The 57,109-nt window shown below is 73.0% G+C and carries 52 protein-coding genes and 2 pseudogenes (2 of these 54 cut by a window edge); 37 read left to right on the top strand and 17 right to left on the bottom strand.

Annotated elements, in window-relative coordinates; all coding sequences use genetic code 11:
- The 4 genes from ACFY3J_RS13655 to ACFY3J_RS13640 form a co-directional block, all read left to right on the top strand.
- Nucleotides 1–232, top strand: the end of a protein-coding gene (locus ACFY3J_RS13655; protein ID WP_390840896.1) for an ABC transporter ATP-binding protein. The gene continues 1,688 nt to the left of window position 1, outside the view; the window shows 232 of its 1,920 coding nt (coding positions 1,689–1,920); its start codon lies beyond the left edge, outside the window; its stop codon occupies nt 230–232.
- Nucleotides 229–420, top strand: coding sequence for a hypothetical protein (locus ACFY3J_RS13650; RefSeq protein WP_390840895.1), 192 nt, complete (start codon nt 229–231; stop codon nt 418–420). The genes ACFY3J_RS13655 and ACFY3J_RS13650 overlap by 4 nt, the downstream gene beginning before the upstream one ends.
- Nucleotides 421–625: 205 nt before the next feature.
- Complete coding sequence (locus ACFY3J_RS13645) at nt 626–787, top strand: hypothetical protein (protein ID WP_384179788.1); 162 nt, start codon at nt 626–628, stop codon at nt 785–787.
- 201 nt (nt 788–988) lie between these two features.
- Nucleotides 989–3,853: a SpoIIE family protein phosphatase gene (locus tag ACFY3J_RS13640; RefSeq protein WP_390840894.1), complete on the top strand. Its 2,865-nt coding sequence runs from the start codon at nt 989–991 to the stop codon at nt 3,851–3,853.
- Nucleotides 3,854–4,370: 517 nt separating this feature from the next.
- Here ACFY3J_RS13640 and ACFY3J_RS13635 read toward each other — a convergent pair.
- A complete protein-coding gene (locus ACFY3J_RS13635) occupies nt 4,371–4,778 on the bottom strand; it encodes a (2Fe-2S) ferredoxin domain-containing protein (RefSeq protein WP_384179792.1) in 408 nt (135 codons plus the stop codon).
- Nucleotides 4,775–5,425 (bottom strand): annotated as a pseudogene (locus ACFY3J_RS13630) (HAD-IC family P-type ATPase); the annotation flags it as partial. The gene ACFY3J_RS13635 and the pseudogene ACFY3J_RS13630, both read right to left, overlap by 4 nt.
- Before the next feature lie 307 nt (nt 5,426–5,732).
- Between ACFY3J_RS13630 and ACFY3J_RS13625 the strand changes: the two are divergent.
- From ACFY3J_RS13625 to ACFY3J_RS13595, 7 genes are all read left to right on the top strand, one after another.
- Complete coding sequence (locus tag ACFY3J_RS13625) at nt 5,733–6,299, top strand: Chromate resistance protein ChrB (RefSeq protein ID WP_390840893.1); 567 nt, start codon at nt 5,733–5,735, stop codon at nt 6,297–6,299.
- A gap of 38 nt (nt 6,300–6,337) precedes the next feature.
- Nucleotides 6,338–7,474: an MFS transporter gene (locus ACFY3J_RS13620; RefSeq protein ID WP_384180065.1), complete on the top strand. Its 1,137-nt coding sequence runs from the start codon at nt 6,338–6,340 to the stop codon at nt 7,472–7,474.
- Nucleotides 7,475–7,985: 511 nt separating this feature from the next.
- Nucleotides 7,986–9,059 carry a sodium:calcium antiporter gene (locus ACFY3J_RS13615; RefSeq protein WP_384179796.1) on the top strand — a complete coding sequence of 358 codons (1,074 nt, stop codon included), beginning with the start codon at nt 7,986–7,988 and terminating at the stop codon, nt 9,057–9,059.
- A gap of 232 nt (nt 9,060–9,291) precedes the next feature.
- The gene (locus tag ACFY3J_RS13610) at nt 9,292–10,590 is read left to right on the top strand and encodes an LCP family protein (protein WP_390840892.1); all 1,299 of its coding nucleotides are present in this window, start codon (nt 9,292–9,294) and stop codon (nt 10,588–10,590) included.
- Nucleotide 10,591: 1 nt separating this feature from the next.
- Complete coding sequence (locus ACFY3J_RS13605) at nt 10,592–10,756, top strand: hypothetical protein (protein WP_384180090.1); 165 nt, start codon at nt 10,592–10,594, stop codon at nt 10,754–10,756.
- 107 nt (nt 10,757–10,863) lie between these two features.
- Complete coding sequence (locus tag ACFY3J_RS13600; RefSeq protein ID WP_384179800.1) at nt 10,864–11,316, top strand: DUF5707 domain-containing protein; 453 nt, start codon at nt 10,864–10,866, stop codon at nt 11,314–11,316.
- Entirely contained in the window at nt 11,313–11,459 is a 147-nt protein-coding gene (locus tag ACFY3J_RS13595; protein ID WP_384180092.1) for a hypothetical protein, read from the top strand. Before ACFY3J_RS13600 ends, ACFY3J_RS13595 begins: the two co-directional genes overlap by 4 nt.
- Before the next feature lie 37 nt (nt 11,460–11,496).
- Here the strand turns inward: ACFY3J_RS13595 and ACFY3J_RS13590 are convergent.
- Nucleotides 11,497–11,808, bottom strand: a pseudogene (locus ACFY3J_RS13590) (hypothetical protein); the annotation flags it as partial.
- A 567-nt stretch (nt 11,809–12,375) separates the two neighbouring features.
- Between ACFY3J_RS13590 and ACFY3J_RS13585 the strand changes: the two are divergent.
- From ACFY3J_RS13585 to ACFY3J_RS13575, 3 genes are all read left to right on the top strand, one after another.
- Entirely contained in the window at nt 12,376–12,843 is a 468-nt protein-coding gene (locus ACFY3J_RS13585) for a DUF2249 domain-containing protein (protein WP_384179802.1), read from the top strand.
- Nucleotides 12,786–13,286 carry a hypothetical protein gene (locus ACFY3J_RS13580; RefSeq protein WP_384179804.1) on the top strand — a complete coding sequence of 167 codons (501 nt, stop codon included), beginning with the start codon at nt 12,786–12,788 and terminating at the stop codon, nt 13,284–13,286. The genes ACFY3J_RS13585 and ACFY3J_RS13580 overlap by 58 nt, the downstream gene beginning before the upstream one ends.
- Nucleotides 13,287–13,637: 351 nt before the next feature.
- A complete protein-coding gene (locus ACFY3J_RS13575) occupies nt 13,638–13,931 on the top strand; it encodes a hypothetical protein (protein WP_384179806.1) in 294 nt (97 codons plus the stop codon).
- Nucleotides 13,932–14,156: 225 nt separating this feature from the next.
- Here ACFY3J_RS13575 and ACFY3J_RS13570 read toward each other — a convergent pair whose 3' ends face one another.
- Nucleotides 14,157–15,533: a glycosyltransferase gene (locus tag ACFY3J_RS13570; protein ID WP_390840891.1), complete on the bottom strand. Its 1,377-nt coding sequence runs from the start codon at nt 15,531–15,533 to the stop codon at nt 14,157–14,159.
- Nucleotides 15,534–15,741: 208 nt separating this feature from the next.
- Complete coding sequence (locus ACFY3J_RS13565) at nt 15,742–17,931, bottom strand: chorismate-binding protein (protein ID WP_390840890.1); 2,190 nt, start codon at nt 17,929–17,931, stop codon at nt 15,742–15,744.
- A gap of 844 nt (nt 17,932–18,775) precedes the next feature.
- On the opposite strand from ACFY3J_RS13565, the gene ACFY3J_RS13560 reads away from it, so the two are divergent.
- From ACFY3J_RS13560 to ACFY3J_RS13535, 6 genes are all read left to right on the top strand, one after another.
- Nucleotides 18,776–19,222 (top strand): MarR family winged helix-turn-helix transcriptional regulator, encoded by a 447-nt coding sequence (locus ACFY3J_RS13560; RefSeq protein WP_384179812.1) that lies wholly within the window; start codon nt 18,776–18,778, stop codon nt 19,220–19,222.
- On the top strand, nt 19,219–22,065 hold the full coding sequence (locus ACFY3J_RS13555; RefSeq protein WP_390840889.1) for an AAA family ATPase: 2,847 nt from the start codon (nt 19,219–19,221) through the stop codon (nt 22,063–22,065). Before ACFY3J_RS13560 ends, ACFY3J_RS13555 begins: the two co-directional genes overlap by 4 nt.
- Before the next feature lie 70 nt (nt 22,066–22,135).
- On the top strand, nt 22,136–24,916 hold the full coding sequence (locus ACFY3J_RS13550; RefSeq protein ID WP_390840888.1) for an AAA family ATPase: 2,781 nt from the start codon (nt 22,136–22,138) through the stop codon (nt 24,914–24,916).
- A gap of 5 nt (nt 24,917–24,921) precedes the next feature.
- Complete coding sequence (locus ACFY3J_RS13545) at nt 24,922–27,711, top strand: ATP-binding protein (RefSeq protein ID WP_390840887.1); 2,790 nt, start codon at nt 24,922–24,924, stop codon at nt 27,709–27,711.
- Between the two features lie 683 nt (nt 27,712–28,394).
- A complete protein-coding gene (locus ACFY3J_RS13540; RefSeq protein ID WP_384180067.1) occupies nt 28,395–29,003 on the top strand; it encodes a LuxR C-terminal-related transcriptional regulator in 609 nt (202 codons plus the stop codon).
- A 240-nt stretch (nt 29,004–29,243) separates the two neighbouring features.
- Nucleotides 29,244–30,602 carry a beta-1,3-glucanase family protein gene (locus ACFY3J_RS13535; protein WP_390840886.1) on the top strand — a complete coding sequence of 453 codons (1,359 nt, stop codon included), beginning with the start codon at nt 29,244–29,246 and terminating at the stop codon, nt 30,600–30,602.
- A gap of 88 nt (nt 30,603–30,690) precedes the next feature.
- Here the strand turns inward: ACFY3J_RS13535 and ACFY3J_RS13530 are convergent, their stop codons facing one another.
- The 4 genes from ACFY3J_RS13530 to ACFY3J_RS13515 form a co-directional block, all read right to left on the bottom strand.
- Entirely contained in the window at nt 30,691–31,185 is a 495-nt protein-coding gene (locus ACFY3J_RS13530; RefSeq protein ID WP_384179822.1) for a hypothetical protein, read from the bottom strand.
- The gene (locus ACFY3J_RS13525) at nt 31,169–31,660 is read right to left on the bottom strand and encodes an RNA polymerase sigma factor (protein ID WP_141364263.1); all 492 of its coding nucleotides are present in this window, start codon (nt 31,658–31,660) and stop codon (nt 31,169–31,171) included. The genes ACFY3J_RS13530 and ACFY3J_RS13525 overlap by 17 nt, the downstream gene beginning before the upstream one ends.
- Nucleotides 31,661–31,798: 138 nt before the next feature.
- On the bottom strand, nt 31,799–32,428 hold the full coding sequence (locus ACFY3J_RS13520; RefSeq protein WP_390840885.1) for a class F sortase: 630 nt from the start codon (nt 32,426–32,428) through the stop codon (nt 31,799–31,801).
- Nucleotides 32,425–32,778, bottom strand: coding sequence for a sortase-dependent protein (locus ACFY3J_RS13515; RefSeq protein ID WP_384179827.1), 354 nt, complete (start codon nt 32,776–32,778; stop codon nt 32,425–32,427). Before ACFY3J_RS13515 ends, ACFY3J_RS13520 begins: the two co-directional genes overlap by 4 nt.
- Before the next feature lie 121 nt (nt 32,779–32,899).
- Between ACFY3J_RS13515 and ACFY3J_RS13510 the strand changes: the two genes are divergently transcribed.
- Entirely contained in the window at nt 32,900–33,166 is a 267-nt protein-coding gene (locus ACFY3J_RS13510) for a hypothetical protein (RefSeq protein ID WP_390840884.1), read from the top strand.
- On the opposite strand, the gene ACFY3J_RS13505 is transcribed toward ACFY3J_RS13510, so the two are convergent.
- Nucleotides 33,122–34,201, bottom strand: a complete 1,080-nt coding sequence (locus ACFY3J_RS13505; RefSeq protein ID WP_384179831.1) for a PP2C family protein-serine/threonine phosphatase — start codon at nt 34,199–34,201, stop codon at nt 33,122–33,124. The genes ACFY3J_RS13510 and ACFY3J_RS13505 overlap by 45 nt on opposite strands.
- 208 nt (nt 34,202–34,409) lie before the next feature.
- On the opposite strand from ACFY3J_RS13505, the gene ACFY3J_RS13500 reads away from it, so the two are divergent.
- The 3 genes from ACFY3J_RS13500 (at nt 34,410) to ACFY3J_RS13490 (ending at nt 37,149) form a co-directional block, all read left to right on the top strand.
- Nucleotides 34,410–35,306, top strand: a complete 897-nt coding sequence (locus tag ACFY3J_RS13500) for a hypothetical protein (protein ID WP_390840883.1) — start codon at nt 34,410–34,412, stop codon at nt 35,304–35,306.
- A 64-nt stretch (nt 35,307–35,370) separates the two neighbouring features.
- On the top strand, nt 35,371–35,928 hold the full coding sequence (locus ACFY3J_RS13495) for a GNAT family N-acetyltransferase (RefSeq protein ID WP_390840882.1): 558 nt from the start codon (nt 35,371–35,373) through the stop codon (nt 35,926–35,928).
- A 192-nt stretch (nt 35,929–36,120) separates the two neighbouring features.
- Nucleotides 36,121–37,149 carry a 6-phosphofructokinase gene (locus ACFY3J_RS13490; RefSeq protein ID WP_384179837.1) on the top strand — a complete coding sequence of 343 codons (1,029 nt, stop codon included), beginning with the start codon at nt 36,121–36,123 and terminating at the stop codon, nt 37,147–37,149.
- Nucleotides 37,150–37,180: 31 nt separating this feature from the next.
- Here ACFY3J_RS13490 and ACFY3J_RS13485 read toward each other — a convergent pair whose 3' ends face one another.
- Nucleotides 37,181–38,044, bottom strand: coding sequence for a universal stress protein (locus ACFY3J_RS13485; RefSeq protein ID WP_384179839.1), 864 nt, complete (start codon nt 38,042–38,044; stop codon nt 37,181–37,183).
- A 163-nt stretch (nt 38,045–38,207) separates the two neighbouring features.
- On the opposite strand from ACFY3J_RS13485, the gene ACFY3J_RS13480 reads away from it, so the two are divergent.
- A complete protein-coding gene (locus ACFY3J_RS13480; protein ID WP_384179841.1) occupies nt 38,208–39,962 on the top strand; it encodes a GAF domain-containing protein in 1,755 nt (584 codons plus the stop codon).
- Nucleotides 39,963–40,238: 276 nt separating this feature from the next.
- On the opposite strand, the gene ACFY3J_RS13475 is transcribed toward ACFY3J_RS13480, so the two are convergent.
- Nucleotides 40,239–40,691 (bottom strand): universal stress protein, encoded by a 453-nt coding sequence (locus tag ACFY3J_RS13475; protein ID WP_384179843.1) that lies wholly within the window; start codon nt 40,689–40,691, stop codon nt 40,239–40,241.
- A gap of 253 nt (nt 40,692–40,944) precedes the next feature.
- Here ACFY3J_RS13475 and ACFY3J_RS13470 point away from each other — a divergent pair, with 253 nt between their 5' ends.
- Genes ACFY3J_RS13470 through ACFY3J_RS13460 form a run of 3 tightly spaced genes read left to right on the top strand, consistent with a single transcriptional unit; the run spans nt 40,945 to nt 43,804 of the window.
- Nucleotides 40,945–41,850 (top strand): universal stress protein, encoded by a 906-nt coding sequence (locus ACFY3J_RS13470; RefSeq protein ID WP_384179844.1) that lies wholly within the window; start codon nt 40,945–40,947, stop codon nt 41,848–41,850.
- 59 nt (nt 41,851–41,909) lie between these two features.
- Nucleotides 41,910–42,932 carry an alcohol dehydrogenase AdhP gene (gene adhP, locus ACFY3J_RS13465; RefSeq protein ID WP_384179846.1) on the top strand — a complete coding sequence of 341 codons (1,023 nt, stop codon included), beginning with the start codon at nt 41,910–41,912 and terminating at the stop codon, nt 42,930–42,932.
- Between the two features lie 5 nt (nt 42,933–42,937).
- Nucleotides 42,938–43,804: a universal stress protein gene (locus ACFY3J_RS13460; RefSeq protein ID WP_384179848.1), complete on the top strand. Its 867-nt coding sequence runs from the start codon at nt 42,938–42,940 to the stop codon at nt 43,802–43,804.
- Nucleotides 43,805–43,806: 2 nt separating this feature from the next.
- On the opposite strand, the gene ppk2 is transcribed toward ACFY3J_RS13460, so the two are convergent.
- The 4 genes from ppk2 to ACFY3J_RS13440 form a co-directional block, all read right to left on the bottom strand.
- Nucleotides 43,807–44,610, bottom strand: a complete 804-nt coding sequence (gene ppk2 / locus ACFY3J_RS13455; protein WP_384179850.1) for a polyphosphate kinase 2 — start codon at nt 44,608–44,610, stop codon at nt 43,807–43,809.
- Nucleotides 44,611–44,680: 70 nt separating this feature from the next.
- The gene (locus ACFY3J_RS13450) at nt 44,681–46,015 is read right to left on the bottom strand and encodes a phosphoribosyltransferase (RefSeq protein WP_384179852.1); all 1,335 of its coding nucleotides are present in this window, start codon (nt 46,013–46,015) and stop codon (nt 44,681–44,683) included.
- 114 nt (nt 46,016–46,129) lie between these two features.
- Nucleotides 46,130–46,717 (bottom strand): hypothetical protein, encoded by a 588-nt coding sequence (locus tag ACFY3J_RS13445; RefSeq protein ID WP_384179854.1) that lies wholly within the window; start codon nt 46,715–46,717, stop codon nt 46,130–46,132.
- Between the two features lie 126 nt (nt 46,718–46,843).
- Nucleotides 46,844–47,245: an STAS domain-containing protein gene (locus tag ACFY3J_RS13440; RefSeq protein ID WP_384179856.1), complete on the bottom strand. Its 402-nt coding sequence runs from the start codon at nt 47,243–47,245 to the stop codon at nt 46,844–46,846.
- Nucleotides 47,246–47,579: 334 nt separating this feature from the next.
- Here ACFY3J_RS13440 and ACFY3J_RS13435 point away from each other — a divergent pair, with 334 nt between their 5' ends.
- From ACFY3J_RS13435 to ACFY3J_RS13400, 8 genes are all read left to right on the top strand, one after another.
- Nucleotides 47,580–48,650: a zinc-dependent alcohol dehydrogenase family protein gene (locus ACFY3J_RS13435; protein ID WP_390840881.1), complete on the top strand. Its 1,071-nt coding sequence runs from the start codon at nt 47,580–47,582 to the stop codon at nt 48,648–48,650.
- Nucleotides 48,651–48,795: 145 nt separating this feature from the next.
- Nucleotides 48,796–49,236 (top strand): pyridoxamine 5'-phosphate oxidase family protein, encoded by a 441-nt coding sequence (locus ACFY3J_RS13430; protein WP_384179859.1) that lies wholly within the window; start codon nt 48,796–48,798, stop codon nt 49,234–49,236.
- Between the two features lie 40 nt (nt 49,237–49,276).
- Nucleotides 49,277–49,999, top strand: coding sequence for a CBS domain-containing protein (locus ACFY3J_RS13425; protein ID WP_384179861.1), 723 nt, complete (start codon nt 49,277–49,279; stop codon nt 49,997–49,999).
- 174 nt (nt 50,000–50,173) lie between these two features.
- Entirely contained in the window at nt 50,174–51,049 is an 876-nt protein-coding gene (locus tag ACFY3J_RS13420) for a universal stress protein (RefSeq protein WP_384179863.1), read from the top strand.
- 19 nt (nt 51,050–51,068) lie between these two features.
- Nucleotides 51,069–53,444 (top strand): glycoside hydrolase family 65 protein, encoded by a 2,376-nt coding sequence (locus ACFY3J_RS13415; RefSeq protein ID WP_384180069.1) that lies wholly within the window; start codon nt 51,069–51,071, stop codon nt 53,442–53,444.
- A gap of 136 nt (nt 53,445–53,580) precedes the next feature.
- Nucleotides 53,581–54,966, top strand: coding sequence for a rhodanese-like domain-containing protein (locus tag ACFY3J_RS13410; protein ID WP_390840880.1), 1,386 nt, complete (start codon nt 53,581–53,583; stop codon nt 54,964–54,966).
- Nucleotides 54,963–55,355 carry a rhodanese-like domain-containing protein gene (locus tag ACFY3J_RS13405; protein WP_384179867.1) on the top strand — a complete coding sequence of 131 codons (393 nt, stop codon included), beginning with the start codon at nt 54,963–54,965 and terminating at the stop codon, nt 55,353–55,355. Before ACFY3J_RS13410 ends, ACFY3J_RS13405 begins: the two co-directional genes overlap by 4 nt.
- Nucleotides 55,352–56,098, top strand: a complete 747-nt coding sequence (locus tag ACFY3J_RS13400) for a sulfite exporter TauE/SafE family protein (protein WP_390840879.1) — start codon at nt 55,352–55,354, stop codon at nt 56,096–56,098. Before ACFY3J_RS13405 ends, ACFY3J_RS13400 begins: the two co-directional genes overlap by 4 nt.
- A gap of 49 nt (nt 56,099–56,147) precedes the next feature.
- Here ACFY3J_RS13400 and ACFY3J_RS13395 read toward each other — a convergent pair whose 3' ends face one another.
- Nucleotides 56,148–56,435, bottom strand: coding sequence for a metal-sensitive transcriptional regulator (locus ACFY3J_RS13395; protein ID WP_141364307.1), 288 nt, complete (start codon nt 56,433–56,435; stop codon nt 56,148–56,150).
- 93 nt (nt 56,436–56,528) lie between these two features.
- On the opposite strand from ACFY3J_RS13395, the gene ACFY3J_RS13390 reads away from it, so the two are divergent.
- Nucleotides 56,529–57,109: the 5' portion of a rhodanese-like domain-containing protein gene (locus ACFY3J_RS13390; RefSeq protein WP_390840878.1), read on the top strand. 7 nt of this gene lie beyond the right edge of the window; the window shows 581 of its 588 coding nt (coding positions 1–581); its start codon is at nt 56,529–56,531; its stop codon lies off the right edge, out of view.

Here is a 57,109-nt window from a genome sequence, read left to right as displayed (position 1 = left end):
CGGAAGCGTCGTCGAGCAGGGTACCCACGAGGAACTGCTCACGGCGGACGGTGCCTACGCCAAGCTGTGGCAGCACCAGTCGGGCGGCTTCCTCGGCGAAAGCACCGAGTCGGCCCCCGGACGCCCGGTCCCGGAAGCCGGTCCCAGCGGGTTGCCCGGACCGGCCGACCCGGCGCCGGACGGTGGCCGCAGGACGTCGTCGCACGCTCGTACGAGCACCGGGTCCACATGACCGAGTCGGTTTCCGGACATCCTTGGCCGCCGCCGGCGGGTGGTGGTGCTGCGCAGCACTCCTGCCGGGTCAAGGAGATCATCGACGTCGACCTGCCCGGGTGGCGCGACCAGATCGCCACCGTGCCCGAGCCCTGCTTCGCCGAACTGCGCGCCACCGTCTTCTCGATGATCAAGGAATCGGTATGACGAGCCGGCCACCGGTCCGCGACGCGCTCGTCCTGGTCGCCGACCGGATGCGAGCCGACCACACCGGCCTTCGGCGGTGGGCCTGCCGGCCTGACCCCGCACCTGGACGTCCTCGCCGTCGCTGTTCGTCTCCTACCCGGACCCGCACCACCCGTTCACCCCGCCCGCGCCCTACCGGGGGAGGTACCGGGACCGCCCCGAGGACGTGGCTCTGCCCGCCACCTTCGGCGACCCGCACGAGCGCTCGCCCGAGCACGTCCACCGCGTGATCGCTGAGCGCGGCCGCCCGAAGGAGGACCCCACGCCGGCCTGGACGCCCACCGAGGAGCAGTTCCGCCACGCGCTTGCGCACGAACTGTCCCGGTGATGCGGGGCTTCACCGCAGACGCGTTGGACACCCGGTGGTGCGGCGAGAGGTCCTCGCGGGCCTTCCCAGCGGCCGGCCTCCACACGTCGTGTGTTGTGGTTCGTGTCGCAGGGGACCTACGGTGAAACTGCGTGGAGAGGACCCCGGACCAGTCGAGCGGCGGCGCGGCCGGGGGCACGTTCATGCGAGGAAGTGATCCCAGTGCCCATCGCGTGGGATGACATCGGCGGGCTTGTCGATGCCCATGAACGTTTCCTGTCCGGTGCGCTGGTCGAAGCGGACGTACGTGGCTCGGTGCTCGACTCCTGGAAGCGGTGCCGGTTCGCGGGCTTCGAGCCGGACCGGATGGTGTTCCCCCGCTCGTTCGGTCTGGGGCTGGACGATCGGTTCCTGAGCGCTGCCGAGCCGGTGCTGGCGGATCTGTCCGCGTCGCTCGCCGATATGGGCGTGACGGTCGTGCTCTGCGACGAGCACGGTCGGATGGTTCAGCGGCGCGGGGGCGGCCGGAAGCTCCTCCAGTGCCTCGACAAAGTGCGGTTCGCCCCCGGATGCGACGCCTCCGAAGGGGCCTCGGGCACCAACGGCGTGGGCACGGCGCTGGCCGGACGCCGCCCGATCTATGTCGTGGGCCGCGAGCACTTCGCCGACTTCCTGTTGCCGTTCGCCTGCGCGGGCGCGCCCGTCCGCAACCCGCTCAGCGGACGCATCGAAGGCATCGTCGACCTCACCTGCCTGCGCGAACACAGCGACCCCGCCATGCTGCGACTGGCCCGCGATGCCGTTCACGACATCGAGACGCGGCTCCTGGAGCAGGCCACGGAACGGGAACGGGTCCTGCTCGCCGCCTACCGACGGGCACGCCACGGCGCGCCCCGATGGTCCTGGCCCGAGCGCACGCCGTCGGGCCAGGAGACCGGATACGAGAGGGCGGAACTCGGCCGGATCGACCTGGCCCTGTTGCGTGAGAAGGCCGAGGCACTCATCGCCTCCTCGCACCGCACGCTGGACGAGGTGATCCTCTCCGGCGGGCGGGTCGCCACGCTACGGCGTCGCCCGGTCACCGGAGCGGCGGGCGAGACCGGCGTGGTCGTCGAGGCCCGCATACTCGGTGGCCCGAGCCCGATCGCCGTCGGACCCGGCGCTTCGGCGGAGCCCTACCGGGCGTCCTCGGCGGCCACCGGCACCGTCCCGCCCGCGAACCCTCCTGCCGCGCCGAAGCCGGACGGAACACCCCCGGCCGCCCTGCTCACGGCAGTGACCGCGCCCCCTCCGGCATCCGCAGCCGACGAGCCGCCCACGCGGGTCCGGAACGGAACGGACGATCACGACGACGGAGGAGGGGAAGGCTGGCCGCTGCTCGTCGGTGAGACCGGCGTCGGCCGGCTGGCGGTGCAGGCCCGCCGGCGTCTGGAGCTGCTGCGCGAGGCCGGCCTGCGCATCGGCAGCACGCTGGACGTCACCCGGACCGCGGAGGAGCTGGCGGCAGTGACCGTCCCCCGGTTCGCCGACTTCACCGCCGTCGACCTGCCCGGTGCCGTGCTGTGCGGCGAGGAGCCCGAGCCGTTCCGCGTGGGCACGGCGTTGCGCCGGGTGGCATTGAGGGCCGTGGACGAGGACTCTCCCCTGTACGGTGTCGGCGAAGAGATGCGGTTCGCGCCGTCGACGCCACAGGCCTGCAGTCTGGACAGTCGGCAGCCCCTGCTCGAACCCGTCCTGGCCGAGGCCGGCGGCTGGTTCGCCCAGGATCCGCCGCGGGGTGATCGGATCCTCGCGGCGGGCATCCACTCCCTGATCACGGTGCCGCTGCAGGCCCGCGGCGCCACCCTCGGCGTGGTGAGCTTCTACCGCTCCCGCAAACCGGTCCCCTTCGAGGACGACGATCTGTCCCTGGCCCAGGAACTGGCCGCCCGTGCGGCGATCTGCATCGACAACGCCCGCCGCTACACGCGCGAGCACAACACGGCTCTCGCCCTGCAGCGCAGCCTGCTGCCCCGGGGCCGGCCCGAGCAGAGCGCCGTCGAGGTCGCCTACCGCTACCTGCCCGCGCAGGCCGGAGTGGGCGGCGACTGGTTCGACGTCATCCCGCTGTCTGGTGCCCGGGTGGCGCTGGTGGTGGGTGACGTGGTCGGTCACGGACTGCACGCCGCCGCCACCATGGGCCGGCTGCGCACCGCCGTGCACAACTTCTGCTCCCTGGACCTGCTGGCCGACGACCTCCTCACCCACCTGGACGACCTGGTGGGCAGGCTCGACCGGGGCGAGGGCTGGGCGGTGGAGCCCACACACCCGGACTCCGGGATCATCGGCGCCACGTGCCTGCTTGCCGTGTACGACCCGGTGTCCCGGCGGTGCACCTTCACCCACGCCGGACACCCCCAGCCCGCGGTGGTCGCCCCCGACGGCACGGTGGACTTCGTCGACCTGCCGCCGACGCCGCCGCTCGGGCTCGGCGGGGTGCCTTTCGAGACCGTCGAGCTGGAGCTGGCCGAGGGCAGCCAACTGGTGCTGTACACCAACGGCTTGATCGAGGATCGGTCCCGGGACGTCGACGTCGGCCTGGACACGCTGCGCACCGTGCTCGCCTGCGTCGGCCGCGGCCCGGAGGACACCTGCGAGGCGGTCCTCGACGCACTGCTCCCGGCCCGGCCGGGCGACGACGTCGCCATGCTCGTCGCCCGTACCCGTGCGCTCGGCGCGGAACAGGTCGCCCAGTGGGACCTGCCCAGCGACCCGACGGTCGTCTCCCGCTCCCGCGCGGCGGTCACCGCGCAGCTCGCCGAATGGGAGCTGGACGACCTGGCCTTCACCACCGAACTCGTCGCCAGCGAATTGGTCACCAACGCCATCCGATATGCCACCGGCCCGGTCCGGCTACGGCTGCTCCGCGACCGCGCACTCGTCTGCGAGGTCTCCGACGGCAGCAGCACCTCACCCAGGCTGCGCCGCGCCAGGAGCGAGGACGAGGGCGGGCGCGGGCTCTTCCTCGTCGCCCAGCTCACCGAACGGTGGGGCACCCGCTACACCACCGACGGAAAGGTCATCTGGGCGGAACAGCCCCTGTCGTGACGGCCGCCAGGGCCATGGAGCCGATCGGTGCCGCGCTGCCACATGGTCGTCATGTACCCGGGGGGTGCTGAGTACTTGCGCTGTGGTCGGTGATGGAGCGAGTCGGAACGCTTGAGCGATGGCTGCTGCGGCCAGGACGGCTCGGCGTAAGAGTGCCGCGTTCGACGAAGTGCTCAACACCGCAGTCGAGAAGGGGTACTTCGCGGAGAACCCTCTCAACGGGCTCAGATGGAATGCTCCGGCAGTCAATGACGAGGTCGACCCGGCTTCCGTTCCCAACGCACAGGGCGGGACGCCTCCGGGACCTCGGAGTGAGCCCTGCCTCGCTTCACCGCCGACCACCACCTCCTCACCGTCACCGCTTTCGTCGACGACCTGCGCACCGGGCACTTCCGCGCCGGCCTGCGCGAAGCGCGCGGGTTCGTGGATTCCAGGACAGGGATACGTGGAAACCCGAGCGCCCGGCGACCTGTGAAGAGCCTCGGGCACGCGGGTTCGGGGTGGAGGGTTGGAGTTCCTATTCGCCGTGGAGTCCGGCTTGGACGCGGCGGGAGGGCCGGAAGGCGTAGAGGTCGAGAATGCCGGGCGGTTCGGTGATGCCCGGTCCGCCTTCCTTGACCCAGGTGGTGATGTCGGCGGTGGCGTCGGGGTCGTTGACCAGGCCGAGCCACACGGGGCGGCCGCCGTTCTCGCGGCCCTCGGTGGAGGGCTGGACGACGATGACGTTGGCGTGTTCGCACGCGTCGAGGCAGTCGGTGACCCGTACGGTCGCGGTGCCGTCGAGTGCCTGGCGCAGGTCGCGGAGCTGGGTGATGTGGTCGAGGCCGGCGACCTTGGGGGTGCCGCAGCAGCAGCCGCGGCAGACAGTGACGGTGGGCCGCGCCGCCCCCGGGGCGGGGGCGACACGTCGGGCGCGTTTGCTCACGCGGTGTCCCTGGTGAGTCGGGGCCAGGCGGCCTCGCGCAGGAGGCGCAGGCCGTTGAGGCCGACGATGACGGTGGAGCCCTCGTGCCCGGCGACGCCCAGCGGCAGGGGGAGTGTGCCGATCAGGTCCCATGCGACCAGGACGGTAATGAACGCCCCGGCGATGACCAGGTTCTGGACGACGAGGCGGCGCGCGGTGCGGGACAGCTGCACGATGGACGGGATGGTGGCCAGTTCGTCGCGGACGACGACGGCGTCGGCGGTCTCCAGGGCGAGGTCGGAGCCGGCCTTGCCCATCGCGATCCCGGAATGCGCTGCGGCCAGCGCGGGGGCGTCGTTGACTCCGTCACCGACGACGAGCACCCGCTTTCCTTCGGCCTCCCACTCCCGCACCGCGGCCACCTTGTCCTGTGGCAGCAGTCCGGCGCGGACCTCGGTGATGCCGACCTCGGCGGCCGGGTACCGCGCGGCACGCTCGTTGTCGCCGGTCAGCAGTATCGGGGCGCGGCCGGTCAGCCGGGTGAGCGCGGCGACGGTGGCCGCCGCGTCCGGGCGCAGCCGGTCCGCGATCCCCAGCACCCCCACCGGCACCCCGTCACGCAGGACCACCACAGCGGTGCGGCCGTTGTTCTCCAGCTCGGCCACCACCTTCCCGTGCGACTCGTGAGCGGTGCGGTCTGACTCCGCCGGCCGACGACTGGGCGAACGCCGCCTGATGCGGCAACAGGTCGTTCTCGTCGAGGCGTTCGCCGACGTCGCCGCCCAGCATCCCGACTGGTGCGTGGCAACGAGCCAGGCCCGATGGCGCGGCCGGGCCCTGCTCCGACTGCGCCACGGAGCCCTGCCCGCGCCTGCACTGGCCGGCTCACCTGGTGATGCATGAGCTGGACCGCCGCCCCCCTCACGTTCACCCACTTGTACGCACCTGGATGTGACGCTTGCTACATTCCATGGTGTGGCGACCCTGGGACCGGTGAGCCGCTGGCTCATCCTGGTGATCAAACTGCCTGCCCAGCCGTCGCGGCGCCGTGTGGCGGTCTGGCGGGAGCTGCGCAGGATCGGGGCGCTCTCGCTCGGCCAGGGCATCTGGGCCGTACCGGACGTCCCGGTCTTCGCCGACGGCATTGCGCGGGCGGTCAGGTTGACCGAGCGGACGGACGGCCAGGTCGTGACGTTGAACGCCTCCGGGCGTGGACCTGAGGACGCCGTCCGTCTCCAGGAGATGTTCGCTGCCGCGCGGTCCGCGGACTGGGCGGAGTTCCTCGCCGACTGCGGCAAGTTCGAGGCGGAGCTCGCCAAGGAGATCCGCACGGCCAAGCTCACGTCGGCTGAGCTGGAGGAAGAGGAGCAGTCGCTGGAGCGGCTGCGGCGCCGGCACCGCGACCTGACGGCACGCGACGTGTTCGGGACCCCGGAGGCGGCGAAGGCCGGCGAGCGGCTCTGGCAGTGCGTGGCCGCCTGCGAGGATTACGCCGAGCGCGTCTTCGCCACCCTGCACCAGGCCCCGGAGGGGGAACAGTGAGCACGGCCCCCACGGTGCAGGCGGCTCCGGCCCGGCGCATGTGGCCGCTGTACGCCGCGGGGTTCACCACCGCCTTCGGCGCGCACGGAATCGCCGCCAACCTCGGCGGCCACGCCCAGGGTGCGGTCACCTCGCTGCTGGTGCTCGGCGGCCTTCTCGCCCTGTACGACGGTGCCGAGGTACTGCTCAAGCCGCTGTTCGGCACACTCGCCGACAGGATCGGCGCACGCCCGGTCCTGCTCGGCGGACTCGTCGCCTTCGCCGCCGCGTCCGCCCTGTACGTCGTCGCGGACAGCCCCGGCCGGCTGTGGGCCGCGCGCCTGGGCCAGGGCGCCGCGGCCTCCGCCTTCTCCCCGTCGGCCTCCGCGCTGGTCGCCCGCCTCACCCCGGCGGCCAAGCGCGGCCGGGCCTTCGGCGGTTACGGCTTCTACAAGTCGATCGGCTACACGCTCGGCCCACTGCTCGGCGGAGTGCTGGTGTGGGCCGGGGGCCTGCGCCTGCTGTTCACCGTCCTGGCCGTGCTCGGGGCGGGGGTCGCCGTGTGGGCCGCGCTCGCCGTCCCGGTCGTACCGCCGCTGCCCAGGGTCCGGCAGACGGTACTCGACCTGGCCCGCCGCCTGGCCGACCCGGCCTTCCTCGCCCCGACGTCGGCCCTGGCCGCGGCGACCGCCGCACTCTCGGTCGGGGTGGGCTTCCTGCCGGTCTCAGGCCGGGCGGCAGGTCTGGGCACGGTGGCCACCGGTGCCGCCGTCTCGGTCCTGGCCGCCTGCGCGGCCGTGGTCCAGCCGAAGGCCGGACGGGCCCTGGACCACGGACGGCTGACGACCCGTACGGGCATCTCGGCAGGGCTGCTGCTCACCGCCGCGGGACTGGGCTGTGCCATGCTGCCGGGACTTACCGGGCTGCTCCTGGGTGCCGCGCTGATCGGCGCCGGAACCGGTCTGATCACTCCGCTCGGCTTCGCCGCCCTTGCCGCAAGCACCCCCACGGAGCGTCTCGGCCAGACCATGGGCGCCGCCGAACTCGGCCGCGAACTCGGCGACGCGGGCGGCCCGTTGCTCGTCGCGACGGTCGCCTCACTCACCACCCTCACCCACGGCTTCGCCGTTCTCGGCGCCATTCTCGCGCTCGGCCCGGTGCTCACCGTCCTACGGCGTCGGCCCGTCGGAGGGTGAAACCCACACCACAGGCGGCACAGGCACGCCCGCCTGCGCGCGAGGGGACGAAGCCGACGCCAGTCTTACGGGGAACGCCAGAGCTTCGGGCGCCGCCGGTCGTAGCCGCGCCCAGCCTCTGCCACACGCCACGATCGCCCCCCGCCATGGGACATCGTTCGCCCGTCAGCCGGCGCCCAGCATCAGCGCCAACAGCAACCGCGCCGGACCGGTCGACGTGCCCAACGGCTGTGAGGGGCCCTGCTTGCTGTCCGGGCGGATCTTGGGACATGGCGGACCACCATGTATGCTCGGCGGTCGCGAAGGGGAGTAGCTCTGCAATACCGGTCGTCGACACACTGGAACCCAGCACCGGGTTCCCGGTGGCCGGGCCCGCGCTGCGTGCGGGTGGGCGAGACCTTCGGCCCTTTGTCGACGACGTATGCGTGTCGGCGGGGTCGAAGCTGCCGCCATTCCCCTCGCGCGGTTGTTCTCGAAGCCCTCGCCGCTACGGGAAGGCTGAACCGAGACCGTGATCCATTTCGTGTTGTTGATCGTCTGCGCGGTGGCGATCTATCTCTCCTGTGAGTGGTTCGTCAACGCCGTCGAGTGGCTCGGCGAGCGCCTCGACGTCGGCAAGATGGCGGTCGGCACGATCCTGGCCGCCTTCGGCACCGCACTGCCCGAGTCCGTGGTCACGCTCGTCGCGGTGACCACCGGCGCGACTGCCGAGGCCAAGGACATCGGCGTCGGCGCCGCGATGGGCGGCCCTTTGGCGCTGGCCACCGTCGCCTACGGCGTCACCGGCGCCATGCTGCTGCTCAAGCGCCGCAAGGAGCGTGAGCGCACTGCCGCGCTGGTCGCCGCAGGTGGCAGCGGCCCCGACACGCCCGCCCGGTCGGCCAGTGGCACTGAGCAGGCCCTGGGTACCGCGAAGGACATGAAGCGGCTGGCCAAGGACCAGAAGTGGTTCCTGCCGATCTTCATCGTGAAGGTGGCGCTCGGCCTGGTCGCCTTCGCCTTCAAGCCTGTACTGGGCCTGTTGTTCTTCGCCGCCTACGCGGTCTACTTCTGGCGGGAGATCCGCGGTGGCCAGGACGAGGACGGCGAGGAGGAGGAGCTGGAGCCGCTGAAGTTCCAGCCCAAGGCCGCCTCTCCGGCCACCTGGGCCGTCATCGCCCAGACGTTGGGCACCCTCGCGGTGATCTTCTTCGCCTCGCAGCTGTTCGTGAAACAGCTGGACGCCATCGGCCCGATGATCGGCCTGTCCGCCTCGGTGACCGCCCTGCTGCTGTCCCCGATCGCCACCGAACTGCCGGAAATCATGAACGCCGTGATCTGGGTGCGCCAGGGCAAGACCAAGCTCGCTTTGGCGAACATCTCCGGCGCGATGATGATCCAGGCCACCGTCCCCTCCGGCCTTGGCCTCCTCTTCACCGGCTGGCACTTCGATGCCGCGCTGCTGTGGTCCGGGCTGATCACGATGGTGGCGATCATCTACCTGCTGCTGACCATGCGAGCGAACAAGCTCACCCCGGCACGCCTCGCGGTCGCGGCCGGCTTCTACGTGCTCTTCGCCCTCGGCCTGATTCCCATCCTCGGCTGAGCGATTGCTGCGCTGCCGCCTGGGCCCGAGCGGCAGCGCAGCGAAGGGCGCCGCCTCGCAGGAATTGCCCGCGCGGCGGCCGGGCCGCTTCTTCACACCGCGCGAGCAGCGCACGGAACAAGGGACTTGAGCTGTCATGGCAGGACACAGAAGATCCGTACCTCCCGTAGAGAACCAGGAGTCGGCCGGGCGGCGTCGGCGCAGGCGTCCCCAACGGCGGATCGGCCGTTGGGTGGCGCTCGCCGCCTCGGTCCTCGTCCTCGGCGTGGCTGGAGTGGGCGGCTGGGCGTACACGCACCTCAACGGCAACATCAAGGGAGCGGATCTGGGCGACGCGCTGGGCGACAACCGGCCCAAGGCCACCCGCGGAGGCCAGAACATCCTGGTCATCGGCTCCGACAGCCGCAAAGGCATGGGGACTGCCTACGGCAAGAACCTCACGACGATGCAGTCCGACACCCTGATGCTGCTGCACACCGGCGGCGACGGGAAATGGGCCACCGTCGTCTCCTTCCCCCGCGACTCCTGGGTAGAGGTACCTGCCTGCGACCGGGGCAACGGTTCGACGTCCAGCCCGCACCACTTCAAAATCAACGAGGCGTTCGCGATCGGCGGCACCACCGGCGACACGGCCAAGGCCGCCGCCTGCACCATCAAGACCGTCGAGGCCAACACCCATGTGCGCATCGACCATTTCCTGATCGTGGACTTTCGCGGCTTCACCGGCATGGTCGACGCCCTGGGCGGCGTTGAGGTCTGTCCCAAGCAGGCCATCCACGACAAGAAGGCCCACCTCGACCTGGAGGCCGGCTGCCAGATCGTCAAGGACGACAAGGCCCTCGGCTACGTCCGCGCCCGCTACAGCATCGGCGACGGCTCCGACATCGGCCGCATCGGACGCCAGCAGGAGTTCATGCAGTCCCTCGCCGACCGCGCGAAATCAAAGCTGTACAACCCCACCGCCCTGTACGGCTTCTTGAACTCCGCGACCAAGTCGCTGACCACCGACCCCGACCTGGCCGGCATCGACCCCCTGTACAGCCTGGCCTCCAACGTGAAGGGCATAGCCACCGACCGGATCTCCTTCCTGACCGTCCCCAACTACCCGCGAGAGCACGACGTGCCCACCGACAAGGCCAACGTCACCTGGCAACAGCCCGCCGCCCGGCAGCTGTTCACCGCCCTCAACCACGACGAGGAGACGACCAAAGCCGACCTGAGGAAGGCGACGGCCCAGCTGCCCGCACCCGCGAGCACCGTGCACGTCACCGTCCTCAACGGCACCGGCATCCAGGGCGCGGCGCTGAAGGTCGCCGACCAGCTGCGCGCCCTCGGCTTCCAGATCACCGCCACCGGCAACGCTCCCACCCGCGTCAGTGAAACCACCCTCACCTACGCCCGCGGCCAGTCGGAGCAGGCTCAGGCGCTCGCCGGCCACCTGCCCGGCGTGGCACCCACGCTGTCCGAGCAATCAGCCCCCGCCACGGTCACCTTGACCATCGGCCCCGACATGCCCGCCGTCGACGGCTGACATGAAGACAGGGCCGGAGCGGGCGGTTGACTGCCACGATCCGGAGAGGCCCGCGGCCTTCTGGTGCGAGGTCGTGGACTTCAAGGTGATCGACCGGAGCGAGGGCAAGGTCGAGATCGGTTCCTGGGTGCCTACCGTCGAGGACGGCTTACTCAGGGTGGGTTGAGTAGGTGCGCTCATGTCCGGCGCACCCTCGCGCGGCGAGTATCGGTGCAGCGGCGCAGTCCAGTGGCGCCGACCCGATCCAGTGCTGAGACAGTTACGGAGAATCCCATGTCCCGACGTGTCGCTCTGTCCGTGGCCGCCGGTGTCGTCATCCTCGGTGGTGCCGGTGCCCTCGCCCTCGCCCACGCCGGGGAGCGGACTCCGGCGCCGGCGCACAGCAGTGCCCGCTACACCGCTCCCGACGGGGACCGCGACGGCTCGCTGGCCTTCGTCACCGACGTCACGGCGTCCTCCGGTGTCAAGAGTGTGAAGGTGCTGGCCTGGCCGCAGAACTCGTCCTTCGCCGAGAAGGGGCTGACCGCCGAGGACATGGCCGCCGCGGAGTCGGCCGTCTGCAAGCCCTCCGGGCAGAACACCGTGCGCTGCACCTACACCGTCAAGGTCACCGGTGCCGACGCCGAGTCGTCCCCGCGCGGTGCCTGGCACGTCGCCGTCCTGGCCACCGCGAAGGACGGCACCACGACCCTGGACACCAAGGCGGCCGACTTCACCGTCCGATGACCGGCACACCACATGACCGGGAGAGCGCGGACCATGACGCGTGCCCGACCTGGCGACTGCCGCGCAAGTCCCGGTGCCGTACCACCCGCATCACCGACCCGGTCGAGGCCGTCCTCGCCCTGGAGCTGACCGCATCGGCCTGAGAGTGTGTCGCGAACCTCCCGGTCGGCCGGGAGCGGCCCGGACGTACGGGTAGCGGACCCTGCTGGGCGAGTAGGTGTACCAGGAGAACGACGCACCGCGCGGGCAACCGCGCGGCTCGTACTCCGGGCAGTCCGTGCCGCCGGTGCAGTTCACGCCGTGCGTGGAGCGCACCACCTCGTCGTGCGCCCAGCGGTCACGGTGGAACCCCTCCCACCTGGGATCGCCTTCACCGAAGACAGCGCGTCCGTCGGCCGACACCTCGCGACGGGTCAGCAGCCGACGGGCGGCCGAGGGCCGGCCCTGCCCTGCGTGCCGCTGCGACGGGCGCGCGATCTCGTCGTTCTCCACGGCCACGAACGCCAGGCGCCGGGCCCTGCTCCGGGCCCGGGGCCGAACGGCCCTGTCGGGACACCTACCGGCCCGGCCCTCACCTCCGTCCGGGCGGAGCCGGATGCGTCATGCGACGAACCGGCCGACGATCCCCCGCACGATCCGTGCCGTGCGTGTCGTGCGGAACATCTGAGCCGCCCCTCCACCGAGGGCCGTTCGGAGCCGTATCGAGGGACCATGGGGAGCATCCGGGGGCCGGTCGGCTCAGGCGCCGACCGCCGCGGCACGGCGATCCTGGCCTGTGACCGGCCGGGAGTGGCCACGGGCCGTCAGGTCCGGCTGTCCGGCCACGTCTTCTCGTGTCCACGGGCTGCGGCAGCCGCGGCGCGCTCCTGGTCCGGTCGCCGTCCGGCCCGGTGCCGTCGGCCGGGCGGTGGTCTGCCACGTCCCCGTACCTGCGCCTGGCCGCCTGGTGCGCCGCGTCGGGGAGGTGGCGGACGGCCCGGCTTCCCGGACCTGCCGCGGACACGCCCGCGTGAGGCGCCTCCGGATCACAGCGCCCTGAGATGGTGGAGGACATATCGGGTGGCGAGGCGGAAGAAGGGCGGTGGCCGTGGCGGCATGTGCGGCTGCGGTGGTGCGGAGGAGCAGGCCGTGCCCGAACTGGGCGTGCGGTCCGTACCCCATGCCCTGCGTCAAGCCACGGTCTTCGGCGCGCCGGACGCGGTACCGGCCGACGGCGCCATGGTGCTCGTCGCGCCGCACGACCCGCAGCCGCTGCTCGCGCGAGTCGAGCAGCGCGACCGCGGTGTCTTCGCGGTGGAGTACCTGCGACGGGGGCCCGAAGTCCGCCGGCTGCGCCTCAGCTGTCGCCGACCCGGCGCCGCCTCGGCCGCCCGCGCGGTCCGCGGACTCGGAGACGCCCGGCGCCCTCGTACGCGCCGCGTCCGCCACCAGGAAAACCAGGCCGACGAAGAGAAACAGGAAGGCATGTCATGGATGGTGCGCACCGCCGGACCGGCGTACTGGTCAGGATGGCCGGCGCGGCCCTGATGGCCGCAGGACCCGTCATGGTTCTGCGCGGCCGTATGGGTCGCAAGGAGATCCGTACCGAACTGGCCGCGCAGCGGATCACGTTCCCGGACCACGGGCTGCCCGCCCGCCTCGCCGCTCTCGCCGGCCGGAGCGTGGAGACCGGCGCCCAGGCCCACGCCTACGCCGAGCTGATCAAGGAACATGTCGCTCAGGCGACCGGCGGCCGTACGTATGCCGAGATCACCGATGAGCTGCACGCCACGGGGAACGACGACGAGAAACTCGCCCAGTTGCGCCAGACCGCCTTCATGGGTGAAACGCTGCGCGGCTCGCTGTTGTCCGCCTACCAGGCCTGGCACCTCACCACACTGGTCATGGGCCTGGGCGGCGTGCTGACCGGCCTCGGCGCGGCACTGGTGGCCACGGCGGACGCCTTGGGCGCGGAGCCGCACCGTCCTTGACGGACTCACCCGTCTCCGGGCAGGCGGCCGCCGCCATCGCCGACCAGGGCGGCGGCCGCCCGCTGAGTCGTGATCACTGCGACCAGGGACAGTCGGCCCCTGTCCGTGGGCTCTTCGGCCACTGCCCCAGGACCGCCTGATGCCGGATGCTGGCTCGCGACCGATCCGGAGGTATCCCGTGCACGACCGAACAAGGCGCCCGCGCGGCCGTCTCCACCGCCGTCCCCCGTGGCGGGCGCCGCGCACGGGCCGGACCGGTCACCGTCCGACCGCCCGCCACGTCTGCCCTGACTCGCGGGCGGCCGGACGCACGATGCGTACCCATCCTGTACGGAGGCCGCGGTTACGCCGTTGCGGACCTCCCACGACGGGCCGGAGGTTCCGTGCGTTCTACTGGTCGGCGCCGAGGCTCTGATGGTGGTCCTGGTCGGTGGAGTGCTGGGAGCGCTGGTCGCCGGGCTCAACATGGTGGGCATGTGGAGCGCGCTGGGCCTGCTCTCGGCGCGGACGTCCATCGAAATGCCGTGGACGGCGCTCGCGGCGGCCATGGGTGCCTGCGCGGTGCTCGCCGTGATCTCGACGGTCGTTCCGGCCGGCCTCTCCCTGCGCCGCAGGGCGGTGGAGCCGGCGGGCGTACGTGAGTGACCGGCCGGCACCGGCCGATGGCAGGGGTCTCGTCTTCCAGCGCCGCCCCGACTGGGCCAAGTGGCCAAGGGCATCACCCGGTCCGGCGACGTACGCGCCGCTGGACCGGGCGTCGGCCGCCATCCGCCGCAGGCGGCGGCCGAGTCCATCACCGACTCCGACAGGCGACGCCGTGCGCGGTGCCGTTGCGGTCGGTGGACAGGGATGCCTGAAGGCCGTTCCCGGTCAGACCAGGGCCGGAAGGCCGAGGATGAGGTCGGCGGCGGCCGTCCGGCCGCCCGCGGCGCGCTGGAGCGCGCCGATGCGTTCCGCGTTCTCGTGGAAGGACGGTTCGCTCAGAACCCGGGTGAGCTTGTCCACGACGTCGTCGACGACGATGGTCTCCGGGTGGTCCAGGGTCAGGCTCACCCTCGAATCCCGGCCACGTACGGCCTGGTCGTAGCAGTGCGCCCACAGAGGGCGCACGACCAGCGGCTTGCCGAAGTAGAGGCCCTCGTGGAAGCCGTTGCCGCCGCCGTGGGTGAAGAACACCTTGACGCCGGGGTGGGCGAGGACGTCGAGCTGGGAGGGCACCCAGCTCTCGACGCGCAGGTTGCCCGGCAGCTCATCGGACGCCGGCAGCAGGTGCTGCTGTTCGGCGGGCAGCTTCCACAGCACCTGGTGTTCGCCCGCCAGTCGGCGGGCCACCTCGACCAGGGAACCCACCTGCTCCCGGGTCAGCCGGGTGATGGTGCCGAAGCCCATGTAGACGACGGACGACTGGTCGTCGAGCCACTTGCGCACCGGATCGTCTCCGGTGGTCTCCGGCAGTGGCGGCAGCACCGCGCCGACCAGGCGCATCTTCTCCGGGATGTCGAACGGATAGTCCAGCTCCGCGACCGAGTTGCACAGCACCAGCTCGGCCTTGTCGATCCGCGTCATCGGGTTGGGTGGTGGAAGTCCCAGCTCCTTGCGGAGACGGGAGTCCTTCGACAGCACCTTGCCCATGACCGGGTTGAAGAACATGGCCAGGGTACGGAACTTGAACAACTCGTTGGCCACCCGCTGCGCCAGGTTCATCCGGCGCGGCAGCCCCGAGTGCGGGACGGGGAAGTCACGCGGGGTGAGCCCCTTGGCGAAGGGACTGTGCGAGGTCAGCACGTTGCTGGGCAGGAACGGCACACTCAGCACGAAGGGGATGCCCCGGGAGACCGCCAGGTCCACGGCGAAACCGCTCATGCAGTCGACAACCATGAGCGTCGGCCGGACCCTGTCGACGATCTTCTGGAGCCGGTGGAACTTCTCGGCCTGGAGGGCGGGCTTGTAGGACTGCTTGATGACGGCGCGGTGGGCCCGGAAGCGGGAGCACTGCGTGACCTCCCGGTAGACGTCGTCGGGCCAGGTCACGGCCGACAGCTCGGGAATCACCTCGCCGAGGGAGGCGAACCGCACCGGTGCGCGTTCCGCCGTTCTGCGCACGTCCTCCCTGCGGTGCTCGTCGGTGGCGAACCACAGGTCCGCCACGCCCTGGCGGGAGAGTTCACCGGCCAGCACCAGCAGCGGGTTCAGCAGGCCGCTCTCGGGGAGACTGACGAACAGGATCGGCCGTCGGGCGGAATCCATGAAGTGCCTTGTGCCTTTCATCGGTGGCCGGCAGGACGGGGGAGCACCTCCCCGGGCGATCCGCATCGCCCGGCACTGTGATCTCACGCCGGATGCCGGAAGATCCTTAGACCTCCTGTTGAAGCGGGTGCGCACATTCCCGGACGCGGGACGGGGGCTGTCGAGGAGCACGTCGCCCCGCGCTCACAGAGCGGTATCCGGAGCAGACCTAGAGCCGACGCCCGCGCGAGCCCTGCAGGGCGACACCCGGGGCCTCCGGCGTGCCGTGTCCCGGGAACCGTGCGCCCAACAGGGACAGCAGTGGCTCGGCCTCGCGTGCCGTCTCCTCGAACACGGCGTCCGGGTCGCACGGCGCGGTCACGGCGGCGCCGACGCCGTAGCGCAGACGCCGGCCGCTCAGCACCGCGGTGCGGGTGGCGAGGCCGAAGTCGGCCGCTCCCGAAAGGGATAAGTAACCGATCGCCCCGGTGTGTACGCCGCGCGGCCCGCTCTCCAGCCGGTCCAGGGCCCGCATCGTCCGCGGCTTGGGAGCGCCGGTCACGGAGCCGCCCGGGAAGGCCGAACGCAACGCCGCCACGGCCGTGGTGCCTTGGCGCAGCCGCGCCCGGACCGTGCTCACCAGGCGGTGCCCGGCGGGACACGTCATCACGTCGAACAGCGGATCGACCGTGACGGCGGCGGCCTCGGCGCGGGAACCCAGATCGTGCCGCGCCAGGTCGACGAGGGTCAGATGGGCGGCCCGCTCCCGTTCACTGGTGGCGAGGTCCGCGACCAGCAGGGCGTCCTCCTCCGGCGTGCTCCCGCGGGGGCGGGAGCCCTCGGTGACCGTCGATTCCACCCACCCCTGTCGGTCGACGCGCAGGAAACGCCCGGAGGCGGAGCTGAGCACGGACAGCGCGCCGAATCCCAGGAACGCCCCGAACGGCGCCGGGGCGACCCGCCGCAGGGTGCGGTACGCCTGCCAAGGGTCGAGGTCCGTCCTGGTCTCGATCATGTTGGCGAGATACAGCCCATGGGTGTGGCCGGCGGTCAACTCGTCCTGGCAGGCGGCGACGAGCTTGAGGTACCGCTCGCGCTCATGACGCAGCCGCAGCCGTGCCGGCCGGGCCGGTGACGGGATGCGGGCGGCCGGAACGGGCAGCGGCGGCACGGCGGCAAGCCGCGCCGAGACGGCGGTGAGCCAGGACCGGGCCGGACCCTCGTCCTCCTCCTCGGCCAGGGCGAGCAGATACGCGGTGCCCGTGCCGTGGTCCAGGACGACGGCACGGTCGGCGAAGACCATGACGGCGTCCGCAGTCGGTGACCGGTGCGCCCTCGTGCCGCCGCACTCGGCCTTCAACTCGTAGCCCAGACAGCCGACCCAGCCGAGCGCGAAGTCGAACGGCAGCTCCGGGACCTCCACCGTCACGGACCGCAGGTCCTCGTCGAGCCAGCGCAGGAACGGACTGCGGACCACCTCGGCGGACCCCGGCGCCCGGACGGACACGCTGCCCCTGACCACGTGCGCGGTGGCGACCCGGGCGAGCGGCCCGTCCGCGTTGCCGAGGACGGACATCCGGCCCGGACCGCCGTCCGCCCGGCCGCTGTCCAGCCAGAAGGGATGGTCACCGGAGCGGAACAGGCGGTCGAAGACCGTCTCCGCCTCCCAGCGCGTCTCCAGCCGTTCGGCCAGCACCCGCAGCCTGCGGCGCGGGTGCCGCGCACGGTCACCGGCGCCCGGGAGCCGCTTCGGCGCCTTCCCCGCACCGGTGGCGGTGACTGCCGGTGCCCGCCGTGGCGGGGCACCGGCGAACAGGGGCGGGCCGGGGCGGGATCTCCGGTATTCCTCCGTCAGTTCGCGGAAGCCCGCGAGCAGTTGACGGCCCGTGTCCGTGCCGGAGGACTCGGGGTGGAACTGCACTCCCCACAGCGGCAGACTCCGGTGGCGCAGCGCCATGACCACGCCGTCGTCCGTCGCCCAGGCGGTGGGCTCCAGGGCGGGGGAGAGACCCGTGACCGCGAGCGCGTGGTAACGGACGACCTCGAGCGGGTTGGGCAGTTGCCGGAGGAGCCCGGTACCGGTGTGCCGCACGGGCGAGACGCGTCCGTGGCACGGCCAGGGCGCACGGCCCACAGTGCCGCCGTGCACCAGCGCGATCGTCTGGTGGCCGAGACCCACGCCGAGCACGGGCAGCCGGTCCTGACGGCAGACCTCGGCATCGATCGCCGTGCCGGCGCGGTCGTGCGGGGTGCCCGGCCCCGGGCAGAGCACCACGTTGTCGAAGTCCCGCAGCAGGCCTGGGCGCCAGGAGGGGGCGTCGTGGCGGACGACCTCGGGCTCCCGGTTGTTCACCTCGGCGAGGCGATGGAACAGGTTGTGGGTGAAGGATTCGTCGTTGTCGACGAGCAGAGTGCGCATCGCGGGTCCTCGCTCCGCAGGTGCGGGGACCGGAACCAGGGCGTCGGAGGAGGAGCGTCGTCAGCCGGAACCGCGTCGGTCCCCGTGCTGCGGATTGGGTGGCTCGGTTTCCGAAAGGCGGGAGAAGTGTGTTGATTCCGGCCAAGTGTATTTCGGTCATGAAGCGGGCATCGCGCGCCGGATCCCTATTCTCGGCGTCACGACAAGACGCTTCCTCTGTCTGAAGAGGAACCGAATTAGCAAATTGCCGGGTTTCGCCCGAGGCTATTTGCTGTCGGGAACGCACGGGTTCGGCCGGGCTCGTGCTTCCCGGATGAGGATGTGCACGGAAGCGCGAGTGCGGTGGGGGTGGGCCGACCGTTCCGTGGTTCTCATCGGACTCCCGCTCCTTCCGGTCGGGGTGCGCGTCGCCTTCCTAAGTGATCTCATGCGCGACACCGGAAATTCCCTAGTGTCGAGCGCGCGAGCGGTGGGCGGCCAGGTGGCGGGCCCAGATTGCCGGTGTTCGCGGACGGTGGGGCCGCGTGGCGCCGCGCGGTCCGGGGCGACCGGCGAGATGTGTGGATGACGCGTCCGGGGGGCGGGTGGGCTCCGGCTTGCCCGCTTGGACGCCGTGCCGGTCCGATTGCCGCCCGGAGTCCGTGCGTATCGCGTGACGATCAGTCACCAGTCACGGGCATATCGGTTAGCCATCGCAAAGTCGAGCATCAGGCGCAAGGCTTCGATCCGCGCTGACGCAGCCCTCGGAGCGCAATCATATTCGGCCGACCAGTCGCCCGTTGAACCGCATGCCTCTGACTCAACAATAGCTGACTGGACAAGTGTTCTGGATTAGAATCCCCATGTGCCTTCCTCGAACCCGATCGACCACCCCCTCATCACGACGTTCGGCCGCCTGGTGGAGACCCACAGTCACCTCGAGCGGCGCCTGGGCACGGCCATGCAGTCGGAAGTCGGCCTGCCGCACGTGTGGTTCGAGGTCCTGATCCGGCTCGCCCGCTCGGAGGGAGGACAGTTGACCATGAGCGCGCTGGCCGACCAGATCGCCCTGACCACCAGCGGGGTCACCAGGCTGATCGACCGGATACAGGCGGCCGGCTACGTCGAACGCTGCCCCTGCGTCAGGGACCGAAGGATCGCCTACGCCGCCATCACCGACGCCGGGCACGACGTCCTCTCCCGGGCCGCGGTCGGACACGTACGCAATCTGCGGGACACCTTCGCCCAGTTCAGCGAGGACGACCTGGCCACCCTGGACAACCTGCTCGACCGCCTCCGGAGTACGACGTGATACACGGCCGCGACAACGAGTCGACCGCACTCGGCGCCCGTGCGGCCGCCGCATGCCGTGGTGAGACGGGGTGCGTGGTGCTGACCGCACCGCCCGGCTACGGAAAGAGCGTGCTCCTCGACGCCCTGCTGCGCGCTCCCGCGTGCCGGGACATGACGGTGCTGCGGGCGCACTGTGGCGAGGCGGCCGGAGGGGCCGGCGCCTACGCGGGGCTGAGGGCGCTGTTCGCGCCGGCGGGCGCGCCGGCTCCGGACCGCCTGGAGCCGGAACCGGGCGAGGACAGCCCGGCCGTGTTCCTGCCCGGCCCCGGGGACGCCCAGCGGTTCACCCTCACCTCCGCCCATCCGGTGTTCCGCCGGCTCCTCGGGCACGTGCTGCGGCTCACGGCGGACCGGCCGCTGCTGCTCGTACTCGACGACGCCCACCACTGCGACGAACACTCCCTGCGCTGGCTGGAGTTCCTGCTGCGGCGGGCGGCCGGGCAGCCGCTGCTGGTGGTCCTCGCCCGGAGCTCCGGCACCGACCCGCGCGCTCCCCGGGCCTGGGCGGACCTCCTCGCCCACCCCTCGGTGTCCGCGCTGCCCCTCGGGCCACTCGGCACCGACGCCGTCGGCGGCCTCGCCGAAGAGGTCTTCGGCACGCCGGCGCACCCCCGACTCGCCGAGCGCGTCGCCGCGGTCACCGGCGGCAACCCGCGCACCGCCGTCCGGCTGCTGCGCGAGCTGAGAAGACGCGGTGCGGCTCCGGACGAGGCCGGAGCACAACAGGCGTGGGAACTCGGCGGCGGAATGGCCGCACGGTCGGTGCGGCGTGTGGTCGACCGCGAGTCCGCCGCGGTCCGGAGTGTCGCCACGGCGATCGCGCTGCTCGGGAGCACGCAGTTCCCGGAGGGCGTCGCGGTGCTGGCGGAGGTGGACCGCGCGCAGGCCGAGGAGGCGATCGCCGTGCTGCGCCACGCGGGAGCCCTCACTCCCGACGGCACCGCTCTGGTGCACGAAGCCGTACGTTCCGCGTTCCTCGAACCGCTCGGCACCGCGCGGGCGGCCGACCTGCACGCCCGCGCCGCGCTGTTGCTCAGCGACGCCGGCCGGCCCGTCGAGGAGGTGGCCCGGCATCTGATGCGGATGCCTCGCGCCCGGGAACCCTGGATGACCGCGGTCCTGCGGGACGCCGCCGCCCGGGCCGAGCAACGCGGCGCCCTCGCCGAGGCCGCCGGCTGTCTGCGCCGGGTGCTGGAGGCCGAGCCCGACGACGTCGAGGCACGGCTGCGGCTGGCGCTCGCCGTGGCACCCGACGACCCCCTGAGCGCCGTTCCGCTGTTCCGCGCGGCGCTCGCCGGCACGGCCGACACACGCGCGCGGGCCGCCATCGCGGTCCAGTACGCCATGGCATGCCTGTCCGTACCGCTCCCGGCCGCTTGCCGGGCGGAGATCCTGGGAGCCCTGGAGACCGCCTGGGACACCCTGGCGTCCGGCCCCGAGCGTGCCCCGCAACTGCGCGACCAGGTGGCGACCGTGCTCCTGCTCATGGGACGGCGCGGGACCGGACTGGCGGCGCGGGAGCACCGCGGCACGGTGACGGCGTCGTACCGGCTGCGCACCGACCGGCACGAGACGGAGGCGCTCGCCGCCCTGCGTACCGCGCTGGCCGGCCACTCCCGGGAGGCGGCCGTGAAAGGCGCCCGGCGCGCGCTGGCCACGCCCTCCCTCCAGCCGCCGCCGTGGCTGCTGTTCACCGCCGCCGCCACACTCGGCCTCGCGGACGAGACGACGGAGGCGCACACCGCGCTGGACACCATGCTGCGGCGCGAGGGCGACGAACCGACGGCCTGGGTGCACGTGCTCGCCGGGTCCCTGAGGTCCCACCTGCTGCACCGTGACGGTGCCGTCCTCGACGCCGCAGCGGAAGCCCGCTCGACGATCGCCGCGGCGGGCCGGACCAACTGCGAGGCACGGCTGGTCACGGCACGAGCGGTGCTGGCGTCGGTGCTCGTCGACCGCGGCGAGCCGCAGCAGGCCGAGCGGCTGCTCGACCGGATCGGCCGTTCCGAGCCGAGCGGTTCGGCCCTCGCCTACCTGCTGTATCTGCACACCCGCGCCCGCACCCGCTGGGCGACCGGCAACCCGCGGCAGGCGCTGCGGCTGCTGCGCGAGTGCGGCGCGGTGCAGGAGACCGCCGGTGTGCTGAGCCCGGTGCTCACCTCCTGGTGGGTGGACACCTGCCTGATCCTCGCGACCATCCGGCCCGCGGAAGGCAGGGAACTGGCCGAACAAGGAGCCGAACGCGCGCGGCGCTGGGGAACGCCGCGCGCCCTCGGGCTCGCCGCGCTCGCGGCGGGTGTCCTCACCCCGGGCCGGGCCGGGCTCGATCTGCTCGCCGAGTCGGCCCACCAGCTGTCCCGGTCGCCCGCGGTCTCCGCGTACGCCCGTGCCGAGTACGCGCTGGGCCGGGCCCTCCTGCTGCACGGCGACGAGGCCGGTGCCCGGGAGCGGCTGCGCAAGGCCGCCGGCATCGCGGGTGGCTGCGGGGCGCTCGCGCTGGCGGAGTCGGCCCGCAGCCTGCTGGTCTCCGCCGGTGGGCGCATGGGCCACGCCGCCGACGCGCCGGCCGGCGGCCTGCTCACCACCACGGAGCTGAAGGTGGCCGGACTGGCGGTGTCCGGGGCCAGCAACCGCCAGATCGCACAACGGCTGTTCGTCACGGTGCGCACCGTCGAGTCACATCTGACCAATGTCTACCGGAAGCTCGGGGTGCGCCGACGGGACCAGCTCACGGACGCCCTGCGCGCCGTGCACGGCCGCTCATGGCCTCTGCCGGGCTGGTCGGTGCTGGAAGGGGCGTGAGGGTCCGACCTGTCGGGGACTCACACCCCGCACAACACGAACGGGGGCAGGAAGACAGGGTGAGTGACGGATGACGGGGTCAACCCCCTCTCACCAGCCGCGGTATCACGCGCGGTCGGCGACGGCCGCCGAGGACCCGCCGTCCCGAGTCCGGGAACGGGCCATGGTGGCAGCGGTCGTCGACGGGCTCGGCACCTCGGGACCGGTGCTCGTCACGCTGTCGGGCAGAAGCGGGCTGGGCCAGTCCGATCTGGTGCGCCGGGCGGCCGACCGGGCCCGCGAGTCGGGCCACCGGGTGCTGCGCGCCCGAGCCGCGCTGTCGGAGTCCGAACTGCCGTACGGAGTGGTCACGCAGCTGCTCGAACCGCTCGACGCCCCACCGATCGGCATGCGGGCGACACCATCGGGGCCGACGCGGCGCGAGCCCTTTCCGGGGCTGGCCGGGCTGCTGCGCGCGGCGCGCGAGGGTCCGACCGTCCTGGCCGTCGAGGACGCGCACTGGCTCGACCGGGAGTCGCTGCACTGGCTCCAGGCGCTGCTGCGCAGATCCGCCGGGGCACCGCTCGCGGTGGTGTGCGGCGGCGACGACGCGGCGGCGGCCGACCCCGGCTGGCCGAGCGAACTCGGCTCCGCACCCGGCCCGGTCGCCCATCACCTGACCCTGGCACCGCTGCCCCCGGACGAGGTCGCCGCCGAGGTGGCCCGGGTCTGCGGACCCGCGGACGAGGCGTTCACGGCCGAGGCCGGCCGGATCAGCGGCGGGCATCCCGCGGTGCTGCACGACCTGTTGCAGCGGTTCGCCGCGCTCGGACACCGGCCGGCCGCGGTCCAGGTGCCGGCCCTCCGGGCGACCGGCTCCGCCGTGCTCGGCGACCACCTGATGAGCGCCGTACGGGGACTCGGCGCCGAAGCGGGCGAGGTGGTGCGGGTGCTGGCGGTCTGCGGACACCTGCTCGACTTCCCCCTCGTGCGCACGCTCGCTCGCGCGGGCTCCCTCAACGAACACCGGCTGCGGGCGGCCCTCGCCCGGACGGCCGGTATCCGCGCCCTGCCCAACGGCCGCCTCAGGGTCGAACCGGATTTACGGGTACGCGTGTTGGAGGACATGGCGGCCGACGACCGGACCGATCTGCACGTTCGGGCCGCCGAACTCGCCCACCGCGCCGGGGCCGAGGACCGGGCCGTGGCCGACCTGCTGCTCGCCGCGCGCCCGACCGGGGCCGCCTGGGCGATCCACACACTGCGCCGCGACGCGGACCACGCCGTACGGGAGGGCGAGCACGACCGCGCCGCCGTACTCCTCGCGCGGGCGGCGGAGGAGGAACGGGATCCCGCCGAACGCGCCCGCCTCGGCCTCGAACTGGCCGCCGTTCACCTGGTCACCGAGCCCGATGCCGGGGACCTGCGGATCGAGCGGCTGATCCGTACGCCCGAGAACCCCGCCGCCGTGCGCCTGCACGCCGCCGATCTCGGCCTCACCGGAGGCGGTACCGAGGTGGTGCGCCGGTCGCTCGCGGACGCGCTGACGGTCACGGCCGGGGCCGAACGGGACGACCTGCTCGCGCTTTTCTGGGCCGCCGATCCGACCGGCCAGGGAAGCGGCGAACCGTCCGTGCCCACGGTGCCACCCCTGCCGCAGCGCCCGGCCACACGCGCGCAGGCCGCCGTGCGCGCCTGGCAGCTCGCGCTGTACGGCGAGAGCCTGCACGAGGTCAGGAGCCTGGCCCAGGCCGCCCTCACCGATGAGCAGCGGCCGGACGGCCCGCTCGTCCAGCCCGCCCTGGCGGCGTGCAAGGCCCTGTGCCTCACGGACGCGCTGGACGACGCGGAGTCAGGCCTGAACCGGCTGCTCGGCGCACTCGACGGCAGCCGGCTCCGGCTCGCCGCCCCCCAGATCCTCGCCCTGCGCGGCGAACTCAACGTACGCAGAGGCCGGCACGCCCAGGCGGAGCGGGACCTGGAGGCCGCCGAGCGAGGGGCGCGCCTGCTCGGCAGATCGGCCGCCCTCCTGCCCCATCTGTACGGCATCCGCATCGTCGTGGACGTGGAGAGCGGCCGCGAGGACGCGGCACGCGAGCGTGCCGCCGTGCTCCTGCCGCCCGCCGCGGAGGACAGCGAGCACTGGCCCCGCCTGCTGTTCGCGCGGGGAGTGGTCGCGCTGCGCGGCGGCAACCCCGTGCAGGCGCGCGACCAGTTCCGGGAGTGCGGGCGCCGGCTGCTGAGCCGCCATCACCTCAACCCCGTGCTGGTGCCGTGGCGTTCGCTGACGGCACTGACCTGCCACACCCTGGGTGAGTCGGCCGAGGCACGGCGACTGAGCGAACAGGAACTGGCGCTCGCCCGGCGCTGGGGCGCGGGCAGCACCCTGGCCTGGGCCAAGCTGACCGCGGTGCTGCTGGCCGGGCGGGAGGACCGCCTGGCGGGCATCCGCTCGGCCATGGGAGCGGTGCGCTCGGCGCCGACCGGTCCGGAGTACGCCCGAGTCCTGGCGGAATACACGGCCCTGGAGATGACGGAGAGCGGCGGCGACCGGCGGATGGCCGCACTGTCGCTCGCCGAACTGTGCGCGCTGACCGCCGCCCACCCGTCCGCCCCCATGGCGGTCAGGGCCCGTGCGCTGGCTGGAGCGGCCACCGGCACGGTGTCGGTTCCGGGCTGGGGCGACCTCTCGGAGGCCGAGCGGCAGTCCGCGCTCCTCGCCGGCCGCGGCCGCAGCAACCGGGACATCGCCGCGCTGCTGGAGATCTCGAGCCGTGCCGTCGAACTGCGGCTCGCCCGTGTCTACCGCAAGCTGCGCATCAACGGGCGCCAGGAACTGCGGGAACTGGTCCGCGCGATGGAAGGACACTGAACGCGATGCTGCTCGAAAGAGGTGCCGAGCTGGCGGCGGCGCGACAGGCGCTGCGCGCCGCCGCCGAGGGACGCTCCTCCCACATGGTGCTGGCCGGCCCCCTGGGCATCGGCCGTTCGGCGCTGCTGAACGAACTGCCCCGCTGCGCCGACGAGGGCGCGGTGCATGTGCTGCGGGCCAACGCCGCGCCGACGGAACAAGGTCTCGCCTGCGGTGTGGTGCGTCAGCTGTTCGACAGCCTGCTCACCACGGCACCCGGGCCGGGCCGGGAACGGCTGCTCGCCGACGCGGGGGCCGCCCGGCAGGTGCTCGGCGACGACGTGGTGCCCGACCCCGAGTCCTTGGACGGAACGGTTCTGCGCGATCTGCGCTCGCTGCTGGCCAAGTTGAGCGCCACAGCACCCCTGCTGATCCTCATCGACGACCTTCAGTGGGCGGACTCGTGGTCACTGCGCTGGCTCGCCCATCTCGCCCCGCGGCAGGACGGGCTGCGGCTGCTGCTCGTGTGCACCCTGCGGGACGGCGATCCGGGTTCACGCGACCCCCTGGTGCACGAGGTGGTGGGCGCCTCGGCCCGGACTCTGCGTCCCGTGCCCCTGTCTCCGGCCGCCACCGGGGAACTCGTGCGCGCGCGCCTGGGGGAACCCGCCGACGAAGACTTCGTCCACGCCTGCCACGACATGTCCCAGGGGCGTCCGCTGTTCCTTCTGTCCGCGCTGTCCGAATTCGCCCTCACGGGCTGCCCGCCGGTCGCCGCGAGCACCGCGCTCGTGCACGCGACGCGCCCCGCGCAACTCCGCGACCGCTTGCTGAACTGCCTGCTGCTCCAGCCGCGACCGGTCCGGGACGCGGCGGCCGCGATCGCCACGCTGGCCGGGCACGAGGAGCCCGCACTCCTCGGCCGCCTCGCGGGCCTCGACGACGTCGGCTTCACGACGGCGCTGCGCGTCCTGCACCAACTCGGGCTGACGGCCGGGGAGGACGAGGCGTGCTTCGCTCACCCGTCCGTACGGGAGGCCGTCGAATGCTCGATGAGCGCCGCCGAACGGCAGCGCTGGCAGGAGGCCGCCGCCGGGGTCCTGTACGACGCCGGGCTCCCGGCGGAGCAGGTCGCCGCACAGCTGATGGCGATTCCGACGCCCCGGTACCCCTGGGCCGTCCCGGTGCTGCGCAGCGCGGCGGACACCGCACGGCGCAAAGGGAGACCGGAACTGGCCGCCCGGTATCTGCGGCGGGCGTTGCTGGAAGCGGTCGAGCAGGACCGGACGAGGGCCCAACTGCTGGTCGAACTCGCGGCTGTCGAGCTGTCCTTCGATCCGCCGGCCGCCGAATCCCACATCGCGCAGGCACTGCCCCTGCTCCCCACGGCCCGTGACCGCGCTGCCGCGGTGCTGCGGCTCTCGCCCTGTGTGACCAGCCCCGTGACCCCGTCGGGGGCCGCCCTGCTCAGGCGCGCCGCCGAGGAGCTCGTGGACCCGTACGTGCGCGACGACCCCGGCGGCGAAGAGGCGCTGTCCCTGGAAGCCAGGCTGCGGTACACGGGTCTCGACGACTACGCCCAACTCGCCGACGCCGTCGGCAGGCTGCGCGTCCTGGAGCCCACGGTCCGCTCGCGCGGCGGCCGGGAACTGCTGGCCGTGCTGCTGCACGCGGCGACGCTCAGTGCCGACGGAGAGGCGTCGGAGATCGTACGGCAGGCCCGCGGCATCCTCGACTGGGAACCGGCGACCGCCACCGGCGGCGGCTCGGTGATGCAGTTGGTGATGTTCTCCCTGGTGGGCGCCGACGCCCTGCAGACGGCCGAGTCCTGGCTGAACGCCGCGGAGCGGAGCGGGTACGGGGACGACGGCGGGGGCGATGCCATGGGGCATGCGCGGTGCGCGCTGTTCCACATCGCGCGCGGCCGGCTGCCCCAGGCCAGGGAGCAGGCGGAGCGAATCGCCGAACTGACCGGCACGATCGGGGAGGAGAGCCGTTGCTTCGTCTACGGTGTGCTGGGCGCACTGGCCCTGTCGGCGCGTGATGTGCAACTGGGTTCACGCATCGTGGCCGAGGCGGCCGGCCGGTCCCTCGCGCCGATCCCGGCCGCACTGCTGAGCCTGCTCCGGATGGCGGAACAGGCCCAGGCGGGCGAGGCCGACACGGCCCTGGAGACGGCCATGGAGTGCGGTCGGCAGCTGGAGTGCGCGGGGTGGCGCAATCCCGTTCTGTTCCCCTGGCGTCCTTGGGCGATCTCCCTCTCCCAGCAGCTCGGCGACCATCACCTGGCCCGGACCCTGGCGGCGGAGGAATGCGCGCGGGCGAGGGAGTGGGGAGCGCCGGTGGCCATCGGCCGGGCACTGCGGCTGCGGGCCCGCGCCGACGGGGCGGATGACCGGGTCGATCTGCTGCGGGAGGCCGTGGCGACCCTCCGCGACTCCGCCAACGAACTGGAACTCTTCATGGCCGTAAGGGACTTGGGGCGGCTGCTGGGGGACGGTGCCGAGGCCCGGGAGGCGCTGCGCGAGGCCGGTGAGCTGGCGGAGTCCTGCGGCGTACCCTGGCTGGCCGGGCCGGTCAGCGCGGAAGGCCGGCCCTCCGTCCCGGTCGTACGGACGGCACTCACCCGTACCGAGAGCCGTGTGGCATCACTAGTTGTCAATGGGCTCACCAATCAGGAAATTGCAACTGAACTCCAAGTGAGTGCCCGAGCTGTGGAAAAGCATCTGACAAACTCCTATCGTAAACTCGGCATTACGGGCAGGCGTGAGCTGGCCGCAGTTCTCCAGGAAACCGGCGTGCACGCTCCTGGCTGAACGGGCATTTGGTTCGCCCGTTTCTGTCAAAAATGCCCTCTGACCTGCTCCTTCGTAACCGTACCGAACCTTGGGTGCGGTGTTCGGGCGACCGACCGAACCTTCCCCCGCAACTCCACAGAATCGGCGGGATCAGGCCGGTTCACGTTGACCCCGTCACCGTTGGCTCTCTAGAGTTCCAGGTGTGGTTCCAGTGGTGAATAGTGAATTGAACGGTCAGGGAAACCGCGTCCCTCTCGGCTTTCCTCTTCCGTGAGAGAGGAGAAGGGAAAGCTTTGGAGGGCCGGCGAGTTTCCTGACCGGGAAGGCCATTGGAACCTGATACCTGTTCACCCATCACATGAGTACCAACCGCTGCGCAGACCGACGGTCCGGTGACGGCGACGAGAGGTCGCAAACCGGCAACGTTGTCAGATGCGTGAGGCACTGCCCGCCGCCACATTCGCTGGTGTGCGCCCTCCAGGCAGGGGCGCCCGGGCGCCCTCGTGCCGAGCCGTCCTGTCGTGGCCCGAACCGATCGGGTCCACCGCGCGCGGAGTACACCCCCCACCGCACGAAGGGCGATTATGCCGCAGGTCACCAACTCACGACGTGAGACGAGTTCGTTCACGTCCACCCTCGCTGTTTCGGGGAAGGGGAAAGCCCGCGACCTCCTCGAGGGCGAGGGGTCGCCGCAGACCGCGATGCTCGACGAGGGCCGCCTCAACATGGCACGTCTCGACCGGGCGTTGACCATCCAACAGGCCAGCGAGGGGTTCTTCTGGCAGTTCGGAGGCTCGTCCGCCGAGTTGTGCGGCCGGACCTTCAGTGATCTCGTCCACCCCAGTGTCCAGCAGCCGCTGATGCGGCAGTTCACCGGTCTCATCGAGGGCCGGCGTGATCGCTTCGCCACCGACGTCATCGCCGTGGGGCGGGACGACGCCACGTTCACCGTCCCTCTGACGGCCCTCATGGTGCGGGGCGGTCTCCCGGACGAGTCCTCGATCCTGGTCATGATGCCCAGCGCACAGAACGACTCGGCCGACTCGGAGGTCGTCGGCGGACGCAACAAGAAGCTCCTGAGCCCGATCGACGCCCGGATACTCGAAGGCATAGCCTCCGGACTCTCCACGATCCCGCTCGCCTCACGACTGCACCTGAGCCGGCAGGGCATCGAGTACCACGTGACCTGTCTGCTGCGGAAACTCCGGGTGCCGAACCGGGCGGCGCTGGTCTCCCGCGCGTACTCCATGGGCGTGCTCAAAGTCGGCGTCTGGCCGCCGAAGGTGGTCCCGGACTTCATCAAGGACTGACGGTACGGGGGAGTTCCTGCCCCGGACCGGATCATGTCGGCCGCTCGTGCGGGTCGGGGGACGCCTCGGCCCGCGCGCGGCGGCTCCCATCAAGTAATGAAGGCACGCATCGCCAACTCCCGTGATTTCAGTTTCAGTTGTTGACGCCGACCGTCGGTGGGGATACAACCCGGAGAGAGCGCTCTCACGCCTGCTGCTGCTCCACCCCCACGCACGCCGAACCGGCTTGAGGAGACCCGTATGCAGACCTTCTCCGGCGCACTCACCCGCAGACCGGCAACCACCGTCCCGCGTGCCCGTATGGCGCTCGGCCTGGTCGTCGTCCTGCTCGCCGCCTGCTTCGCCGCTCTGACCCCGTCGTCCGCGCACGCCGCGGACCAACTGCTGTCCCAGGGGCGCCCCGCCGTGGCGTCCTCGGTGGAGAACGACACCTTCCCGGCCGCCGCCGCGGTCGACGGCAACGTCGGCACCCGCTGGTCCTCCGCCTTCTCCGACCCGCAGTGGCTCCGGGTGGACCTCGGATCCGTCCAGCAGCTCACCCGCGTCACCCTCAACTGGGAGGCCGCGTACGCCAAGTCCTTCCAGATCCAGACCTCCACGGACGCGAACACCTGGACCACGGTCTACTCCACCACCACCGCCACCGGCGGCACCCAGAACCTCGCCGTCACGGGCAGCGGCCGCTATGTGCGCGTGAACGGAACCGAGCGAGCCACCCCGTACGGCTACTCCCTGTGGGAGTTCCAGGTCTACGGGCCCGGCGGCACCACCACCCCGCCGGACGACTTCTGGGGCGGCACCAGTGACATACCCGCCGCGAAGAACGCAGTCGAGGTGAAGATCCTCAACCGGACCAACGGCAAGTACCCGGACAGCCAGGTGTACTGGAGCTTCAACGGTCAGGTCCACTCCATCGCCGAGCAGCCCTACCTGGACATGCCGGCGAACTCGGCGGGCCGCATGTACTTCTACCTCGGCTCGCCGGGCGGCCCCTACTACGACTTCATCGAGTTCACCGTCGGCAACAACGTCTTCAACGGCAACACGACCCGCGTCGACGCCTTCGGCCTGAAGCTCGCCATGCGCCTGCACACCAAGGACGGCTACGACGTCGAGGTGGGCGAGAACCGGCAGACGTTCGCCGAGGACCGCGCCACCACCTTCCAGCGCTTCACCAATGCCGTTCCGGACCAGTTCAAGGTACTGGCGCAGACCCAGGCCCCGTACCGGATCATCGCTCCCGGCAGCGACCCCAGCTTCCGCGCGGGCGGCGCGAACGCCAACTACTTCACCTCGTACGCCCAGTCCGTCGGCGTCAACGCGGCCACCTCCGACATCTTCGGCTGCGCCGCCTCGCTGGCCGGCAACCCCGACATGTGCGCCGCCCTCAACCGGCACGTCGCCACGCTGCCGGCCTCCCAGCGGTCCGACCCGGCCCAGTACTACAAGGCGGCACCCGCGAACTACTACGCCCAGTTCTGGCACGACAACGCCATCAACCGGCTCGCCTACGGCTTCCCCTACGACGACGTGGCGGGCCAGTCCTCCTTCATCTCCCACGGCAACCCGCAGTGGCTGCTGGTGGCCGTCGGCTGGTAGCCGACCACGAGAGGGTGTCCGGGGCCGTCGCGACAGGCGGCCGCGGACACCCTCTCCTCGTGTCTCCCGCCCTGTGAACAGGAAGGCCTCAGCGAGGAGTTGATGCCTCAGGTGTGGGAACGGCCCGGGGCCGTTCCGGGGCGGCCGGAACCGTGCGGACCGAGTCGGGCCCGACCGTTCCGAGTGTGCCGGCCGTCGCGGTGCGGCTCGGTGCGCTGGGGGCCCTCCTGGTAGCGGTGTCCTCGCGGGGGCGTGGGGTGGCGTAGTCCGAGGGGCGAGCGGTCCGTGCCGTCGTGGGGGTGGGAGCCGGTGTGGTCACGACGGGCGGCGGGGCCAGGGGAACCGTGGGCGTGACGGGGGAGGACGGGGCCGACGGATGCAGCGGCAGTACGACGATGGCGGCCACCGCGCAGGTCAGCGCGGCTCCGGCCGTGGCCCGCAGCAGTTTGCGGCGGGCGGCCGCGCGACGGATCGCCTCGTAGCGGCCCGGCGGCGGGCCGAGACCGCCCGCCGGGGGCCGCAGGAGCACCGTGAGCGGGTCGTCGGGCGCGAACTCCGGGTCGTTGTCAAAGCGAGTGGTCAAGGCTTCTCCTGAGGTGGACGCGGAGCAGTTCTCGGGCCGCGTGGAGGTCGGCTTTGACGGTTCCTTCCTTGCGTCCGGTCAGCACGGACACCTGCCAGATCGGCATGTCAGCGTAGTAGTGGAGGAGGATCGGGACGCGCAGTCGTTCCGGCAGGGACTGCACGAGCAGGCGTACCGACGGATCCGTCTGCTCGGTGTGGGGGCGGAGCGCGGCCTCGGTGGTGACGCGGCGCACGGCGCGGCGCTCGCGCTCCTGCTTGCGCCAGTGGTCGCGGACGATGTTGGCCGCGGTCACGTAGAGGAACCCGCGGGGCTCCTCCACGGACGTCCAGCGGGCCCAGAGGCGGGTGAACGCCTCGGAGGCGATCTCGTGGGCCGTCTCGTCGTCGTCGACGAGCCGGCGGCACCAGCCGGCGAGGCGCGGGTACAGGGCGGCGAACAGTTCGGACGCTGCCTTGTCGCGGGACCGTTTCAACGCTCTCCAGGGTCGGGGTGCCGGGTCGGGCACGAGTGTGTCGGGGGCCGCGGGCGGGGCGGCGGCTCCCGGGGAAGGATGCCGGGCCGGCGGTGTCGTGTTCCGCCGGCCCGGCCGCCGTCGTGGGGTGCCGGTCCGTCAGCGGAGGGTGGCACCGAGGGCGGCGAACACGATCACGTTGTCGCGGTAGCCGTCGTCGTCGCGTGGGCCGCCGCAGGTGATGAGCCGCAACTCCGGGCGGTCCACGTTCCCGTAGACGTCGTCGGCCGGGAAGTGCGCCTTGGCCACCGTCCGGGTGGAAGTGACGGCGAACTGCGCCTGTGTGCCGTTCTCCAGGCGGGCGGTGATCGTCTCGCCGGTCCGCAGCCGGTCCAGGTGGCGGAAGACTCCGTCGCCGTAGGAACCGACCGTGACATGGCCGAGGACGACCGACGGTCCGACCTGCCCCGGTGTGGGCGAGTACCGGTACCAGCCCGCCTGGTCGTGTCCGGTGACCGGGGGGACCTGAACGGTGCCGTCCGGTTCCAGACCGAGGCTCAGCAGCGGGGTGTCGACCCCGATGGCCGGGATCCGGAGCCGGACCGGGACCGAACGCCGCAGGGGGCGCGGGGAACCGACGACCGGCGTGGCGTCTCCGGTGTCCGGAGTGCCGCCGCGGGTGCCGGTGGGGTGGACGGTCGCGGACCGGCCCCTCCCGGTACCACCGCAGCCCGCGAGCAGCGCGGTCAGCGCCGCGGTGCCGAACGCGCGCCTGGAGAGCGGCGTCATGCCCCGGTCGCCCGGCGGCGGCGGACGACGAGGACGGCCCCGCCGGCCATGACGAGCGCCACGCCGGCGCCGCCGCCGATCAGGCCGTCCCGGGAGCCGGATTCCTGGGCGGGGGCGGTGACACCGGTGTCGGGCGCGCCCGCCGGCACCGCGCGGACCTGGTCACGGACCGGGGCACGGGTCGGTTCGGCGACCGGAGCGGGGGTGGCCGCCCTGGTGGGGACCGGGGAGGGGGTTGCGGCCGTGGTGGGGACCGGGGAGGGAGCGGCCCCGTCGGCGAAGGCGGGTGCGGTTCCCGCCAGCACGGCGGTGCAGGCAACTGCCGCGGCGGTGAGGATGGTTCGGCGCATCGGATCGCTCTCTTTCGTCGGCGCCCGCCGGTCGGCGGGCGGTTGTGGATCGAGCGGAGAGACGAGGCGGGGCGGGAACGGGTTGTAAAGGGATGGCAAAGTCGCGTGCGGGCCGTCCGGTGTGTTCGTCCCGGTCTTCGCCGCGGCGACCGCGTACTTCGCGGTGTGGGCGGCCGGCTCGGGGCCGGGGGACAGCCCTGGGCCCGGCCCGCTGACCACCATCGCCGAGGTGTGCGGGGTGCTCGCCCTCTTCGTGGTGGTCGATCTGGTGGTCGTCGTGCGACGGCTGAGGCGTGTAACGAGGCACCGCCTCGACCACACGTCGGGAGGCCCGGTGATCCTGCTACCCCCGTTGTGCGCCCCGCGCGACGGACGGGTGCCGATGTGACGGCGTGTGCATGACCGCGATGGCCGCGGCGTCGTCGGCGAGCCGGCCCCCCACGTGTGCGAGGAGGTCGCCGCGTAGGCGCTGGAGCATGTCGTCGGGCGTGCGCTCCCCCCACGTGACGAGACGTTCGTCGAGCCGGTAGAAGGCGCCGGACTTGTCACGGGCCTCGACGACGCCGTCGGTGTAGAGCAGCAGCAGGTCGTCCTCCTCGAAGGGGAACTTGTCGAGGACGTAGTCGCCGCCATTGAACTCGCCGAGTCCGAGCGGCGGCGCCGACGGGCTGCGGTCGAGCGGCACCACCGTGCCTCGACGCAGCATGAGCGGCGGGGGGTGCCCGCAGTTGACCATGTGGACGCAGCCGCCATGGTCGGGGAAGTCGAGGAGTGCCGCCGTGATGAAGCGCTCCTCGTCGTTGTCTCCGCCACTGTGCGGATCCCATCTGACGCTGCCGTCCAGGTGTGCCGCCAGAGCGGGCAGGGACGCCTGGCGGTGGGCGAATCCGTAGAAGGACCCGAGCAGCATCGCGGCGTCCCCGACCGCCGCCAGCCCCTTGCCCCGGACGTCGCCGATGAGCAGCCGGGTGCTGGTGCGGGTGCGTGCCGCGGCGTACAGGTCACCGCCGATCTGTGCCTCGGCTTCGGCGGCGAGGTAGACCGAGGCGACCGTGAGCGGCCCGATACGGTCCGGCAGCGGCCGCAGCAGGACCTTCTGCGCAGTTTCGGACACGGAGCGTACCTGACTCAGCACGCGCCTGTGCCGGTCGCGTACGGCCGTGAAGGCGACCACCACGATCGCGCCGGCGGCCAGCGCGGCGATCCCCCCGTTCCGGCTCGCGTACCCCACCGTGTGCTGAAGCGAGGCCACCGCGAGCCGGGCGCCCACGGCCAGGACGCTGACCAGCGCGGTGAGCCGGGGGCCGGCGAACGCGGCGGTGACGGCGGGCGCCGCCATCAGCAGCGGCCCGAGTTCCACGTACGGCGGAGTCAGCGCGTCCGTGAGGGAGATCACCGCGATCAACACGAACGGCAAGGCCACGAGCGCACGCCTCGGCTGCCCCCGCACCCCCTCGAAGACGCCACTGGCTCCCACGTCCGTCACATGGCCCTTCACTGGGTGGCATACGGCGCCGCGCCGGCCTGGTGCCGCCGGGGCATGGTTCCGGCCACCATTCGAATCCATAAAAGCCCCATATCGGACCATACAGTGACAAAATCTACATTCCGGGTGGCGGGTGGAGGGAACGGTGGACTGGGACGCTGTCGTCGACGAGCTGTACGGCCTTCCGCCGGGTGAGTTCACCGCTGCCCGCGACGAGCGGGCCAGGGCCGCCCTTGCGGCAGGCGATCGCGAGTCGGCCGAGCGAATCCGTCGTCTGCGCCGGCCCACCCTGGCCGCGTGGGCCGGCAACCTGCTGGTGCGCGAGCGACCGGACGAGGTCGAACGGCTGCTGGAGCTGGGTGCGGCGCTGAGGCGGGCCCACCAGGATCTGGACGGTGGGCAGCTCCGGGAGCTTTCGGCGCGGCAGCACCAGCTCACCTCCGTCTTGGCTCGGCAGGCCGGCCGGCTGGCGGCCCAGGCCGGGCGGCGCCTCGGCGACGACACTCGGCAGGAGGTCCAGGACACCCTGCACGCGGTACTGGCCGATCCCGAGGCGGCCGAGAACTGGGCGAAAGGGCACCTGGCGAAGCCGTTGAGCGCCCCGGTCGGCTTCCCCGCCTTCCTCCGGGAGGCTGGGGCGACCCCGGCCACCCGCCGCGCCCGGCCCGTCGACGAGGTGGCCGACCTGGACTCCGCGCGCGTCCGGCGCCGCGAGCAGCAAGAGCGACTTGAGCAGGCCCGGCAGCGGGCCGCGGACGCCGAGCGGGAGCTCCACGACCGCGAAGACGGGCTGACCGCGGCCAAGGAGGAGCAGAGCCGGGCGGAGGAGGAGCAGCAGCGGGCCGAGCAGCGCGTCGACGAGCTGTCCCGGCAACTCGAACACGCCGAACGTGAGCAGCGGGCAGCCATGGGGGCCGCCCACAGGGCCCGCGACCACACACGGGACGTCGACCGGACGGTGCGTGAGGCCCGGCGCCGGGCGAGGGACGCCGCGGCCCGCGCCCGCAGGCTCGCCGAACAGACGCGGCAGCACAAGGTGTGAGAGGAGAACGCTGAAGAAGACGGCCCACTTGGCCGCGAGCCGGCATGAACAGGATCATGTCGCCATGGCTGATCACCTCCATCCCTCGCCGCCGGCGGTAGTACGGCTCACGCACTACGCGGTAGTACGGCTCACGCACTACACGGAGGCCGAGAAGACGGAAATCCTCGGCGACGGCACCGATCCCTTCGGCGTCGCGTACGCGGGACTCACCTGGCTGCCGAAGGAACACCACTTCGGCGTCAGGCTGGGAGGCCGCCTCGTGGCGCATGCCGGGCTGCTCAGGCTGCCCATATCCATCGGCGGTGACAGCACCGAAGCGGTAGGCGTCGGAGGAGTGGCCGTCGCACCGGACGTGCGGGGGCGCGGATTGGCGCGCCAAGTCATCGCGGCGGCCCTGGACCACGCACGAACGATGGGACCGCAGCACGGACTTCTCTTCTGCCGACGGCCCCTCGTCCCCCTCTACGAACGGCTCGGCTGGCGAGCGCTGGACCAGGACGTGCATGTCGAGCAACCCGACGGGCCCGTGCTGATGCCGCTGCGGACCATGGTCACGCCCCTGCACGACCGGGCAAGCTGGCCGGACGGAGCCGTACGCCTGCTGTCCTTCCCCATGTGACGAGACGCCGTTGTGCAGCCGTGCGTCAAGCTCAGCCCATGAACGAGGACGCCTTCTGACAGCCCGTCGACGACTGCACACCGTCCGCACCGGACCCGGGCGCGGAACAGCCGGCCACCGGTGCGGCGGGCCGTGCCGTGCGGCCCGTGGGCGGCGGGTCCAAGCTGGAGGGAGAGCTGCGAGGGAGAGACCATGCGGGTGGGAGTGCTGACCGGAGGCGGCGACTGCCCCGGTCTGAATGCGGTGATCCGCAGTGTCGTACGCAAGGGCGCGCAGGAGTACGCCTGGGAGTTCGTCGGGATCGCGGACGGCTGGGGCGGCGCCGTCAAGGACGTCATCCGTCCCCTGGACGTCGCGGCTGTGCGGGGGATCCTTCCGCTCGGCGGCACGATCCTCGGCTCCTCCCGCACCAATCCGCTCCGGCTCGACAGGGGCATCGACCGCATCCGCGAGACCCTCCGCGCGCACGAGATCGACGCCCTCGTCGTCATCGGCGGCGAGGACACGCTCAGCGTCGCGAGCGCGCTGTCCGACGCGGGGGTCGACCTGGTCGGCGTGCCCAAGACCATCGACAACGACGTGGGCGGCACCGACTACACCTTCGGCTTCGACACCGCGGTCGGCATCGCGACCGAGGCCATCGACCGCCTGCACACCACCGCGGAGTCGCACAAGCGCACGCTGGTCGTCGAGGTGATGGGGCGCCACTCGGGCTGGATCGCCCTGCACGCGGGCGTCGCGGGCGGCGCGAACGCCATCCTCATCCCGGAGGTGGAGTTCGATCTCGACCGGGTGTGCGCCTGGGTGGAGAGGCGTTTCGAGATCAACTACGCGCCGATCGTCGTCGTGGCGGAGGGGGCGGTCCCACGGGCCGGGCAGATGGTGGTCAAGGACGAGTCGCGCGACGAGTTCGGGCACGTGCGCCTGTCCGGCATCGGCGACTGGCTGGCCCGGGAGCTGGAGAGCCGTACCGAGAAGGAGGCGCGTACGACGGTGCTCGGCCACGTCCAGCGGGGCGGCACGCCGTCCGCCTACGACCGGTGGCTCGCCACCCGCTTCGGTCTGCACGCCGTGGAGGCCCTCAGGGACGGCGCCTTCGGCACGATGGTGGCCCTGCGCGGCACGGACGTCGTACGTGTCCCGCTCGCGGACGTGGCGGGCACGAACAAGCTGGTCCCCATGGAGCTGTACGAGGAGTTCGACGTCTTCTTCGGCACCTGACGTGCGGTCTGACGTGCGGTCTCACGTCCGGTCATCCGTGGGGTACGACGACCACCGGGCAGTGGGCGTGGTGCAGGACGGCATGGGCCACGGGACCCAGCCGCTGCTCGGCCGCCCGCGGGCTCGCACGCCGGCCGACGACGAGCAGGCCGGCCCGCCGCGAGGCGTGCACCAGCGCGTAGGCCGGGTGGAGCAGGACGACGTCGGGCAGCACGGAGACGTCCGGATACCTCTTGCGCGGCTCCCGGAGCACGTCGGACAGCCGCTGGACCTCCTCGTCCTCCCACGTCGACCGGTCCTCCTCGGGCACCGCGAGCGCGGTCCAGAGCGGGGCGCCGGCGAGGGACCACGCGTGCACGGCCCGCAACCGGGCCTCACGGAGCCGAGCGGCGCCGAAGGCGAAATCCAGAGGGGACCCGGCCGCCGTGCGGACGTCGTCGACGCCCACGGCCACCTCCGCCTCGTGCAGGGCGGCGGCGGGAGGCCGGGGCACGACCGCCACGGGACAGGGCGCGCCACTCGCCACCGCCAGCGCCGTCGAGCCCACCGCGAGGCCGTCGAATCCGCCGTCCCCCCGAGCCCCGACGACGAGGAGCTCGGCCGTCCGGGCAGCGGAGAGCAAGGCGGCCGAGGCGGAACCGGCCACCTGTACGCCGCTCATCGCCACACCGGGACTTCCTGCGGCGAGACCGGCCTCTGCGCGCCCCAGCACCTCCTCGCCGGACCGCTGCCAGGAGAGGGCGACCGGCGGATCGATGATGTGATCGGCGGGGGCGGGCACGGCGTGGACCAGGCGCAGCTCCAGACCGCGGCGGGCCGCCTCCTCGGCCGCCCACTCGCCCGCGACGAGGCTTTCCCGGGACGCGTCGATCCCGGCCACGAGGAATCGGGTCATCCGGTCCTCCTTGCGGGCCGAAGCACCATTGTGGACGGGCCGTGACGGCGCCACCAGCCGAACCGGTCGGGCTCCCGGTGCCCTCCCCTGCCGGGGCCGTTAATGTGGCTGGCAGGTGGGTGAGACGGCTTTCGGTGGTGCGCGGGGGTTTGGAGGGTCGCCGGTGGGTGGTTCCGAGGAGTCAGGGGAGGCCGGTGTGCGGCTGCCGCAGTTGCGGTTGGACGAGTTGCTGGGGGAGCTGCAGGCGCGTCTGGACGCGGCGCGGGGTACCCGCGACCGGGTGCACAGTCTGCTGGAGGCGGTGCTCGCGGTCGGCCGGGAGCTCGACCTGGAGCAGGTGCTGTACAGCATCGTGGACGCCGCGGCGACGCTGGTGGACGCCGAGTACGCGGCGCTGGGCGTGATCGGTCCCGACGGCAGGCGGTTGTCGGCGTTCCACACGGTCGGTGTGGGCGAGGAGCAGATCGGGCGGATCGGCGCGTACCCGGAAGGGCACGGGATCCTGGGGGAGCTGATCCGGCATCCGGAACCGCTGCGGTTGGCGAAGCTGTCGGAGCATCCGGCGTCGTACGGCTTCCCGGAGCACCATCCGCCGATGAACACGTTCCTAGGCGTTCCGATCCGGGTACGGGACCAGATCTTCGGCAATCTGTACCTGACCGAGAAGCGCGGCGGGCTGGAGTTCGACGAGGACGACGAGTCGGTGCTGGCCACGCTGGCGGTGGCGGCGGGCGTGGCGATCGACAACGCACGGCTCTACGAGGAGTCGCGGCTGCGGGAGCGCTGGCTGCGGGCGATGGCGGAGATCACGCAGAGCCTGATGTCGGGTGCCGACCAGGCGGAGGTCCTCGGGCTGATCGCCGAGCGTGCGCGGGAGATCACGGGGGCGGCGCTGGCGGCGATGTCGACGCCGGTGAAGGGGACCGGCACGCTGAGTGTGGAGCTGGCGATAGGCCAGGAGGCGGATGCGCACCGGGGACTGGTGCTGCCGGTGGAGGGCACGCTGACCGGGGAGGCTTTCGCCGGCGGGGTACCGGTGAGCAGCCCGGACATCACGCGGGACCCGCGGGTGACGGCGGGGCCGCCGCGGTTTTCCGGCCTGGGTCCCGCGGTCGCGGTGCCGGTCGGCGATCCGGGCGATCACGTGCGCGGCGTGGTCCTGCTCGTGCGGGAGGCCGGCGGGACCGACTTCTCCGGCAAGGAGCTGGAGCTGCTCAAGGGATTCGCGGCGCAGGCCGCCGTGGCGATGGAACTCGCGGGACGGCGGCGGGACGCCGAGCAGATCACGTTGCTGGAGGACCGTGACCGCATCGCCAGGGACCTGCACGACCTGGCGATACAACGGCTGTTCGCGACGGGCATGACGTTGCAGAGCGCGGGCCGGTTCATCGACCATTCGGGTGCCAAGGAGCGGGTGCTGCGGGCGGTGGACGACCTGGACGAGACCATCAAGATCATCAGGTCGACGATCTTCGGTCTGCGGGCGCACGACGAGGAGGCGGGCGCCGGACTGCGGACGCGGGCGGTACAGGTGGTCGGGGAGGCCGCGCCGGTGCTGGGGTTCGCGCCCGGTGTGCGGATGGAGGGGCTGCTGGACACCCATGTGTCCCGGGAGACCGCGGACGAGGTGGTGGCGGTCCTGTCGGAGGCGCTGACGAACGTCGCCCGGCACGCGCACGCCGACCGTGCGGAGGTGGCGCTGGAGACCGACGGCAGGAGCGTGCGGCTGACGGTCACCGACAACGGCGTGGGGATTCCCGCCGACGGGCGCCGCAGCGGGCTGGCCAACATGGCCGAGCGGGCCCGCAGGCTGGGCGGCGGCCTGGAGTGGACCACACCCGAGGGCGGAGGCACCAGACTGGTCTGGCACGCGCCGGTGGGCACGGCGGAGTCCCCGCCGCCTTCACCGGGGGAGTGACGGGGGTTTCATCGGGGCGGTGGCCGGGGCTTTGCGGTGGGGGTGGCGGGGGTTTCATCGGGGCGGTGGGTGGGGCTTCACGGCGGGGGTGATGGGGGCTCCTCCGGGGCGGTGGCCGGGGCTTTGCGGTGGGGGTGGCGGGGGTTTCACCGGGGCGGTGGGTCGGGCTTCACGGCGGCGGTGATGGGGGCTCCTCCGGGGCGGTGGCCGGGGCTTCACGGCTGGGGTGCCGGGGCTCCACCGGGGCCGTGACCGGGCCCGGCTGCGTGGGGCGGATCAGCCGTGCCGTTCGTGCTCCGGGCGCACCACGACCACCGGGCAGGCCGCGTGCTGGGCGCAGCGCTGGCTGACCGAGCCCAGCATCGCGCGGGCGAAGCCGCCGCGGCCCCGGCTGCCCACGACGAGGACGTCCGCCCCCTGCGAGGCGCGGATCAGCACCTCCGACGGATCGCCCTCGACCAGGTACTCCACCAGGTGCGCCGGGCGGCCGTCCGGGAAGACGCCGCGCAGTCCCTCCGCGAAGCGCTCCCGGGCCTGCTCCAGGTCGAACTCGGGATCGATCGCGGGTCCGGTCCAGCCGACGACCGACGGCGTGTCCCAGGCGTGGATCGCCTCCACGACGCCGCCGACGAGTCGGGCGTACTCCGCCGCCCAGCGCAGCGCCGCGCAGGAGGACGGTGAACCGTCCACGCCCACGACCACCCGGCGTCGCGGTTCGGAGGGTTGCATGGCCACCTCACTGAGCAGTCGTTGTCCCTACGTCCACGCTGCCCGGCCCGACGCGACCGTGCCAGCCGAGGACCGCCCCGCCCGACGGCCGGGCACGCGCGAAGCCCCCGGTGGGCGTCGGTCAGGGGGCCGGTCGGCCCTGGTGCGGGACCAGCGGCCCATGGCCACCACGCCGGATGGCGGCGATTCTCGGAAGCGGATCAACGGATCACCGAAGTGCCCGTCGCGGCAGCGTCGCAGGAGGTGGGAGACCATGCCCCGCACCGTAATCGTCGGTCTCGACGGTTCTCCCGAGAGCAGGGCCGCCGCCGAATGGGCGGCGCGGGAGGCGAAGCTGCTCGGGCTGCCGGTGCGGCTCGTCCATGTGGGGGAGCAGGTGCCCGGGCCCCTGGCGCAGGCACCGCTGCTCGGCGCGGAGACGTATCGGCACCGGACCGAGCGGGTGCCCCGCGAGGCCGCCGAGGGGCTGCGGTTGCGCCATCCGGGTGTCGAGGTGCGCACCGAGCACCTTCCCGGCCGTCCCGCCGAGATCCTCACCGACGAGGCGGCCGACGCCGAACTGCTCGTACTGGGCTCGCGCGCCCTCGGCGGGGTCGGCGGCTTCCTGGTCGGCTCGGTCGGGCTGTCCGTCGTGGCGCACGCCGAGCGGCCCGTCGTCCTGGTGCGGGCCCGGGAACAGGCCGCCGACGAGCACGAGATGGACCCCGCGGGCATTCCCTCCGCCGCGGCCGCCTTCCGGCCCGTCGTCCTGGGCCTGGACACCGCGCACCCGGACGAGGACCTGATCCGGTTCGCCTTCGAGGCGGCCGCGCGCCGCGGCACCTCGCTGCGCGTCGTGCACGGCTGGTACCCGCCGCTGTACTACGGCTACGGCGTGCCCGCCGACGCCGAACTGCTCACGTCGCCCGCGGTGGCCGAGGCCGCCGGACTGACCGAGGCGCTGTGCACCTGGCGGCGGAAGTACCCGGACGTCGAGGTCGCCGAGGTCTCCCGCCCCGGCAGCGCCGCGGAACTGCTCGTCGCCGCCTCCCGCGAGGCATCCCTCGTCGTCGTGGGCAGGCGCGAGCGCCGCAACCCCCTGGGCGCCCGCATCGGGCACGTCACCCACGCCGTCCTGCACCACGCTGCCGCCCCCGTCGCGGTCGTCCCACACGGCTGACCGGCACCACGAGCACGGCCCACCGAACACCACAGGACCCCACCCGAGGAGTGAGGATCATGAAGGCTGCGGTCGTACGGACCTTCGGCGAACCGCTGGTCGTCGAGGAGCGCCCGGACCCCGAGCCCGGACCCGGCCAGGTCCGCGTCCGCGTCGAGGCCTGCGGTCTGTGCCACACCGACATCCACGCCGCGCACGGCGACTGGCCGGTCAAGCCGAACCCGCCGTTCGTACCCGGCCACGAGGGCGTCGGCCTCGTGGAGAAGCTCGGCGCGGGTGTCACCCACCTGTCCGTGGGGCAGCGGGTGGCCGTGCCGTGGCTCGGCCACGCCTGCGGCCGCTGTGAGCACTGCCTGTCCGGCTGGGAGACGCTCTGCGAGCAGCAGGTCAACACCGGATACGGCTGCGACGGCGGGTACGCGGAGAAGATGCTGGCCTGGGCCGACTTCGCGCAGCCGGTGCCCGACGGCGTCAGTGCCCTCGACGCGGCCCCGCTGACCTGCGCGGGCGTCACCACGTACAAGGCCCTCAAGGTCGCCGGCGTCCGTCCGGCCCAGCTCGTCGCCGTCTCCGGGGTCGGCGGACTCGGTCACCTGGCCGTCCAGTACGCGAGGATCGCCGGGGCCAGGGTCGCCGCGATCGACGTCACCGACGACAAGCTCGAACTCGCCGCCGAACTCGGCGCGGACATCCTGATCGACGCCCGCACCCAGGACGTCGGCCGGGAACTCAAACGGTACGGCGGCGCGCACGCGGCGATCGCCCTCGCGGTGAACGAGGCCGCCTTCGAGGCGGTCGCCTCCGGACTGCGGCGCGGCGGCAAGCTCGTCATGGTCGCCCTGCCCGCGCAGGGCACGGTCCGGGTCCCGATCTTCGACACCGTGCTCGGCGGCACCTCGGTGATCGGCTCGATCGTCGGCACCCGGCAGGACCTCGCCGAGGTCTTCCAACTGCACGCGGAGGGCCGCACCCGGGTCATCCGGGAGAGCCGTCCGCTCAGCGCCGTCAACGAGTCCATCGACGAGGTACTGCGCGGTCAGGTCAAGGCCCGCATCGTGTTCGACCTCGGAACGGGAGGATGAGGACCATGGATCTGCCGCTGGTCGTCGGAGTCGACGGTTCCGAATCCAGCCTGCGGGCCGCCGACTGGGCCGCCGACGAGGCCGCCCTGCGCGCGGTGCCGCTGCGGGTGGTGTACGCCTCGCTCTGGGAGCGCTACGAGGGCGCCGCGCTCGCGCGCGAACTCGGCAAGCCGGACGACCAGGTGGAGGCCGAGGAGGTCGTCGCGGCCGCCGCCCGGCGTGCCCGCGCCCGCCACCCCGACCTGCCGATCAGCAGGGCCGCGCTGCCCGAGGCACCCGAGTACGCGCTGGTACGGGAGGGCAAGAACGCCTCCGCCCTGGTCGTGGGCGCCCGCGGCCGCAGCGCGGTGGTCGACCTGCTGCTCGGTTCGGTCACCCTGTTCGTGGCCGCGCACGCCGACTGCCCCGTGATCGTGATCCGCGGCAGCCACGACAACCAGGCCCGGACCCCGGTGCACGGCCGCATCGTCGTCGGTGTCGGGGACAGTTCCGCGGCCGCGGTGCGCTTCGCCGCCGAGGAGTCCCTGCGCCGCGGGGCCGAACTGGAGGCCGTACGGGCCTGGCGGTGCCCCGCGCACGAGACCCTCGACCATCCGTTGATCGGCGGGGAGCCCGAGCGGGTGTACGAGGAGCGGGCCGCCGACGCCCTGGAGGCCGCGCTGCGCGACCTGCCGCCGGAGGTGAAGGTGCGCCGGCGCACCGTGGAGGGGCCGGCCCGCCGGGTGCTGCTGGCCGCCGCGCCGGGCGCCGACCTGCTCGTGGTCGGAGTCCGGCGCCGGGCGGGACGGTTCGGGCTCCAGCTCGGCCGGGTCGCCCACACCGCCCTGCACCACTCGGCCTGCCCGGTGGCCGTGGTGCCCGAACGGGCGTGAGGTCACAGGTTCGCCGTGTGATCGGGGACGTAGGTCTGAAGATCGCGCGGCGGCCTCTCGTAGCCGGTCGGCGGCGGCCGCTCCGGCAACCGCAGCACCGTCGGTGAGACGTCGTGGTACGGCACGGTGCCGAGCAGATGGGCGATCATGTTCAGCCGGGCGCGGCGCTTGTCGTCGCTCTCCACGACGTACCACGGCGCCTCGGAGATGTCCGTGTGCACCATCATCGCGTCCTTGGCCCGCGAGTACGCCTCCCAGTGGGTGATGGACTCCAGGTCCATCGGCGACAGCTTCCAGCGTCGCAGCGGGTCGTCCAGACGGCGCCGGAAGCGCTCCTGCTGCACGGCGTCGCTCACCGAGAACCAGTACTTGCGCAGCAGGACCCCGTCCTCCACGAGCATCCGCTCGAAGATGGGGCACTGGCGCAGGAACCGCTGGTACTCCTCCTTGGTGCAGAAGCCCATCACGTGCTCGACCCCGGCCCGGTTGTACCAGGACCGGTCGAACAGCACGATCTCCCCGGCGGCCGGGAGTTGCTCGACGTACCGCTGGAAGTACCACTGGGTGCGCTGGCGCTCGGTCGGCGCGGGCAGCGCCACGATCCGGGCGATGCGCGGGTTGAGGTGCTCGGTCACCCGCTTGATGGTGCCGCCCTTGCCGGCCGCGTCCCGCCCCTCGAACACCACGACCAGCCGGGCCCCGGTGACCCGCACCCACTCCTGGAGCCTCGCCAACTCCGTCTGAAGACGCAGCAGTTCGCTCTCGTAGGTCTTGCGCGGCAGCGCCGCCCCGTTGTCGGCCCTCACAGCAGGACACCGTACTTTCCGACGGGCGTCCGCGCACCCGGGCGGACGTGAGGGCGGCGGCGGACTCCGCTCACGCCGACGTCAGCGGCCTCGACGCCCCGTCCGGCCGGGCGAGATGGGTAGTGAACCAGTCCCGGGCGAGGTCCGCCACCGCCTCCACCGTGCCCGGCTCGGTGAACAGGTCGGTGGCGCCGGGCACGGGGACGACACGGTGGTCGCAGCGCATCCAGTCCGCCGCGAGCCGGTTGAGGCCGAGGAGCCGTGTGTCCCGGGCACCGACGACGAACAGGGAGGGGGCGCGCACCCGGGCCAGTGCCGCGGGCGGGGCCAGATCGGGGCGGCCGCCGAGACAGACCACGGCGCGGATGTCGTCCTCCGCCGCGGCCTCCAGCGCGGCGCCCGCGCCCGTACCCGCCCCGCAGTGGCTCACGGGCAGGCCGGTCTCCCGGCGCAGCCAGTCGGTGGCGGCCCGCAGGCGCCGGGCCAGCAGCACGATGTCGAAGACGTTGTGCGGGGTGCGCTCCTCGTCCTCGGTGAGCAGGTCGATCAGCAGCGTGCCCAGGCCCGCCCGGCGCAGGGCGGCGGCCACGCGCTGGTGGGCCGGGCAGCTCCGGCCGCTGCCGAGCGCGTAGGCCACCGCCACCGGTGGCGTGGGCGGCAGGGCGAGCCGTGCGGGCAGACGCACCGGACCGGCCGGCACCTCCACCTCGCGGTCCGGGGAGGGGGATTCCGGGGGGAATGCGGAAAGCGGTCCGGTCGCGGTCGCGGTGGCGCGCTGGGCCTCGGCCAGCAGGGTGGCGACCTCCGCGTCGGTGACCTGCCCGAAGTCCGCGTACCAGGCCCCGACCGAACCGAGGTGGCGCAGCGGCTGGAGACAGACGACCCGGTCGGCCACCGTGCGCAGGTGCGGCAGTGTTGCCTCCGGCCCGACCGGGACCGCGAGGACCACACGCGTGGCGCCGCGGGTGCGCGCCACCCGGCAGGCGGCCTCCGCGGCGGCGCCGGTCGACAGCGAGTCGTCCACGACGAGCGCGGTCAGCCCGGCCACGGGCAGCGGCGGGCGGCTCTCGCGCAAGTGGCTCAGGCGCCGCTCCAGTTCGGCCCGCTCGGCGCGTTCGACGGTCTCCCGCTCGGCGGGATCCAGCCCACTCTCCGCCAGGACGGCCTGGTCGATGACACGTACCCCGTGCTCACCGAGGGCGCCGAAACCGAGTTCCGGCTGCCAGGGCACGGGCAGCTTGCGCACCACGGCCAGGTCGAGCGGAGCGCCCAGGCGCCGGGCCACCTCGAAGGCCACCGGGACGCCGCCCCGGGGCACTCCGAGCACCACCGTGTCCTGGTCGCGCAGGAATTCCAGGCACCGGGCCAGGCGCCGCCCGGCGTCCGCGCGGTTCTCGTAACGCATGCGCCGCCACCTCCTCGTACGTGGTCCCGGCGGCGCGGCGGCAGACCGCCTCGACTCCATTCGAACGCTTCCGGGATCCGAACGCCTCCGGGACGTCCGGGCCGGCGGCACGGGTCAGCTCGTCCTCTGGTCCCAGCGCGGGCCGACGAGATCCCACTCCGCGCTCCACAGGTCGTAGCGGCGCCGGTCCAGCCGCCGGCGGACCAGGGCCGTCGATCCGTGGACCAGGCCGCCGAAGACGAGCGCCGCCGAGGTGCCGAACAGGGCGGCCTGCGCGGTCGCCTCCGCCGGGCCGGGCGGCTCGGCGGTCAGACGGCCCCGGCCGTCCTGCCAGACGGTGACCGCCGCACCAACCGGCAGGTCCGTGCTCACCAGGGTCTGCCCGGTACGGGTGGTGCCGTCGGGGCCGGTCCAGCGGACCTTCGCCGGTGCCCGGTAGCTCGCGTTCTCCGTAGGCGTGGTCGCAGGGGCGGCCGTGAGCAGCACGGCCCGGACCGGGTGTCGGTCGGCGCGCTGCCAGGCGAGTTCCCGGCCCGCGCCGCGCGCCGCCACCGTCCCCGCGACCGCGCCGCCGACCACGATCACCAGCCACATCACCAGGATCGCCCAGGCCTCGACGATGTCCTCGTGGCGGCGCAGCGGATTGCGGCGCCACCGCCACAGCCGGCGCCGCGTGCGCCCGTGGCCCGTCCTGCCGCTCACCGGTCGAGGTCTCCCGTCTTCTCCCGCCCACCAGCCCGTGCGCCGAACGTGCTTCCGCGCGCCGGCCCCACTTCCGTCCCACCGTGGTGGCCCTTCGTCCCACCGTGGTGGCCGCTCGTCCGCCGTTCATCCCTGGCCCGCGGCGACCACCCCCTGCCGGGGGACCGGTCCGGTGGCCGGGGTCTCCTCCCCGTACTCCGGCAGCACCTGGAAGACACCGGTCAGGCCGGTGTGGCGCAGGATCCGCCGGAAGGACGAACTGCCGCTGACCAGCCGCAGCCGGCCACCGCGGGCCGCTACGCGATTGCGGACCCGGCACAGCAGACCCAGCCCGGCGCAGTCGATGAAGGGCGCCGGCCGCAGGTCGAGCACCAGGTCCGGCCGCGGCTTGTCGGTCAGCGCGTCGAGGCGCGCGACGAGGGACAGCCTCGTGACGAGGTCGACGTCGCCGCTCAGTGTCACAACGGTCGTGGTGCCGACCATGCGTTCCGCGTGGTTGACGGCGGGCCCGGTGGGACGTTCGGACATGCCGTCAGCCAAGCCGGTCCGGCGCGGTGCGGGGAAGGGCCGTTCGGCCCCCTCCACGGCGGCTGAAGAGCCCCGCGGTCGGACCGCCCCGCGGGCACCCGCCCCCGCGGGCGGCCGATGGGGCCGACCGGCCCATGCGGAACCCCGGACCGTCGGAGAAGCTGAAGGCGTGAGCGGTCCCGGTGCCGCGCCGGAGCGCGGGCCGCGCCCGCGGGCCGCGGACCGCCGGGTCCCGGCCGTCCGGCCATGAAGGCCGTGCGTCCGCGAAGGCCGTGCGTCCGCGAAGGCCGTGCGTCCGCGAAGGCCACCCGGAGCGAAGAGGGTGAGGTTCGGCATGAAAGGCTACGTCTTCCATGGCCCCGGGCAGTCCGCCTGGGAGGAGGTCCCCGACCCGGACCTCGAGGAGGCCACCGACGCCGTCGTGCGCGTCGACGCCGTGACCATCTGCGGGACCGACCTGCACATCCTCAAGGGTGACGTGCCCGAGGTCCGCCCCGGCACGGTGCTGGGGCATGAGGCCGTCGGCGAGATCGTCGAGGTCGGCGCCGAGGTGCGCACCGTACGGCCCGGCGACCGGGTCCTCGTCTCCTGCATCACCGCCTGCGGCCGGTGCCGCTTCTGCCGCGAGGCCATGTACGGCCAGTGCCGCGGCGGCGGGGGCTGGATCCTCGGCCACCTGATCGACGGCACCCAGGCGGAGTTCGTCCGGGTGCCCTTCGCCGAACTCTCCGTGCATCCGCTGCCCGCCGCGGTGACCGACGTGGACGCCGTGCTGCTGGCCGACATCTTCCCGACCGCCTATGAGGTCGGCGTGCTCAACGGGCGGGTGCGGCCCGGGGACACCGTCGTCGTGGTCGGCGCCGGGCCCATCGGACTCGCGGCGATCGCCACCGCTCGGCTGTTCGCGCCCGAGCGCGTCATCGCCGTGGACCTGGCCGCCACCCGCCTGGAAGCCGCCCGCAAGCTCGGCGCCGAGGCCGTGGCCGACGCGTGCGAGGCCCCCGAGCAGCTGGTCGACGACCTCACCGGAGGGCTCGGCGCCGACGTGGTCGTCGAGGCGGTGGGCGTACCGGAGACCTTCGAGCTGTGCACGCGCATGGTGCGGCCCGGAGGCCACGTGGCCAACGTCGGAGTGCACGGCAAACCCGCCACCCTGCACCTGGAAGAGCTGTGGATCAAGAACGTGACCATCACCACGGGCCTGGTCGACACCCACTCCACGCCGACACTGCTGCGGATGGCGGCGGCCGGCCGGCTGCCCACCTCCCAGCTGGTCACCCACACGTTCCCGCTGGAGCGCATGGAGGAGGCCTACGACGTCTTCGACCACGCCGCCGAGACGGGGGCGCTGAAGGTCGTGCTCGGTGGTCCGCGGCGCGAGGTCGTCCCGGTGCCCGCGGCCTGACGGGCCGGACGCCGGGCGCGACCCTCGTGCCCGGCTTCCGGGGCCGCCCCGGGACGGGGACATGCGGGCGAGGTGCAGCAGACACGCAGGAGACGCGGCGCGGAACGGCCGCACGCGCTCCGCCAGGTGGAAAGACGGATGACTGATGTATCGCAACGACGGGTTCCGCGAGCTCGGGCGGCAGGAGTGCCTGCGGCTGCTGGCCAAGGCACCGGTGGGCCGCATCGTCCATACGCGGCACGCCCTGCCCGCGGTGCTCCCGGTCAACTTCGCCCTGGACGGCGACGGCGCGGTGCTGCTGTGCACCTCGGCCACCTCCGAACTGGTCCGCGCGATCGACGGCGCGGTGGTCGCCTTCGAGGCCGACGAGGTGGACGCGGTCGCCCACTCCGGCTGGAGCGTCGTCGTCACCGGCCCCGCCTCGGTGGTGACCGACCCCGCCGAGCACCGCCGCCTGCTCCACGGCGGCCCGCGCTCCTGGGTGCCCTCGCCGCAGGTGGTCTTCGTCCGCATCGAACCGGAACTGGTCACGGGCCGTGAACTCGTCGGCGGACTCAGCGTGTACGGCCTGCACCGCCTCGTCTGATCTTCGTGCCCGCCCCTCTTCGAGCCCGCCGGAGGACACCATGCAGGGTTCCCAGTACACCGTCGGCGACGTGATGACCCCGACCGTCGTCGCGCTGGCCGGTGGAGCGATGTTCAAGGAGATCGTGCGGACCATGGAGCAGTGGGGCGTCAGCGCGATGCCCGTGCTGGACGGCCGCGGCCGGGTGCTCGGCGTCGTCTCCGAGGCCGACCTGCTGCGCAAGGAGGAGCTTCGCGACAACGACCCGGACCTGCCCGGCGGGCCGCCGCCCGTGGCCGGCTCGCGCCCGGCCAAGGCCCGGGCCGTGACCGCCGAGGAGCTGATGAACACCCCGGCCGTCACCGTGCACCCCGCCGCCGCCCTGGGCCGGGCCGCCCGCCTCATGGCCCGGCACGGCGTCAAGCGCCTGCCGGTCGTCGGTGACGACGGTGTGCTCATCGGCATCGTCAGCCGTTCCGACCTGCTGAAGGTGTTCCTGCGCGGCGACGAGGACATCGCGGAGGAGATCCGCCGCCAGGTCGTCGTCGCCGGGCTCCTGGCGGACTCGGTGGGCGTGGCGGTGCGCGAGGGAGTGGTCACGCTCACCGGCCGGGTCCCGGACGCCTCCCTGATCCCGCTCGTCATCCGCCTGGCGCGCAGCGTCGAGGGCGTGGTGGACGTGCGGTGCGACCTCACGGGACCACGCCGCCGCCCCCTCCTGGAACCCGATCTGGCCGACGAGTGGCCGTCGTCGCCCGCCACGGGGAGCGGACCCGAGACCTGACGGCGCGCGGACCGGCGCGCCGCGCCGAGGGGAACCGGGAGACGGCGCGGCGGGAGGGCCGAACGGTCCCCGGAAGGACCGAAGCGCTCTCGCGCCGTGCCCTGCCGGATGCGACGGTGAAGGTGGGATGCGCTGCCGCAGGAGGCGGCAGCCCGGCGGAAGGCGGTGGGGTCGGTGGAACTGCCCCTGGTGGTGGGTGTCGACGGGTCGGACCCGAGCCTGACGGCGGTGGACTGGGCGGTGGGTGAGGCCGCCCGGTTCGGTCTCCCGCTGCGCCTGGTGTACGCGTCCCTGTGGGAGCGGTACGAGGGCGCGGTGCCGTCGGGGACGGTGGGGCGCCCCTCGGAGCAGGTGATGGCGGAGCACATCGTCGCCTCCGCCGCGGAGCGCGCCCAGCGGCGCGACCCGGAGGTGAAGGTGTCCACCGACATCCTTCCGCAGGACACGGTCACCGCCCTGCTGGGCGAGGCCGCCAACGCCTCCGTGCTGGTCACCGGCTCTCGCGGGCGGGGTCAGCTGAAGGGGCTGCTGCTGGGTTCGGTCGGTCTGGCCGTGGCGGCCCGGGCGCACTGCCCGGTGGTCGTGGTCCGGGGCGACCAGGCGGGCCTGGCCGGCACCCACGAGCGGATCCTGCTCGCCGCCGGTGACTCCGACAGCGGGCACGAGGCCGCGCGGTTCGCTTTCCGGGAGGCCGAGGTGCGCGGCTGCGTCCTCGACGTCGTACGCACCTGGCGGCGCCCCGTGCACGAGGGCATCGGCAGCCCGGAGCTCGCCGAGGAGCCGGCCCGGCGTCACGAGGAGCATGCCGCCGCCGTGCTGGAGGAGCTGCTGCGCGAACCGGCGGCCGAGCACCGGGCGGTGCGAGTGCGCGCCGCCACGGTCGAGGGGCCGGCGCACCGGGTGCTCGTGGACCGCTCGGCCGCCGCCGACCTGGTGATCGTCGGGGTACGGCGCAGGGAGGGCCACTTCGGTCTCCAGCTGGGCCGGACGGCCCACACACTCCTGCACCACGCGCACTGCCCGGTCGCCGTCGTACCGCAGCGGGTGTGATCGCACGGTGCCGGAGACGATGGCGCGGACCTGGGCCTACGACGGCTACGACGCCGCGCAGGAGCGGCTGAGGGAGGCCCTGTGCGCCCTGGGCAACGGCCGCTTCGCCACGCGCGGAGCCCTGCCGGAGTGCGCCGCGGACGAGGTGCACTACCCGGGCACCTACCTGGCCGGCTGCTACAACCGGATCGTCTCCCACGTCGCCGGCCGCCAGGTCGAGAACGAGGAGCTGGTCAACCTGCCCGACTGGCTGCCGCTGCGCTTCCGCCTCGCGGGCGGCGCCTGGCTCACCCCGGACACGGCGCCGGTCCTCGAGCACCACCAGGCCCTGCACCTGGACCCGGGCGTGCTGGAGCGCCGTACCCGGTACGGGCTCGGCGACGGGCGGACGCTGACCGTGCGCCAGCAGCGGATCGTGCACATGGCCGACCCGTATCTGGCGGCCCTGCGCACCGAGTTCACCGCCGAGGGCGGCCCGGCGGACCTGGAGGTCGAGGCGGCGGTCGACGGCGGCGTGACGAACGCCGGAGTTCGCCGCTACCAGGACCTGGACGGCCGTCACCTCACCCAGGTGCACACCGGCACCGCGGCCCCGGACACGGTGTGGCTGCGCTGCCGGACCCGGACCTCCGACATCCGGATCGGTCTGGCCGCCCGGCTGACCGCCGACCAGGCGGCCGGACCGGTCGGCACCCGGCACGAGCACCCGCGCGCGATCCAGCGGGTGCGTCTGAGCCTGGTACCCGGCAGTGCCGCCACCCTGGACAAGACCGCCGCCCTGCACACCTCGCGCGACCTGGCGATCAGCGATCCGCTGGACGCGGCGATCGACCGGGTGGGCGCGGCGCCCGGCTTCGCCGGACTGCTGGAGAGTCACCGGACGGCCTGGGGACGGCTGTGGCGCCGGGCCGCCATCGACGTCCCCGGGGAGCCGGGACGCATCCTGCGCCTGCACCTCTTCCACGTGCTCCAGACCCTCTCCCCGCACACCGCCGACCTGGACGTCGGCGTACCGGCCCGCGGCCTGCACGGCGAGGCCTACCGCGGCCACGTCTTCTGGGACGAGCTGTTCGTCCTGCCGTACCTGAACCTGCACTTCCCCGAGGTCTCCCGCGCCCTGCTGCACTACCGGCACCGGCGCCTGGAGCGGGCCTGCTCGGCGGCGCGCGCGATCGGCCGGCGCGGCGCGATGTTCCCGTGGCAGAGCGGCAGCGACGGCCGGGAGGAGACCCAGCGGCTGCACCTCAACCCCCGCTCGGGCCGCTGGCTGCCGGACCACTCCCACCTCCAGCACCATGTCGGCTCGGCGGTCGCCTACAACGTGTGGCGGTACTGCGAGGCGAGCGGCGACGCGGAGTTCCTGCACACCAAGGGCGCCGAGACGCTGTTCCAGATCGCCCGCTTCTGGGCCGACTCGGCCACCTGGGACGAGCATCTGGGACGCCACCGCATCCTCGGCGTCATGGGCCCCGACGAGTACCACGACGCCTACCCGGACGCCGAGCGGCCCGGCCTCGACGACAACGCGTACACCAACGTCACGGCCGCCTGGGTGCTCGAGCGCGCGCTGGAGGCGCTGCGCGTCCTGCCCGAGCCGCGCCGCCGCGAACTCGTCGAGCGCACCGGCGTGGACGGCGCCGAGCTGGACCAGTGGGAGCACGTCTCCCGCACGCTGCACGTGCCCTTCCACGACGGCGTCATCAGCCAGTTCGAGGGGTACGGCGGCCTGGCCGAGTTCGACTGGGCCGGATACCGCGAACGCTACGGCGACATCCGCCGCCTGGACCGGATCCTGGAGGCCGAGGGCGACAGCGCCAACCGCTACAAGGCGTCCAAGCAGGCCGACGTGCTCATGCTGGGCTACCTCTTCTCCCCGGCCGAACTGTGCGCACTCCTCGGCCGCCTGGGACACCGTTTCGACGGGGACCTGTGGCGGCGCACCGTCGACTACTACCTGGACCGCACCTGCCACGGCTCCACCCTCAGCGGCCTGGTGCACGGCTGGGTCCTGGCCCGCGCCCGCCGCGCCGAGGCGTGGGCCTTCGTGCAGGAGGCGCTGCGCAGCGACATCGCCGACGTCCAGGGCGGCACCACCGGCGAGGGCATCCACCTCGGCGCCATGGGCGGCACCCTCGACCTCGTACAGCGCGGACTGACCGGTCTGGAGACCCGTGAGGGCGCGCTCTGGCTCGACCCCGCCCCGCTGCCGGAGCTGTCCTCCTACGGCGTCTCGATGCGCTACCGGGGGCACTGGGGCGTGCGGCTGCGGCTGGAGCACGGCCGGATCCGGATCGCCGTGCCCGAGTCCGACGGCTCACCGATCGACGTGCGCCTGGCCGACCGCGCCGTCAGCGTCCAGCCGGGCGAGACGTGCGCCCTGGTGCTGCCCGACTGAACCACGTTCCCACCACGTTGCCGGCCCCCTCCCGCATCCATCGCCGAAGAGGCCCGGAAATACCCCGGGGGGTACTCGTGTTAGTGTCTGACGAGATACCCCGGGGGGTAATTCTTCGCTAGGAAGGGAGCGTCCTGTGTTCTTCGTGGAGACCATCGAGCTGGCAGGACTCGGCAACCGCAGCTACCTGGCCGGAGGCGAGCGCACCGCCGTGGCGGTCGACCCGCCCAGGGACGTCGACCGGGTGCTGGCAGCGGCGGCCCGGCACGGAGTGCGCATCGCGTACGTCGTCGAGACGCACGTCCACAACGACTACGTCTCCGGCGGCCTGGAACTCGCCCGGCTGACCGGAGCCGACTACCTCGTCCCGGAGGGCGCCGACGTCCGCTTCGCGCGCACCCCCGTCCGCGACGGCGACACCGTGACCGTCGACGGCGACGCCCGGCTGACCCTGCACGCCATGGCCACCCCGGGACACACCCCGCACCACACCTCGTACGTCCTCCGGGAGGCGGGCAGTGCCCTCGCCGTGTTCACCGGCGGCTCGCTGCTGATCGGCACCGTCGGCCGCCCCGACCTGGTCGAACCGCGGCTGACCGAGGGCCTGGCCCGCGCCCAGCACGCCTCCGCCCACCGGCTCGCCGCCGCACTGCCCGACGCCACCGCGGTACTGCCCACCCACGGCTTCGGCAGCTTCTGCTCCTCCGGTCAGACGGAGGGCGACAGCACGACCATCGGCCGGGAGCGCGTGGTCAACGACGCCCTCACCCGCGACGTCGACACCTTCGTCGCCGACCTGCTCGCGGGCCTGGACGACATCCCCGCGTACTACACCCACATGGGACCGGCCAACGCCGCCGGACCCGCCCCGGTCGACCTCACCCCGCCCGCCGTCGCCGACCCCGAGGAGATAGCCGCCCGGCTGGCCGCGGGGGAGTGGGTCGTCGACCTGCGCAACCGGGTGGCCTTCGCCGAAGGGCACGTCGCGGGATCGTTCAACTTCGAGGCCGAGGGCAAGCTCGCCACCTACCTGGCCTGGCTGGTGCCCTGGGGCAAGCCGGTGACGCTGCTCGCCGAGACGCCCGCGCAACTGGCCGACGCGCAGCGCGAGCTGGCCAGGGTCGGCATCGACCGCCCGTCCGCCGCGGCCACCGGCGGGCCGTCCGCCTGGCTCCGTCCGGGCGAGGAGCCCGCCTCCTTCCCGCGGGCCACCTTCGCGGACCTCGCCGAGCGGCACCCGGGGGAGGGCGTCGTCGTACTGGACGTGCGGCGCGACTCCGAACGCGCCGGGGGCTTCGTCGAGGGCTCGGTGCACATCCCGGTCCACCAGCTGCACCGGCGGATCGACGAGGTCCCCGACGGCCAGGTGTGGGTGCACTGCGCGGGCGGCATGCGGGCCGCCGTGGCCGCCTCCCTGCTCGACGCGGTGGGCCGTGACGTGGTCGCGGTGGACGACGGGTTCGAGTCCGCGCAGAAGGCCGGACTCACCGTACGGACCGAACGGGAGGAACAGTGCCGATGAGCCCGGTCCGCCGCGGTCCCGCCCGTATCACCGCCCCGGAGGCCGCCGCGCGCACGGGCCACGCCCCGGCGGGCGGCGCGCCCGGCGGCGGATCCGGCGGCGCCGTGATCGTGGACGTGAGGGAAGCGCGGGAATGGCACGCGGGACACGCTCCCGGCGCGCTGCACCTCCCCCTGAGCGCGCTCGCCTCGGGCGCCGACGTGCCGCCCGAGGCGCGCGGGCGGCTCCTGGTCGTCGTCTGCCGCTCCGGCAACCGCTCCCGGCAGGCCGCCGAACTGCTGACCGCCCGGGGCGCCGACGCCGTCGACGTGATCGGCGGGATGCGGGACTGGGTACGGGCCGGACTGCCCGTGGTGGACCAGCGGGGCGAGGACGGCACGATCGCGTGAGTGCTCTGCTCCTCGCCCTGGCCGCCGGGGCCGTCATCGGCCTGGCACTGGGCACGCTCGGGGGCGGCGGCAGCGTCCTGGCCGTCCCCGCCCTGATCTACCTGCTCGGCTTCACCCCGGTCGCGGCCACCACCGCGAGCCTGGTCATCGTCACCGTCACCTCGGCCACCGCGCTCGTCGCACACGCCCGGGACGGCCATGTGCACTGGCGTACCGGCCTGCTGTTCTCCGCCGCGGGCGTGGGCCCGGCCATGCTCGGCGGCGCGGTCGCCGGACGGCTCCCGGAGGTCGTGCTCACCGCCGCCTTCGCGCTGGTCGCGGCGGTCGCCGCGGTCCGGATGCTGCGCCCGCGCCCGGCGACCGAGACGGACCGCCCGGTCCGGCCCGGCCGGGCGGCGGCCGCCGGCGCCGGACTCGGCGCGGTCACCGGTGTCCTCGGCGTCGGCGGCGGCTTCCTCGCCGTACCCGCCCTGGTGGGCGTGCTCTCCCTGCGCATGCGCGCCGCGGTGGGCACCAGTTTGCTGGTCATCACCGTCAACTCGCTGGCCGCGCTGGCGATGCGGGCCGGGACGGTCGACGGGCTGGACTGGGCGGTGATCGCGCCGTTCGCGGGTGCCGCGGTCCTCGCCGCGTGGGACGGCAAGCGGCTGGCCGCGAAGGTGTCCGGGCCGGCGTTGCAGCGGATCTTCGCCGTGGTGCTGCTGGCGGTCGCGGCGTTCATGCTCATCGACGCGGTGGCCTGATGAGTGCCGACCGGCCGGCCCCCCGTACCGGGACGCGGGTGGCCCGCCCTCACGCCAGCGACAGGAACAGCTTCTCCATGCGGGCCCGCATCTGCGCGGGGTCCTGGCCGTTCGTCCGCCCGGCCTCGATGTCGGCCACGCACTTCTGCAGGCCGCTGGCGATGATGGCGAAACCGGCGCGGTCCAGGGCGCGGGAGGCGGCGGCGAGCTGTGTCACGACCTCCTCGCAGTCCCGCCCCTCCTCGATCATCCGGATCACCCCGGAGATCTGGCCCTGCGCCCGGCGCAACCGGTTCAGCACGGCCTTGAGGTCCGTGCCCTCGAGCTCCAGTTCCACGATCACTCCTTGCAAAATACCCCTGGGGGTACTGTACGTCCGTCTTCGGGACGACGTCGACCACCCCACCGACCGGAAAGGACCCGTTCTGCCGTGACCGTTCCCTCCACCCCCGTCTCCCTGCTCGTCGAGCAGGCGCACTCCAGGCTCGACGAGCTGACCGTCATCGATGTGCGCACGACCGGCGAGTATGCCTCGGGACACCTCCCCGGCGCCCTCAACATCCCGCTGGACCGCGTCCGGCAGGCGCTGCCCGAGATCCGGCACGCGGCGGGGCGCGGCGAGGTCCTCGTCGTCTGCGCCTCGGGCGCCCGCTCGGCCAAGGCCTGCGTGTACCTGGCCCGGCACGGCGTCGGCGCCGCCACCCTCGCCGGAGGCACCGGGGCCTGGGCGTCAGCGGGTCACGAGCTGCACCGGCCGACGGCCTGCGAGACCTCGGCCGGCTGGAGCATGGAACGCCAAGTGCGCTTCACCGCCGGATCGTTGGTGCTGCTCGGCGTGGTGCTCGGGCTGCTCGTCCACCCGGCCTTCCTGATCCTGTCGGCGGGCGTGGCGGGCGGACTGGTCTTCTCCGCGCTCACCGACACCTGCGGCATGGCCGTCCTGCTCGCGAAGCTCCCCCACAACCGGCCGCGCGCGGCCCGGCTCGACGCGACGCTCGAGACGCTGCGGAG

This window comes from Streptomyces sp. NPDC001231, assembly GCF_042896885.1.
GTDB lineage: Bacteria > Actinomycetota > Actinomycetes > Streptomycetales > Streptomycetaceae > Streptomyces.
Note: the sequence above shows the minus strand (reverse complement) of the source record. Positions and strands in the feature narration are given on the sequence as shown.

Bases quoted from the DNA above. Each gene is read 5' to 3' on its own strand.
- ACFY3J_RS13535 (WP_390840886.1), top strand. From the start codon at position 29,244: ATGCAGACCTTCTCCGGCGCACTCACCCGCAGACCGGCAACCACCGTC.
- ACFY3J_RS13415 (WP_384180069.1), top strand. From the start codon at position 51,069: ATGGCGCGGACCTGGGCCTACGACGGCTACGACGCCGCGCAGGAGCGG.
- ACFY3J_RS13520 (WP_390840885.1), bottom strand. From the start codon at position 32,428: ATGACGCCGCTCTCCAGGCGCGCGTTCGGCACCGCGGCGCTGACCGCG.
- ACFY3J_RS13515 (WP_384179827.1), bottom strand. From the start codon at position 32,778: ATGCGCCGAACCATCCTCACCGCCGCGGCAGTTGCCTGCACCGCCGTG.
- ACFY3J_RS13570 (WP_390840891.1), bottom strand. From the start codon at position 15,533: ATGGATTCCGCCCGACGGCCGATCCTGTTCGTCAGTCTCCCCGAGAGC.
- ACFY3J_RS13425 (WP_384179861.1), top strand. From the start codon at position 49,277: ATGCAGGGTTCCCAGTACACCGTCGGCGACGTGATGACCCCGACCGTC.
- ACFY3J_RS13405 (WP_384179867.1), top strand. From the start codon at position 54,963: ATGAGCCCGGTCCGCCGCGGTCCCGCCCGTATCACCGCCCCGGAGGCC.
- ACFY3J_RS13595 (WP_384180092.1), top strand. From the start codon at position 11,313: ATGACCGGCACACCACATGACCGGGAGAGCGCGGACCATGACGCGTGC.
- ACFY3J_RS13600 (WP_384179800.1), top strand. From the start codon at position 10,864: ATGTCCCGACGTGTCGCTCTGTCCGTGGCCGCCGGTGTCGTCATCCTC.
- ACFY3J_RS13430 (WP_384179859.1), top strand. From the start codon at position 48,796: ATGTATCGCAACGACGGGTTCCGCGAGCTCGGGCGGCAGGAGTGCCTG.
- ACFY3J_RS13470 (WP_384179844.1), top strand. From the start codon at position 40,945: ATGCCCCGCACCGTAATCGTCGGTCTCGACGGTTCTCCCGAGAGCAGG.
- ACFY3J_RS13580 (WP_384179804.1), top strand. From the start codon at position 12,786: ATGGATGGTGCGCACCGCCGGACCGGCGTACTGGTCAGGATGGCCGGC.
- ACFY3J_RS13550 (WP_390840888.1), top strand. From the start codon at position 22,136: ATGACGGGGTCAACCCCCTCTCACCAGCCGCGGTATCACGCGCGGTCG.
- ACFY3J_RS13460 (WP_384179848.1), top strand. From the start codon at position 42,938: ATGGATCTGCCGCTGGTCGTCGGAGTCGACGGTTCCGAATCCAGCCTG.
- ACFY3J_RS13490 (WP_384179837.1), top strand. From the start codon at position 36,121: ATGCGGGTGGGAGTGCTGACCGGAGGCGGCGACTGCCCCGGTCTGAAT.
- ACFY3J_RS13475 (WP_384179843.1), bottom strand. From the start codon at position 40,691: ATGCAACCCTCCGAACCGCGACGCCGGGTGGTCGTGGGCGTGGACGGT.
- ACFY3J_RS13565 (WP_390840890.1), bottom strand. From the start codon at position 17,931: ATGCGCACTCTGCTCGTCGACAACGACGAATCCTTCACCCACAACCTG.
- ACFY3J_RS13485 (WP_384179839.1), bottom strand. From the start codon at position 38,044: ATGACCCGATTCCTCGTGGCCGGGATCGACGCGTCCCGGGAAAGCCTC.
- ACFY3J_RS13605 (WP_384180090.1), top strand. From the start codon at position 10,592: ATGAAGACAGGGCCGGAGCGGGCGGTTGACTGCCACGATCCGGAGAGG.
- ACFY3J_RS13620 (WP_384180065.1), top strand. From the start codon at position 6,338: ATGTGGCCGCTGTACGCCGCGGGGTTCACCACCGCCTTCGGCGCGCAC.
- ACFY3J_RS13450 (WP_384179852.1), bottom strand. From the start codon at position 46,015: ATGCGTTACGAGAACCGCGCGGACGCCGGGCGGCGCCTGGCCCGGTGC.
- ACFY3J_RS13545 (WP_390840887.1), top strand. From the start codon at position 24,922: ATGCTGCTCGAAAGAGGTGCCGAGCTGGCGGCGGCGCGACAGGCGCTG.
- ACFY3J_RS13540 (WP_384180067.1), top strand. From the start codon at position 28,395: ATGCTCGACGAGGGCCGCCTCAACATGGCACGTCTCGACCGGGCGTTG.
- ACFY3J_RS13650 (WP_390840895.1), top strand. From the start codon at position 229: ATGACCGAGTCGGTTTCCGGACATCCTTGGCCGCCGCCGGCGGGTGGT.
- ACFY3J_RS13435 (WP_390840881.1), top strand. From the start codon at position 47,580: ATGAAAGGCTACGTCTTCCATGGCCCCGGGCAGTCCGCCTGGGAGGAG.
- ACFY3J_RS13440 (WP_384179856.1), bottom strand. From the start codon at position 47,245: ATGTCCGAACGTCCCACCGGGCCCGCCGTCAACCACGCGGAACGCATG.
- ACFY3J_RS13495 (WP_390840882.1), top strand. From the start codon at position 35,371: ATGGCTGATCACCTCCATCCCTCGCCGCCGGCGGTAGTACGGCTCACG.
- adhP (WP_384179846.1), top strand. From the start codon at position 41,910: ATGAAGGCTGCGGTCGTACGGACCTTCGGCGAACCGCTGGTCGTCGAG.